46 protein-coding genes and 1 pseudogene (1 of these 47 running past the window's edge) are annotated in these 57671 nt (G+C 36.3%); 16 read left to right on the top strand and 31 right to left on the bottom strand.

Annotated elements, in window-relative coordinates:
• Nucleotides 1–111 (top strand): annotated as a pseudogene (locus ACFSQS_RS13880) (IS1595 family transposase); the annotation flags it as partial.
• A 753-nt stretch (nucleotides 112–864) separates the two neighbouring features.
• Here the strand turns inward: ACFSQS_RS13880 and ACFSQS_RS13885 are convergent.
• Complete coding sequence (locus ACFSQS_RS13885) at nucleotides 865–2088, bottom strand: BaiN/RdsA family NAD(P)/FAD-dependent oxidoreductase (RefSeq protein WP_388020190.1); 1224 nt, start codon at nucleotides 2086–2088, stop codon at nucleotides 865–867.
• Nucleotides 2089–2158: 70 nt separating this feature from the next.
• Here ACFSQS_RS13885 and ACFSQS_RS13890 point away from each other — a divergent pair, with 70 nt between their 5' ends.
• On the top strand, nucleotides 2159–2761 hold the full coding sequence (locus ACFSQS_RS13890) for a DUF2652 domain-containing protein (protein ID WP_388020193.1): 603 nt from the start codon (nucleotides 2159–2161) through the stop codon (nucleotides 2759–2761).
• Between the two features lie 12 nt (nucleotides 2762–2773).
• On the top strand, nucleotides 2774–3589 hold the full coding sequence (locus tag ACFSQS_RS13895) for a hypothetical protein (RefSeq protein ID WP_388020196.1): 816 nt from the start codon (nucleotides 2774–2776) through the stop codon (nucleotides 3587–3589).
• Here the strand turns inward: ACFSQS_RS13895 and ACFSQS_RS13900 are convergent.
• From ACFSQS_RS13900 to msrB, 4 genes are all read right to left on the bottom strand, one after another.
• Nucleotides 3586–7305, bottom strand: coding sequence for a metallophosphoesterase (locus ACFSQS_RS13900; RefSeq protein WP_388020199.1), 3720 nt, complete (start codon nucleotides 7303–7305; stop codon nucleotides 3586–3588). The genes ACFSQS_RS13895 and ACFSQS_RS13900 overlap by 4 nt on opposite strands.
• Nucleotides 7271–7819, bottom strand: coding sequence for a peptide-methionine (S)-S-oxide reductase (locus ACFSQS_RS13905; protein ID WP_388020202.1), 549 nt, complete (start codon nucleotides 7817–7819; stop codon nucleotides 7271–7273). Before ACFSQS_RS13905 ends, ACFSQS_RS13900 begins: the two co-directional genes overlap by 35 nt.
• 53 nt (nucleotides 7820–7872) lie before the next feature.
• Nucleotides 7873–8412 (bottom strand): peptide-methionine (S)-S-oxide reductase MsrA, encoded by a 540-nt coding sequence (gene msrA, locus ACFSQS_RS13910; RefSeq protein WP_388020205.1) that lies wholly within the window; start codon nucleotides 8410–8412, stop codon nucleotides 7873–7875.
• An 83-nt stretch (nucleotides 8413–8495) separates the two neighbouring features.
• Nucleotides 8496–8942 (bottom strand): peptide-methionine (R)-S-oxide reductase MsrB, encoded by a 447-nt coding sequence (gene msrB / locus ACFSQS_RS13915; protein ID WP_388020590.1) that lies wholly within the window; start codon nucleotides 8940–8942, stop codon nucleotides 8496–8498.
• Nucleotides 8943–9106: 164 nt separating this feature from the next.
• On the opposite strand from msrB, the gene ACFSQS_RS13920 reads away from it, so the two are divergent.
• A complete protein-coding gene (locus ACFSQS_RS13920; protein WP_388020208.1) occupies nucleotides 9107–10381 on the top strand; it encodes a Pycsar system effector family protein in 1275 nt (424 codons plus the stop codon).
• Here the strand turns inward: ACFSQS_RS13920 and ACFSQS_RS13925 are convergent.
• The 17 genes from ACFSQS_RS13925 to nhaA all read right to left on the bottom strand — a co-directional run bounded on the left by ACFSQS_RS13925 (nucleotide 10378) and on the right by nhaA (nucleotide 28924).
• Nucleotides 10378–12750, bottom strand: coding sequence for a GAF domain-containing protein (locus ACFSQS_RS13925; protein WP_388020211.1), 2373 nt, complete (start codon nucleotides 12748–12750; stop codon nucleotides 10378–10380). The two genes, ACFSQS_RS13920 and ACFSQS_RS13925, sit on opposite strands and share 4 nt — an antisense overlap.
• A 427-nt stretch (nucleotides 12751–13177) precedes the next feature.
• Complete coding sequence (locus ACFSQS_RS13930; RefSeq protein ID WP_388020214.1) at nucleotides 13178–13585, bottom strand: hypothetical protein; 408 nt, start codon at nucleotides 13583–13585, stop codon at nucleotides 13178–13180.
• An 11-nt stretch (nucleotides 13586–13596) separates the two neighbouring features.
• On the bottom strand, nucleotides 13597–14016 hold the full coding sequence (locus ACFSQS_RS13935) for a GreA/GreB family elongation factor (protein WP_388020217.1): 420 nt from the start codon (nucleotides 14014–14016) through the stop codon (nucleotides 13597–13599).
• A gap of 19 nt (nucleotides 14017–14035) precedes the next feature.
• On the bottom strand, nucleotides 14036–15334 hold the full coding sequence (locus ACFSQS_RS13940) for a Glu/Leu/Phe/Val family dehydrogenase (RefSeq protein ID WP_388020220.1): 1299 nt from the start codon (nucleotides 15332–15334) through the stop codon (nucleotides 14036–14038).
• A 167-nt stretch (nucleotides 15335–15501) separates the two neighbouring features.
• Nucleotides 15502–15672 (bottom strand): hypothetical protein, encoded by a 171-nt coding sequence (locus ACFSQS_RS13945; protein ID WP_388020223.1) that lies wholly within the window; start codon nucleotides 15670–15672, stop codon nucleotides 15502–15504.
• A 187-nt stretch (nucleotides 15673–15859) separates the two neighbouring features.
• Nucleotides 15860–17188, bottom strand: coding sequence for a sigma-54-dependent transcriptional regulator (locus ACFSQS_RS13950; RefSeq protein WP_388020226.1), 1329 nt, complete (start codon nucleotides 17186–17188; stop codon nucleotides 15860–15862).
• Nucleotides 17189–17190: 2 nt separating this feature from the next.
• Nucleotides 17191–18282, bottom strand: a complete 1092-nt coding sequence (locus tag ACFSQS_RS13955) for a sensor histidine kinase (protein WP_388020229.1) — start codon at nucleotides 18280–18282, stop codon at nucleotides 17191–17193.
• The gene (locus ACFSQS_RS13960) at nucleotides 18279–19373 is read right to left on the bottom strand and encodes a mechanosensitive ion channel family protein (RefSeq protein ID WP_388020232.1); all 1095 of its coding nucleotides are present in this window, start codon (nucleotides 19371–19373) and stop codon (nucleotides 18279–18281) included. Before ACFSQS_RS13960 ends, ACFSQS_RS13955 begins: the two co-directional genes overlap by 4 nt.
• A 58-nt stretch (nucleotides 19374–19431) precedes the next feature.
• Entirely contained in the window at nucleotides 19432–20871 is a 1440-nt protein-coding gene (gene cls, locus ACFSQS_RS13965) for a cardiolipin synthase (RefSeq protein WP_388020235.1), read from the bottom strand.
• Between the two features lie 178 nt (nucleotides 20872–21049).
• Nucleotides 21050–21661 carry a MarC family protein gene (locus ACFSQS_RS13970; RefSeq protein WP_388020238.1) on the bottom strand — a complete coding sequence of 204 codons (612 nt, stop codon included), beginning with the start codon at nucleotides 21659–21661 and terminating at the stop codon, nucleotides 21050–21052.
• Between the two features lie 140 nt (nucleotides 21662–21801).
• Entirely contained in the window at nucleotides 21802–22269 is a 468-nt protein-coding gene (locus tag ACFSQS_RS13975; protein WP_388020241.1) for a Dps family protein, read from the bottom strand.
• Nucleotides 22270–22344: 75 nt separating this feature from the next.
• Nucleotides 22345–24498, bottom strand: a complete 2154-nt coding sequence (locus tag ACFSQS_RS13980) for an FUSC family protein (RefSeq protein ID WP_388020244.1) — start codon at nucleotides 24496–24498, stop codon at nucleotides 22345–22347.
• 295 nt (nucleotides 24499–24793) lie between these two features.
• Nucleotides 24794–25303, bottom strand: coding sequence for a GreA/GreB family elongation factor (locus ACFSQS_RS13985; protein ID WP_388020247.1), 510 nt, complete (start codon nucleotides 25301–25303; stop codon nucleotides 24794–24796).
• A gap of 66 nt (nucleotides 25304–25369) precedes the next feature.
• Nucleotides 25370–26029: an MIP/aquaporin family protein gene (locus ACFSQS_RS13990; RefSeq protein WP_388020249.1), complete on the bottom strand. Its 660-nt coding sequence runs from the start codon at nucleotides 26027–26029 to the stop codon at nucleotides 25370–25372.
• 93 nt (nucleotides 26030–26122) lie between these two features.
• On the bottom strand, nucleotides 26123–26521 hold the full coding sequence (locus tag ACFSQS_RS13995) for a GlcG/HbpS family heme-binding protein (protein WP_388020251.1): 399 nt from the start codon (nucleotides 26519–26521) through the stop codon (nucleotides 26123–26125).
• A gap of 130 nt (nucleotides 26522–26651) precedes the next feature.
• The gene (locus tag ACFSQS_RS14000) at nucleotides 26652–27491 is read right to left on the bottom strand and encodes a helix-turn-helix domain-containing protein (RefSeq protein WP_388020253.1); all 840 of its coding nucleotides are present in this window, start codon (nucleotides 27489–27491) and stop codon (nucleotides 26652–26654) included.
• 125 nt (nucleotides 27492–27616) lie between these two features.
• On the bottom strand, nucleotides 27617–28924 hold the full coding sequence (gene nhaA / locus ACFSQS_RS14005) for a Na+/H+ antiporter NhaA (RefSeq protein ID WP_388020255.1): 1308 nt from the start codon (nucleotides 28922–28924) through the stop codon (nucleotides 27617–27619).
• 480 nt (nucleotides 28925–29404) lie between these two features.
• On the opposite strand from nhaA, the gene metK reads away from it, so the two are divergent.
• A complete protein-coding gene (gene metK, locus ACFSQS_RS14010) occupies nucleotides 29405–30658 on the top strand; it encodes a methionine adenosyltransferase (protein ID WP_388020258.1) in 1254 nt (417 codons plus the stop codon).
• A 137-nt stretch (nucleotides 30659–30795) separates the two neighbouring features.
• On the top strand, nucleotides 30796–32385 hold the full coding sequence (locus ACFSQS_RS14015; protein WP_388020261.1) for an FMN-binding glutamate synthase family protein: 1590 nt from the start codon (nucleotides 30796–30798) through the stop codon (nucleotides 32383–32385).
• A 33-nt stretch (nucleotides 32386–32418) separates the two neighbouring features.
• Here ACFSQS_RS14015 and ACFSQS_RS14020 read toward each other — a convergent pair whose 3' ends face one another.
• The 6 genes from ACFSQS_RS14020 to ACFSQS_RS14045 all read right to left on the bottom strand — a co-directional run bounded on the left by ACFSQS_RS14020 (nucleotide 32419) and on the right by ACFSQS_RS14045 (nucleotide 40510).
• Complete coding sequence (locus ACFSQS_RS14020; protein ID WP_388020264.1) at nucleotides 32419–34842, bottom strand: protein-disulfide reductase DsbD family protein; 2424 nt, start codon at nucleotides 34840–34842, stop codon at nucleotides 32419–32421.
• A gap of 485 nt (nucleotides 34843–35327) precedes the next feature.
• Nucleotides 35328–36065, bottom strand: a complete 738-nt coding sequence (locus ACFSQS_RS14025; protein ID WP_388020267.1) for a 3-keto-disaccharide hydrolase — start codon at nucleotides 36063–36065, stop codon at nucleotides 35328–35330.
• Between the two features lie 18 nt (nucleotides 36066–36083).
• A complete protein-coding gene (locus ACFSQS_RS14030) occupies nucleotides 36084–37136 on the bottom strand; it encodes a sugar phosphate isomerase/epimerase family protein (RefSeq protein ID WP_388020270.1) in 1053 nt (350 codons plus the stop codon).
• 13 nt (nucleotides 37137–37149) lie between these two features.
• Entirely contained in the window at nucleotides 37150–38283 is a 1134-nt protein-coding gene (locus ACFSQS_RS14035; protein ID WP_388020273.1) for a Gfo/Idh/MocA family protein, read from the bottom strand.
• A 14-nt stretch (nucleotides 38284–38297) separates the two neighbouring features.
• Nucleotides 38298–39527, bottom strand: coding sequence for a nucleoside permease (locus ACFSQS_RS14040; protein WP_388020276.1), 1230 nt, complete (start codon nucleotides 39525–39527; stop codon nucleotides 38298–38300).
• A 20-nt stretch (nucleotides 39528–39547) separates the two neighbouring features.
• On the bottom strand, nucleotides 39548–40510 hold the full coding sequence (locus tag ACFSQS_RS14045) for a sugar phosphate isomerase/epimerase family protein (RefSeq protein WP_388020279.1): 963 nt from the start codon (nucleotides 40508–40510) through the stop codon (nucleotides 39548–39550).
• Between the two features lie 206 nt (nucleotides 40511–40716).
• Between ACFSQS_RS14045 and ACFSQS_RS14050 the strand changes: the two genes are divergently transcribed.
• The 10 genes from ACFSQS_RS14050 to ACFSQS_RS14095 all read left to right on the top strand — a co-directional run bounded on the left by ACFSQS_RS14050 (nucleotide 40717) and on the right by ACFSQS_RS14095 (nucleotide 52722).
• Entirely contained in the window at nucleotides 40717–42423 is a 1707-nt protein-coding gene (locus ACFSQS_RS14050; protein WP_388020282.1) for a GMC oxidoreductase, read from the top strand.
• Between the two features lie 5 nt (nucleotides 42424–42428).
• On the top strand, nucleotides 42429–43043 hold the full coding sequence (locus tag ACFSQS_RS14055; protein WP_388020285.1) for a gluconate 2-dehydrogenase subunit 3 family protein: 615 nt from the start codon (nucleotides 42429–42431) through the stop codon (nucleotides 43041–43043).
• A gap of 13 nt (nucleotides 43044–43056) precedes the next feature.
• A complete protein-coding gene (locus ACFSQS_RS14060; RefSeq protein WP_388020288.1) occupies nucleotides 43057–43863 on the top strand; it encodes a 3-keto-disaccharide hydrolase in 807 nt (268 codons plus the stop codon).
• Nucleotides 43860–44828, top strand: a complete 969-nt coding sequence (locus ACFSQS_RS14065) for a formylglycine-generating enzyme family protein (protein WP_388020291.1) — start codon at nucleotides 43860–43862, stop codon at nucleotides 44826–44828. Before ACFSQS_RS14060 ends, ACFSQS_RS14065 begins: the two co-directional genes overlap by 4 nt.
• Before the next feature lie 14 nt (nucleotides 44829–44842).
• Nucleotides 44843–46171: a Gfo/Idh/MocA family protein gene (locus tag ACFSQS_RS14070; protein WP_388020294.1), complete on the top strand. Its 1329-nt coding sequence runs from the start codon at nucleotides 44843–44845 to the stop codon at nucleotides 46169–46171.
• 68 nt (nucleotides 46172–46239) lie between these two features.
• On the top strand, nucleotides 46240–47169 hold the full coding sequence (locus ACFSQS_RS14075; protein ID WP_388020297.1) for a hydroxypyruvate isomerase family protein: 930 nt from the start codon (nucleotides 46240–46242) through the stop codon (nucleotides 47167–47169).
• Between the two features lie 10 nt (nucleotides 47170–47179).
• Nucleotides 47180–48619 carry a Gfo/Idh/MocA family protein gene (locus ACFSQS_RS14080; RefSeq protein ID WP_388020300.1) on the top strand — a complete coding sequence of 480 codons (1440 nt, stop codon included), beginning with the start codon at nucleotides 47180–47182 and terminating at the stop codon, nucleotides 48617–48619.
• A 15-nt stretch (nucleotides 48620–48634) separates the two neighbouring features.
• Nucleotides 48635–49027 (top strand): transmembrane 220 family protein, encoded by a 393-nt coding sequence (locus ACFSQS_RS14085; RefSeq protein WP_388020303.1) that lies wholly within the window; start codon nucleotides 48635–48637, stop codon nucleotides 49025–49027.
• A 61-nt stretch (nucleotides 49028–49088) separates the two neighbouring features.
• Entirely contained in the window at nucleotides 49089–51944 is a 2856-nt protein-coding gene (locus tag ACFSQS_RS14090) for a TonB-dependent receptor (RefSeq protein WP_388020306.1), read from the top strand.
• A 28-nt stretch (nucleotides 51945–51972) separates the two neighbouring features.
• Nucleotides 51973–52722, top strand: a complete 750-nt coding sequence (locus ACFSQS_RS14095) for a ThuA domain-containing protein (protein ID WP_388020309.1) — start codon at nucleotides 51973–51975, stop codon at nucleotides 52720–52722.
• A gap of 106 nt (nucleotides 52723–52828) precedes the next feature.
• On the opposite strand, the gene ACFSQS_RS14100 is transcribed toward ACFSQS_RS14095, so the two are convergent.
• From ACFSQS_RS14100 to ACFSQS_RS14110, 3 genes are all read right to left on the bottom strand, one after another.
• Nucleotides 52829–54775, bottom strand: coding sequence for an auracyanin family protein (locus ACFSQS_RS14100; protein ID WP_388020312.1), 1947 nt, complete (start codon nucleotides 54773–54775; stop codon nucleotides 52829–52831).
• Nucleotides 54775–56667, bottom strand: coding sequence for a family 16 glycoside hydrolase (locus tag ACFSQS_RS14105; protein WP_388020315.1), 1893 nt, complete (start codon nucleotides 56665–56667; stop codon nucleotides 54775–54777). The genes ACFSQS_RS14100 and ACFSQS_RS14105 overlap by 1 nt, the downstream gene beginning before the upstream one ends.
• A gap of 367 nt (nucleotides 56668–57034) precedes the next feature.
• Nucleotides 57035–57671, bottom strand: partial view of a TRAP transporter large permease gene (locus tag ACFSQS_RS14110; RefSeq protein ID WP_388020318.1) — the end only. 662 nt of this gene lie beyond the right edge of the window; only the last 637 of its 1299 coding nucleotides appear in the window; its start codon lies off the right edge, out of view; its stop codon occupies nucleotides 57035–57037.

The raw sequence follows: 57671 nt of genomic DNA on the forward strand, positions 1-57671 counted from the left end.
TACCTGCAACTTTACCTCAATGAGTTTGTTTATAAGCTTAATCGAAGATATTTTGGCGAACGAATCTTTGATAGGCTCGTTATTGCTAGCATTACAGCTAATGGACATTAAACGGATATACAAAAAATTTATAATTGATATTAAATACGTTAAGATTTAAACAGCAAAATTGCAATATCACATTCCCACTTTGAATATAGGTTTTAACATTTTACAAACCGTTTTTTAAAACAATTCGCTCAACTAAGCCATGGGTATTTTTTTATGCCCACCAACATTAATCCTCCTTTAATAAAGTAATATATGTTTCCATTTTAAAAATCTTGCTTTTGATTTATAAACCTATAGATAAGAATTCTATAAGTTTTTTTTACATAATGAATAGTATAATTAAACTTATCCATAGTACTAATTCTAACGTTTTTATAGCGTATTTGAAACGCTTCCGGATACTTCTTTTATAAAAATTTAATTGCTTATCTAAAGCAATCCAAAATTTTTCATCAAAACATTTAAACTCCATAAAACATTTAGCTTTATGGAATTCTTCTCTAGCCTCATTGTAAACTTGATAGATTTAACGCCCATATTGTGCTTTAATATCTTCCCAAGAATAAAGTTGTAGCAAGCCTTTTTCATCGTGTTTAATCAAGCTATCCATATCGCCTTGTATTCCTCAGACGGTTCGCTGTAACGCATTGGCGTTTCTTCCAAAGTATATTCAATATAATTTTTTAACGATCGCTTTTGGAGCTTTGCTTGCTTTTCAAGAATTTTAATAGCTTAGTCGTCTAACTCAATTAGGTTTTTTGTTTTTCCCATTATATATATAACTTATATGTTAAATATATAATAATATTAAAATTATATATGTTTAGAAATCGATGTTGCTGCAATAAATGCGCCCGTCCATGCATTTTGAAAATTAAAACCACCCGTTACGGCATCGACATTTAAAACCTCGCCGGCAAAGTATAGGTTTTTATGCAGCTTGCTTTCAAAGGTTTTAAAATTTATTTCCTTTAAATTTATGCCGCCAGCGGTAACAAATTCTTCTTTAAACGTGCTTTTCCCATCCACTTTAAAAATGGCTTTTGTTAATTGTGATGCCAAAGTTTCCAATTGATTTTTATTCAAATCTGCCCATGTTGTCGTTTCAAAAATATCTGCAGCCAAAACCAATTGCTGCCACAAACGCTTTGGCAAATCGAATTGCGAAAACTTAAACACTGTTTTTTTGTTTAATGCTTGTTTTAATGCTTTTAAATTCACTAAACAAGTTTCGAAAGATTGCTTTATAAAATTAACTTCAATTGAGAATTTATAGTTGCGTTTTGCCAATTCTAAAGCGCCGTAAGCCGATAGTTTTAAAATGGCCGGAGCACTCATGCCAACATGTGTAACAAGTAATGGGCCTTGAGATTGTAAATTAGACCCAACCACTTTTACGGCTACATTTTGCGCTACAACTCCTGGGATTTTTTTGATGCGATTATCATTAATATTAAATGTGAATAACGAAGGTACGGGTTGAGAAATAGTATGGTTTAAAGTTTCTAAAAGCTTCCATATTTTAGGGTTGCTTCCTGTGGCTATTAATAGTTTATCGCAGTAAAACATACTGTCTTTTGTAGAAACCTCAAAACCTCTCGACTGCGCTCGAGGAGACAATCCAACAACACTTTGGTTATACAACACTTCAACGTCGTGCTTTTTAGCTTCATTTAAAAAACAATCAATAATGGTTTGCGAAGAATCGCTAACGGGAAACACTCTTCCGTCTTCTTCAATTTTTAAATTAACGCCCCGTTTTTCAAACCATTCCATGGTATCGCCTGTCATAAACTTATGAAAAGGCCCTAGCAATTCTTTTTCGCCCCTTGGGTAATGCTGCACCAATTCAGTTGGAATAAATTCGGCATGCGTTACGTTGCAACGGCCGCCACCAGAAATTTTCACTTTTTGCAAACCCGCTTTTCCGCGCTCTAAAATAGCCACTTTTAAATTTGGGTTTTGTTCGGCAATGTTTATGGCCGCAAAAAAACCCGCGGCTCCACCACCAATAATTATAACGTTATATTGTACCATACAAACGCTAAATTAATATTATTATAAACTCTAAATCGTGTTTTTTTTATATTTAGCTAACTTTGATGCAATGGAAAAAGAACCTATGCTTATTTGTATTCCCGATATTAGTGGTTTTACGCAGTTTATGAGCAAAGTGGATTTTAAGTTGAGCAGTAAAATAATCCCTGCGTTGCTTAACAACATTATCTACTCGAACGAAATTGGTTTTAAAGTATCTGAAATTGAAGGCGATGCCATATTGTTTTACAAAACAGGTAATTTGCCCTCTTTTAAATTGCTTGTTGAACAATGCACACTTTTTTATACCGATTTTTACAAGCAAATAGAAGTGCTTATGGCCCAAAACAGCCATAAACTAGAAAGTCAATTTATTCCAAAAATATTGGGCTTGAAAATTATTCTGCATTTTGGTAAAAACATTGGTAAAACACAAGTGGGGAATAACATAAAACTAATTGGCGAAGATATTATAATTGCTCATAAATTACTTAAAAACAGTATTGAAAGTAACGAATATTTAATGATTTCTGAAGCGGTATTGGAGCAATATAAAAATCAAGATATTCAAAAAGAAACCTTTTGGAATGCCTTAAAATATGGCAAAGACAGGTACAAGCATATTGGACAAATAAAATATAGATACATTAAACTAAAACCTTTAAAAGAATAAAAAAACAACCAAATGACAACCACATCTTTCTATATAAAACTTATAATTTTAAGCTTTTTGTTTTACTCGTGCGGTACGGGAAATTTAGAAGTTGTTGCCAATATAGATAGCCAATTGCAAGAAGCCTCTGCCTTAGAATTGATTAAAGGCGAAAATGTTTTATGGACTATTGAAGATGCCGGAAACCCAAACACGCTTTACCGATTAAACAACGAAGGCAATATTGACAGAAGCATTACCATAACAAATGCAAAAAACAAAGATTGGGAAGATTTAACAGCAGATAAACAGGGTAATATTTATATTGGGGACTTTGGCAACAACAGGAAAAAAAGAGAGATTTTTACTATTTATAAAGTTTCGAATTCTAAAAAAACAACCAAGGAAAGTACCGCAGAAGCTATCCATTTTAAATTACCAAACCAATTAAAGTCTGAAGATTTTGAAGCTTTTTTTCTGCACAACAACTATTTTTACATGTTTAGCAAAACTGATAAAAAAGGGATTTTAATCAAGGTGCCCAACAAAATCGGCACTCATGTAGCCACCTTTATTACTGAATTTAAACTTAAAGGAAAACAAACCAAAATTACAGGAGCAGATATAAGTGCCGATGGCAAAACAGTAGTATTGTTAAACCATGATAAGCTTTGGAAATTAACCAATTTTACTTCGGATAATTTTTTTAATGGCAAGTTAGAATTGTTAGAATTTAAACACGACTCCCAAAAAGAAGGTGTTTGTTTTATCGATTCTAAATCGGTTTTGATCAACGATGAACGAACTGGGATAGAAGGTGGCAATATTTATGTTTTTCGGTTAAATTAAAAATTTAAACCAAACCCGAACGAAAACCTAAACCCTTCGCTACTATTAAAAAAGTTAAACGTTCCCGATAAGCTTTCAGCTGCTGTTATCCAAAATCCGCCACCGTAATCGTTGTGCCATTTATCAGAGTCTTCGTTTTTTAACCACACCCTACCCACATCGGCACCACCAAAAACACCTATTTGCAAAGGCAAAACACTGGTTTTAAAAGAAGGGAAACTATACCTTAAATCGGCATTACCAACCAAAGAGTTGTTACCCGTAAAGCGTTCGGTCCTAAAGCCTCTTAACCCATTACCACCACCTATGTTTGAAGCTTGGTAAAAGACCAAATCGTCGCCAATTCTAATTTGGGCTCTCACATCGGTTTTAAGCACCAATTTCCTGTTTGTTGAAAGGGCATTATAAAACCCAAGATTGGAATTTATATATCCATAGGTATTTTTGGTTTCTTTAAATTCTGTTTTTCCGCCAATGTTTAACAAAAAGCTCATGCCTCGGGTGGGGTTTATGGCATTATCAAAACTTTTATATTTGTACTCTGCCTCTAAACCTCCAAAAAAACGTCTTTTATAAAAATCGGTATTTATAATTGGAGCAAAATTAGAGATGAAACGATTTGGTGTTTCGTCAATTTCAATCGCTTCAAAAAGGGTTCTAAAACCATAATCACTACCAAAACTCCCTTTTTTAAGCACCCCTATTTTAGCCCCTATAATACTGGTTTTAACCCTGTTAAAATCTAAATCGCTGTTGTTATTTGTAGTTTCGTTTCCGTAGCCAAAAAAGTTATTTGTAAAATTTTTAGTTGTAAACTTACCTGCCACATGTAAATTCCAATCCTGAAAAATATTTGCAAATTCGCCATTGTATTGCAGTGCGAATCCTTTGGTGGCAAAAAAATAGCCACCTTTAAAACGATGCTGCTGCGAAAACGGATTGCGCTGAAAACCTTTTACCGTTTTTACAAAAGACGCTCCCAATTGAAATCCGTCGTCTGGATTATAGCCTAAACTTGGTGCTAGGGTAGATGCTTTTACTATTTTTTTATTGAAGTTAAAGAGATTCAAATTGTAAACATCTGTAAATTTAATTGTAGCACCTTTATTTTCTTTTACCGTATTGGGCTTTGATTTATGGTCGTAAACCTTAATACGCTTGCCGTTTTTAATAATGTACGTATCGTTTCCTTGGCCGCCAATCAATCTTGTAAATATAAGGTTGCTGGCTTTTCCCGTAACTTCAAAAACATCATTATCATCAAGCCCATAAATCCAGATTTCTTTGGTTAGGGCTTTATCAAAGGTTTTATCGAGCAAAAGGTCTGCTTTTTTACCATCTTTAATTCGCGAAATTTTAACGTGGGTTTGGTTGTTTGCTGCACGCGTAACTTCAATATAATCGTCCTTATCGGTTCCTGTTAAAATAACCAGCGCGTTTAAATGATTGTAATAGCGTGTGGCTATATCTTGTAGGTTGGCTCGTCTTCCTTTTAGTTTTTGTTTAATTTCTTTAAGGGTCTCATCTTGGACCCTTTCCGGCACTTTTGAAAAAGCCACCTCAATAACCTCATCGGTAATTTGTTCTTGTAAAAATTTAGCTTGCTCTAGCCACTTTGCTTTATCGGCTTTTTGAATAAGCACACGGTCCAATTTTATGCCGGCACTATTCATCCATCCAATATCTTTTAACTCTTCATCATAAACCTGAAGTTGTTTGGTTGAACCCGAAATAAATTTCATCACATCCAGCAAAGCACCATCAAAATTAGAAAACACTTGGTCTCTATCTCTAGGAATTGGCCTGTAATATTTGTCGCCGTTTTCCATATCAAACTGTGCCCAACGCCATTGGTCTTGGTGCCTGTCCCAATCGCCTATAAGCATATCGAAAAGGCGTGCTCTTACAAAGGCGTTTTCGTCTATTTTATATTTTTCGTCTTTACGCACTTTTTCAATAATATCGTGTGTGCTTTCAATGTCATCGGCATACCCAAAATTTCTTTTACCCGAATAATTTTCTTCGGGACGTTCTTCAATCAAGTATAATTCACCTCCGTATTCATTATTGTAATTACCCAATGCTTTGTGTTTTGGTATAAAAAATAATTTTGGATTGGGATGGTAAATCTTGGCGGCATGAGAAAGGTCTGGAACCACAGCAAATGCATACGGATGTGCCGCTGTGTAAAAATCTAAAATAAGGCCTTCAACTTCGGTTTTTTCAAATTCATCTTGAATATATGTATCTTTAAAAAGCACTTTTTGTAAATATTGTGTTGCACTTTTACGGAGTGCTCTCATGTTAAGCTCTCTTCCATCTTTTGTTTTTAATCGCAGTGAGCGTGTTTGGTTGCCACCACCTTTTCTAACCACTTGCAATCCGCCATAAAGCGTATCTATGGTGGCTACTTTGGCTTTTATTTTTGTGCTGTATATATCTCTGTAATGGTTGCCCCAAACCGATTCAAAAAAACCGCTTTTTTCGGTTTCTTCTTTGGAGTAAATAGACACCTCAACTTCTTGCGGAAAGCTTTCTGGAAGGCTGGAAGCATCAAAACCTTGTTTAGCTTTTATCGCTTCCTTTTGAAACAGTAATTTTGCCTGTCCGTTTTCTTCGCCGTAAATCCTAACCCAACTGCTTCCGTCTTTAAAAACCACAAATTCGGCAAAACCTTGTTTCCCATAAGAAAACAAACCGTTTTTACCCAAAGCTGCCGCCGACTCTTTTGAGCCAGAACCGGAAACAATCTGTTTTATCGATTCGTTTTCAATGTATTGCATGGTATGCTCGTGCCCCGATACAAAAACAACATTATCTGCATCTAAGGTCATGGTCTCCAATCTGCTCATAAGTTTGTGGTAGCGCTCGTTATAGCGGTCTTGAATAGACACGCCACCTTGTGTTCTTACCTGCGCCAATAAGGATGAAATAAAGGGAAGAGGAATTTTTTTTTGAGTTGGATAAATATGCTTTGATGCAGCGTAGTGCCCACCATGAATACCGTTGGTGTACATGGGATGGTGCATAGCAAATACAACCGTTTTGTTTTGTGCTTTTTTTAATTCGCCCTGAACTTCTTCAAAAAATCGCGCTCTGGTTTTTATTTCGCATTCATCATTAATTGTGGGGTTGTGGTTCCAGTTTTCCAGATACCATTGGGTATCAATAATTATTAACTGGATGGTTTCGCTAACGTCTATGCTTTCAAGCGGGCAGCCGTTTTCTGGTAAAAACGTGTCTTTTCCCAAGGCCTCTTCAATATATTTTTCTTGACGCTTCAATCCTTTTAATCCATTGGAATACCAATCATGGTTTCCGGGAATAAAAACCACTTCTCCTTTAAAATCCTTGACAGCCTCTATTTGGGCGTTTAAAGCATTTTCAGCCTTTGTTCGTCCTTTATGATTTTTTGAAGGCAGACCTGAAGGATAAATATTATCTCCTAGAAAAAGTGCATAATCTCCTTTGGTAACCTTATTTGAAATGTGGCTTTTAAAAGCTTTTAACCCTTTTGAAAGTTCTCCTTGAGGTGCCCAACCCGCATCTCCTATTAGATAAAAGGTTTTGTCAATTTCTTTATTGGGTAATTGATTTTTATTAACCTCTCCATTAGCATATTGTGCTTTGTGAGTTGCACATGCGCTAAAAAATAACACGAGTATTAAGTTGGTAATTACTTTATATGGAAACTTCATTAATTTGTTTTTGTTCATTTTTAATTAAATGATTTAGTTTACTTGGGTTGGTATATGCTGAAAACTGCTTTAATAACAACTTTAGCTTAGGATTGATAAAGGTTTCGCAAAAAGGTTTGTTTGGGTTTTTATGATAATAATTTTGAATGGCCTCCCGCGATGCTTTAAACCTTGAAAATGGCAAAACCGCTGTTATCAATTTTCCATTGAAATGCTTCTGTAAACGTTCAATAATATGGTTTGATTCTTTTTCTTGCGATTTAGCAAAGGTATAAACTGCCGACCGATATTTGTAACGCATACTGTGATTTGATGCGCTCATATGCGTATGTAAATGAATTTCAATCAAAACTTTTAACGGGATTTCATTTGGATTGTAATGCACAATAACCGCCTCTGAAAACGCATCATTTTCATCAAATGATGCGATATAGCCCTGTTCTACTTTATAAACACCCTTTAAAGATTGAAACACGGCTTCGGTACACCAATGGCAACCACCACCAAACCCTATTGTAGTTTTTCTATCCATTTATTTGGGTTATTATATAATAAATTTATGTGCAAGCGAGCTATACTGTTTTTCTATTTTAATTTATTGGCATGTTGCTTTTTTAGTTTAGCCAATTTTGGAGAAATAACAAAACTACAATAGCCTTGTGTTTTGTTATTTTGATAGTAATTTTGATGTGCTGCCTCGGCTTCATAAAACATATCTAAGGCTGAAACTTCAGTAACTATGGGGTTTTCGTAATACACGGCTACTTCTTTAACAACCGTTTTGGCAACTCCTTTTTGTTGTTCATTATGATAAAAAATCACAGAGCGATATTGCGTGCCTCTATCGGCGCCCTGCCTGTTTAAAGTTGTGGGATCGTGCGTGGTCATAAAAATGACCAATATATCTTTATAGGAGATTATATTGGCATCAAAGGTAATTTGCACCACTTCGGCATGCCCCGTTAAACCCGAACAAATCTCGCGATAGGTTGGATGCCCCGGAACCTTACCGCCGGAGTAACCAGACACCACGTTTTCCACACCTTTTATTTCTTGAAAAACGGCTTCGGTACACCAAAAGCAGCCGCCGCCAACCGTTGCTAATTGTATATTTTTATTATTCATTTATAATTTTTCTTCTTTTTATTTTTAATGAACTGAAAGCTATCTTTTTTAAAATAAAAAAACATGTAATTAAACTTCGTTTTCTATTCTTTTTCTAATTGCATCGACTCTGAATTGATACAGTAGCGCAACCCGCTTGGTTCTGGACCATCAGGAAAAACGTGCCCTAAATGGGCGTCGCACGTATTGCACATCACCTCGACGCGCAGCATACCAAAAGCCGTATCTTTTTCGTACTTAATAGCGTTTTCTTTAATAGGTTGTGTAAAACTGGGCCAACCCGTGCCCGAATTAAACTTAATTGTAGAATCGAACAAAGGCGTATTGCAGCACACACAGTTGTACTTGCCAGCATCGTGTGTACTACAAAGTGCTCCGCTGTGCGGGCGCTCGGTGCCTTTTTGTCTTGTAATCCTAAATTGCTCTGGGGTTAATTGCGCTTGCCATTCTGTGTCTGTTTTTTCAACACGCGTATCTGGAGTTGGGTTTCCGTTTACCGAAAAGTTAATAACGTCTTTCCAAGTTATCACCATAAGATTTCCTTTTGTTTTTTTAATTTATTTTAATTAACACAAAGTGCTTTTCAATCTAAATATAGTCGTTTTTTTTGGCATTAAATTACATCTAAAAAAAAACCGTACATATCTTGTTTAATTATTTTTTTAGTACTTTGGTTTTTATTAAAAACCGAGCTATGTCTGAATTGATTAAAAATACTGAAGACTTTGTGTTTAACTTATTTAAAAACGAGTTGGACCAGTCTTTTATCTATCATAATTACACCCATACCAATCGTGTTTTACGAAGCACCAGAGAGATTATTGAAAATACCAACGTTACTAAAAAAGATGCCGAAATACTAGAATTAGCGGCTTTATTGCATGATACCGGATACACCAAAACCAGAACAGGGCACGAGGAAGAAAGTGTTAAAATAGCCTCTGCTTTTTTAAAAGAGCAAGGTGCCAACACGACCACCATTAAAGGGGTTACCGAGTGCATTATGGCCACAAAAATCACAGATGCGCCTAAAACCAAACTTGGTAAAATAATTAGAGATGCAGACTCGTCGCATTTTGGCAAAAAATATTTTAACGAAGCGAGCGAGTTTTTAAGAAAAGAACTCGAAATACAAGGCATAGCAACTTACACTCCAAGCGAATGGGTAAGCGAAAACATAAAAGTGCTCACAAAAAAACATGAGTTTTTTACCGATTACGCACTAAAAAACTGGCAAGCCAGAAAGGAAAAAAACCTTGCCAAACTTATAAAAACCAAAAAGAAAAGAAAAAGAAAGCTTAATACCGAAGACTTAAAAGCTAAATACAAAGCACAATATAAAAGCGAAAGCCCTGAACGAGGCATTCAAACGTTCTATAGGGTGGCATTGAGAAACCATATTAAATTAAGTGATATTGCCGATACCAAGGCCAACATTTTGCTATCTGTTAACGCCATAATAATTTCTTTGGTGCTCTCCAATTTAATTTCAAAATTAGACAGTCCATCAAATAGCTATCTTATATACCCTACCCTGATTTTTGTTGTATCGAGTGTTATCTCAATGATATTGTCCATAATCGCCACCAGGCCCAATGTAACCAGTGGCGAGTTTACCAAAGAAGATGTTGAGCAAAAACGAGTAAATCTAACGTTTTTTGGTAATTTTCATAAAATGAAATTAGAAGAGTACCAATGGGCCATAACCGAATTGCTAAAAGATAAAGAGTATGTTTACAGCTCGCTAACAAAAGACCTTTATTTTCTAGGAAAAGTACTGGACCGAAAGTACAGGATTTTAAGAACCACCTATACCATTTTTATGTTGGGTATGGTTATATCTGTAATTGCGTTTATTGTTTCGTTTAAAATACACAAACCCAAAAAGGATTTAAAAGACATTATAGGTTTTGAAACACTTTTAGAGCACAGGCCAAATATGGTTTTTGATACGGATTATTTGGTTTAAGCTTTAATCGTTTTCATCAAATCATTATAGGTGTAGAAAGATTTATCTGCTTTGTTTTTATGGTACAGCACGCTTACCCTAATGGCTTTAAGACCTGTAATGGCCTGTAAATCTTCTAACTCAACAATTTCAATATCGGTATCCAAATAGTTTTTAGATTGTAAAAACCTAATGTACCGCAGGTATTCCATTTCGTCTTGTTTATGCGAATACACAATGCTTATTTTCCCTTTTTGTGTAACGCGATCTGTACTGCCTTTTACATAAGCTTTGTCCACGCGTTTTTTTACAATTTCGTAGCGTGCATTGTAAGTACCATCTACATCAAACTGTTTTTCGTCCATCCTAAAACTAATAGATAGCGGTTGGTTGAACACCAAAATCATAGATGCCACATCTAAGTTAATTGGCAGTCTGGACCGCATTTGGTAATATGCGTTTTCCAACTCGCACATAACCTGTAATTGCCATAGGCGCAGGTTGTACAAATAAATAAGATTGAAGTTTTTTTCTTTTGTGATAGATTCCCCTATATACATGTTATGCTCTACACCATCGGTTTTAAAACGCTCGAAATAATGCGGGTACATAGTTTGGGCTTCTTCCTGTTTTTTGTCTAAAAGCGATGCCATTTCTTTGTTGATTAGTGCAATGGAATCGTCAAAATCTTTTCTGTGGTTATATAAAGCCTTTACTTTACTGTCAATACTACCAAAATACGAGTCGATGGCCTGTTTTAACGCTGCGATGGAACTTAGGTGTTTTAGAACATCTGCTATTTCTTGATTTAGAAAATCTGAAATCTGCTGTTCGCTATCTACTTTAAAATCGTCGTTAAGCTCTGTTAAGCAGTTGTTTATTTGATAGATATATTGTTGGTAAATTGGCAATGATTCAACTTTCGAGGCTTTTAAGAAAATGTTTTTTACGGCACTTAGCTGCAATGATAAATCTTTTTTTGTAGCTTGATTTCTGGCTTTTGATGAGCCTTTGATATCGATTTGACCGTAAAGCGGATAAATATTCTGGAATGCTATTTTTTTAAAGGCAGCCTGCTCCCCCTTCATTTCGGCTTTTATAAAATCTCTGGCTTCGCGGGCAAAACGCCAATGCACACTTGGGTGGATGGAGGTGCATTCTTTTTGTATGATGGCCTCGATTAAATTTTCTTCGTCGTTTTTAGAGCGCTCTACCGCAGTTACTATATAAGGCATTACATCAACCAGTTTATTGGCATTTATACTGTTAAGCATTTGAGGTTTGCTGGATACAATTTCTAAAATGCCCATTACTCCGCTATCGTTTGCAATAGGTGCAAAAACAGCGCTTTTTATTCCTTGGTCGTGCAAACTTTTAATGTGAGGTACTCCTGTTTTAACTTTATTAAAAACCCTGTTAACGTTTGATATTGAAAAGTATTTTTTTTCTTTCAACAATCTATTGTAGGACCATCTACACAGGGCATTTGTACATTTTTCATGTTCGTGTTGCCCAAGCAAGTAGCTTTTCATGCCCGCGCCATAAACACGCTCAAAAATACCATCTTCCTTATTGTAAATTGAAAACCCGACTTTAAGGTCGTTTATTCCAAATAGCGATCTAAAAATCTCATGGAAACCGTTCATGAAATCTACATCTTTTCTTTTATCGTCGGCAATAAGGCTGGATTTGACGTTTGATATGGATTGATCGTCTGTAACATCAAAAATATTTGAAATCACGAAGCCTTTGAAAGTGTAACTGTTTGGTGGGAATTTTTCTTTCCAAAGGGCAATGTTTTCAAAATTATCCAATAATTCGTCATAATCTTTTTGGGTAATTTTTGGTGCATTTGTATTGGGCACAATTTCTGTAAAATCGGCATTATACAGTATTTTATAAAAGCGCGTTATGCCATGGGCATCTGGGATTTCGTAATAAAACGGGCGCTTAAAGTTTAAATTATAGCCATAATAAAAATCTAAAATAAGTGTACATGCAACAATGTAGGTGTCGTCTTTGGGCATGTTTTTAATTTCTAATTTAAAATCTTTACCAGCTGCTTTAATAATGTTTTTAAAGCGTTCTGAAGCATTAAAAATTAAATTTTGAAATGGTATGGAAGCTGTTTTTATTTCGTTTTTGGTTAGAATTGGGTTAAAAGCATCTTCTAGGATTTCGTTAATTTCCCTTTCTCTTTTTTTTAATATCCCAGCATCGCTAAACCCTTTTTTTAGTTCTGGGTAGGTGTTGGCTATTGTTACTATATGTTTGGCTTTAGCTGCGCGATGCGCATTAGTGCTTTTTGTGAAATTCTTGTAATGCTGCAAGAGCTTATCGAAACTGATTTTTAGCTTAAAAGGCGACTCGACATTTTTGTTAATATCCATGATATTGGTATTGTTGTAGAACAAAATTACAAAATTAATGTGTTAGTCGTTTTTATTAAGACTTGCTTACTGGCATATTGTTACATGGTTGTATGTTAAAAATTTTGGCTTTAAATTAAAAAGGCTTCACGAAAACGTGAAGCCTTTAACTACTTAAAACATAAGAAACCTGCGACAATCATCAAAAAATATTAAGTTTTACTGAGGTTTCTTATTAACTAACATGTAAAACTTAAACACTAATAACCAACCAGTGTGCTTTTTAAGAGGCACTTAGTAATGATAACAAAACCAGAATAATAGTACTTGTTAAAACTCCTAAGAGAAAAAAATTCTAAAAATTTTAAATTGTGTTTTAAATTATTTTATTGATGCTTTATTAAATTTTGATTTATGCACATTTAAAGTGTAATGTTTTGCTGTTTATTTAAGCGTAAACTAACCTTGTACTTTTTTTTAAAAAATCGTTTTTAAATCTTCTGTATTTATTTAAATGGTATAAATAGCTTTTTCTGTAACTTTCGTGTTCTGTAATGTAAACCATATCGCACTGTGTATCTTCGCACTCTCTAATATGAGCTCTGGAAACCACATACCGGTTTAGGGCATTAAGTAAGGTTTCGTTTTCAACTTCTTTTTTTTCAAGTCGCTTTAACACCTTATCGTTCTTTAATTTCAAGCTTAACTCTGTATTGCACAAGTTTACAAGATTGGTTAATTCTTTTTTTATATATTTAAGATGATTAATCCAATTATCTAGTTCTATGGTATTGATTTTGTGCGTAACATCCAGATCTAAATCATTATTGAATATTTTAATATTTTGAGTTTGCATATCTATAAATTTTATACAATTAAATCTATTCCTTTATACGTTTCTTCTTGACACACATTGGCTATTTTTAGCTGTTGTTTGCCTGCGGGAAAATCCCAAAGTATGGTATCACCTTTGGAGTACCCAAAAAGTGCAGATCCCATTGGTGTAAGAATTGATATTTTATCCTGTTTCATGTCTTTCTCCATAGGGATAACAACTTGCAGTGTTTTTTCCCACCCTTTATCTGACACCACATTAACTTTAGAGTTAAAGCGTACAACATCTTCTGGCATTTCGCTCTCATCCAATATATGGGCTGTTTTAAGTTGTTTGGTTAATTCTTGCAACGATTTTTGGGTATTGAAATCTCCTACGTATCCCGATATATTAAGTATGCGCTTTAAATACACATACTCCTTCTTTTCCAATATTAAACTTCCGTACTTCATTTTGTATTATTTTATATTTTTAAGGAAATATCCCTCTTTCTGTATATGCCTTTTCTATTCGTGCTATAGCAATGCAATATGCCGCAGTACGCATATCTAAAGCATGCCTCTCAGAATATTCGTAAACTTTGTTAAAAGATTCTTTTAATTTTTTATCTAGTTTAGCCATAACCTCATCCAGTTGCCAAAGCTCACCGTTTCGGTTTTGCAGCCACTCATAATAGCTTCCAATAACCCCTCCAGAATTACAAAGTATATCTGGAATTATGGCTATGCCTTTATCTAGCAACACCTTTTCGCCTTCTGCATTGGTTGGCCCATTGGCACCTTCGGCAATTACAGAAGCTTTAATTTGCGAAGCATTATCTTTGGTTATTTGGTTTCCTAAAGCTGCTGGGATACAGATATCACAATCGGTGGCAAAAAAAGCCTTGTCTTGCATTGCTTTGGCATCAGGAAAACCAACAATACTCCCTTTATTGGCATGGGTATAGTTAAAAAGACTCTCAACGGCAATACCGTTTTGGTTTTCTATACTACCATAAGCATCTTGAACGGCCACTAATATTGCGCCATCGTTCTCTAAAAAATGGGCTGCCCAATAGCCTACATTACCAAAGCCTTGTAGTACAAATTTTTTACCGCTAAGGCTTGTGTTTTTCTTCTCTGTCCAAAATTTAATGGTTAAGTAAACGCCATAACCTGTTGCCCTGTCTCGCCCTTGCAAACCACCACTACCCGATGGTTTTCCTGTAACAACATGCTGATTTGCACTACGTTCTGCCGGCGGACGCGTACTCATGTACGTATCTGCTATCCACGCCATGGTTTGGCTATTGGTATTTACATCTGGGGCAGGAATATCGTGCTCTGGCCCAATATTGTCTGCCAAAGCAAATGTAAAGCGCCTTGTAATACGTTCTAATTCGGCTTTAGAATACTTTATCGGATCTAACTGAATGCCTCCTTTTCCGCCACCATAGGGCAATCCTGCCAACGAGGTTTTCCAAGTCATCCACATTGCCAAAGCCCTGGCGGCATCAATATCTACGGTTGGGTGATAACGCAACCCGCCTTTGTATGGCCCTAAGGCATTATTGTGCTGCACCCTGTAACCCCTAAACACCTCTACCTCGCCGTTATCCATTTTTACAGGAAAATTAACAACAATCTCGTTATTGGTTATGCTTAAGATTTTTTTTATGTTCGGGTTTAAATCGATTTGTTCTGCAGCTTTGTTAAATTGCTGCATAACATTATCCATCATACCACAAACTGTCTGTTCTTTAACTACTTCTTTTTCCGCGGTTAGCGCCATTGGTTATTTTTTTGTGATTGTCTGTGTTTATTGTTTTTGTTTTTCTTGTTTAAATTTGGCCAAGTGTTTTAAAACCCTTATTTATTAATGCAAGGGTTTTCTAATGTTTTTCAGCCTTTCTGGCTGAGGTATTTATAAACTTGAAAACCTTGTTTGCATTTTATTGCTTATACCAACTGTAATTTAAACTCGGAGTGTTGTGTGTGTTTTTGATGCCTTTCGTTAAAGCGAACCTGCTCAAACTCACTACAAGACCAAACCTTATCTTTTTGGGCCGTTAGCACACAATAGTTTTTGTGTGCACAACTTGGGCAAATATTAGAGTAATTAGTATCCATAAAAAACAATTTTCATCAATATTAGTGTAGTTAGAACAAGGTATGTGCCAAAACATACCCAGGAAGCACATTAAACAGTATAGCCCTTTGTTTATAAGGAATTTAAATGCAGTAAGCTAAATAAGAACAAACCGTAATTGGTACAAAATTACCCGGTTGGTTAAAAATGAACCAGTAAAAAAAGATGCTATTCAGAGAGTTTTTGACGGATGGTTTTTCTATCGATTTTAAGAATTTCTGCAGCTTTTGTTTTATTATTTCCGGTAGCGCGCAAAACTTTTTCGATGTATTTTTTTTCGATAACTTTAAGAGGAAGTAGTTTGTCTTCTGAAAAATCAAAACTATATTTTAAATGCTCTGGCAATTGCTCTACATCTATTGTATTATCGCTCATTATTACAGCACGTTGCACCACGTTTTCTAACTCTCTAATATTACCTAGCCAATTATAACGCTGTAAAATTTCTAAGGCATTGGGCGTTATTTTTACAAACCGATTTTTGTACTCAACCCCATATTTAAAAAGGAACTTATCTACTAACAATGGTATATCGTCCTTTCTTTCTCGTAGCGGTGCAACATGAATTTCAACAACTGTTAAGCGGTAAAACAAATCTTCTCTAAAGGTTTGTTTTTGTATCATGTCTTGTAAATCGCTATTGGTGGCGGCAATAATTCTTATATCAATTTTTTCGGCTTTTGATGCTCCAACTTTAACAACCTCTTTTTCTTGTAAAACGCGCAGCAATCTAGATTGCACTGCGAGTGAGGCGTTGCCTATTTCGTCTAAAAAAATGGTACCACCATGAGCTGCCTGAAAAAACCCATCTCTATTGGTATCGGCACCGGTAAAAGCACCTTTAACATACCCAAACAATTCGGCTTCCAATAAATTTTCTGGAATAGCGCCACAATTTACTGCAATAAAAGGTGCTCTTGAAAACTTGCCTTGGTAATGTATGGCACGAGCTACTAACTCTTTTCCTGTACCACTTTCGCCTTTAATAAAAATAGTAGCTTTGTTGTTTTTTACCCTTTCGATGATTTGGATAACTTGGTTGATTTTTTCTGAATTCCCTATAATATCACCATATTGCTTGGGCTTTTCTTTTAAAATACCAACCTCTTTTTTGTGTTTATTTTTTGGAATTAAAAGCGAATTAGTAAGCGCTTCTTTTAACTCATCTTTAGTAAAAGGCTTGGTTAAATAATCTGCTACACCAGATTTTATTGCCGCTAAAGAATCTTGCACCGAAGGGTAACCGGTAACGACCAATTTTGGCATATTGGGGTAATGTTCTGATACAAATTTTATAAGCTCGGAGCCGTCAATTTCAGGCATTTTCAAATCGGTAATCAATAAATCTATTTTGGTATCCCGCAAGATGGCTACGGCTTCTTTTACCGAAACGGCTTTAAAAGTATGGTAGTTCCAAGATTGTAAGTGCCGATGTAATAGTTCTAGTATATCTACATCGTCGTCAACAATCAATATGTTTTCTTTGCGCAATTGCATAATTAAGGCTTTGGTAAAGTTATTGTAAATATAGCACCTTTATCTGGGTTGTTTTGTGCGGTTATTGTGCCTTTATGGGAGGCCACAATACCGTGCACCACGCTTAACCCCAACCCGGAGCCCTCGCCTATGGGTTTGGTTGTAAAAAAGGGCTGGAACACTTTGTCTAAGGCTTCAGCCGAAAGCCCTACGCCTTGATCTGATATTTTAAGGATGATATCTTTTTGGGTTTGAAGTGCTTCGACAACCACTAGACCGCCTTTGGGCGAAAAATATATGGCGTTCATTAATAAATTAAAGATTATTTGTGTGAATTGAACGGGGTCTGCACGTAACCACAAGGCGTCGTCTTTAATCTTTACCAGATGTTTTACCTGCTCTTTTCTAAAAGTGGCATCCAATAAATCTATGGCGTTTTTAATATTGGGAATAATATTTACGCACTGTATTTCTTGGGGCATTTTACAGGCGAAAAACATGAGCTTTTTAACGACTTCTCTGGAAAAAATAGTGTTCTGGATTATTTTATCTAAATCTTTTAATGCGGTTTTGTTGCTTTTTAAATCTGTTCGCAGCAATTCTGCAAACCCTAAAATATTGGCTAGTGGTGTGTTAAGCTCGTGGGCAATTCCTGCTGTGATCTCGCCCAAAATGCTTAACCTGTCTGCGTGCTCCATTTGCCTTTTTAAACAGGATTCTCTTTTTTTAATCTCTAGGTGCTCAAGCAAGTTTCCAACCTTTAGTGCAACATTGTCGAGCAGCTGTTGTTCTTCTTTTAAAAAATTGAGCTCTTTAGTGTTGGAACTGGTAATTTCTGCAATTAGCAGGCCTTCAACCTTATTAAAAACCTTGATATTAGATTGAATTTTCAATTCGTTGTTAAGTTGCGCATCGCTGGAAACAACAACTTTATCCAAAACAAAGGTAACTACAGTTTTTATTGGAAATTGAAATGCTTTTTTTAAACTGAGAGCCACGGCCTTTAATGTATCTTGAATTAAATCTTGGCTGGTATCGCCTATAATTGACGATACCTCGTAAAGACAGGTGAGCTCTTTAATACGTTCTTTTAGTGCTTGCTCTGCATTAATCATTGTTTTGTTGCTTCTTTATTATTTTTCATGACAATGGTTCTGTAAGGAAACGGTATTTCTACACCTTCGTTATCAAAACGTTTTTTTATACTTTCCAACACATCTGTTTTTAGCTGAAAACTATCGGCATAACTGCTTGCCCAGGCCCAGGCCCTAATGGTCATTGAGGAATCGTTTAATTCGGTTAACGCTGTTTTTACTATGGGTTTGCCTTCTTGCTTGTCTTGTTCTGTACGATTGTCTAGAATTAAAGGATGGCTTTCACATTCGTTTTGCATTATTTTTTTTGCCATATCTATATCGCTATCGTACGATATTCCTATTTCAATAAGCTCGCAGCACTTTAGCTCATCCAAATCGTAATTAACCAATTTTTCTTTATTGATAACGGCATTGGGTATAACTATCATTTTATTTTCAAAATTTCTTATTACCGTATGGCGTAAGGTTATATCTGTTACTCTGCCAATCATGGTGTCTGTTACTTTTACCAGGTCTCCTATTCTAAAAGGTTTAAAGGCTATTATAAATAATCCTCCTACAAGGTTGGACAATGCTTCTTGCGAAGCAACACCTACTATAAGCGCAATAACACCGGCGCCTCCCAATGCGGTTTGCGCCACACCTTTAAGAGACGGAAAGGCCAAAAGGCAAAGCATTAAACCCCCAAAATAAATGCTTACAAGTACAACATATCTTAAAAATTGGAAACTGGTAGGATCGTGTTTGTTTTCAATCTTTTTCTTAATATCGTACTTAAACCACATATTGGCCGTTGTGGCGGCAATTACGGTTAAAGACAAGACCACGCCTATGTGCAGTACGGTTTTAAAATCGTCGGCAAGGGTGTTTTGGCTATTTTCATCTACAATAAGGTATGCAATTGCCATTAAGCCTAAAACAACCCATAAGGTATTTAAGATGCGCTTTAATACATTTAGAGGCTTTTGCGGGTCTCCGGGGAATTTTCTTTGTTTTTCTTTAACAAGCCATTTATGTAGTTTGTTTGTTAATAGGCGTAAAAGTAAAATGGCTACTAGTATTACTATGCTAAATATTATTTCTTGCTTGTATTGTTGTAGAAAATCCATGGTATTGGTTTTTAAGTTTTATGTTTCTTCAATATTTGCTACTCTCGTGTTTTAAGCACTATAAGAATGGTGATAATAGTTTAACGCCCTTTTCCCATAAACGAATGTATTTGGGCCTGTTAAGCCAAGTTTCTAGCTGTATTTGTGTTGAAGCTTTTAGATCGTTGATAAAAACCTCTGTTAGTTGTTTTGCTATTTTTTCTCCATAGACTATTGCATTTACCTCAAAGTTAAGTTCAAAACTTCGGTAATCCATATTTGCAGAACCTATAATAGACAAATTATTGTCGATAACCATGGTTTTGGCATGAATAAAACCTTTGTTGTATTTATATATTTTTGCACCATATTCGAGCAACTCTGTGTAATAAGCGTTAGCTGCTGTACTTACTAGTTTTGAGTCGGATTTGCCAGGGACTAATATTTTAACATCTAATCCGCTTTGTATGGCAATAATTAGGGCATCCATTAAGCTCTCTCCGGGTATAAAATACGGACTGGTAATATATATGTTTTTTTGGGCAGAACTTATGGCCTTAAGTATTGAGTAGAATACAGCTGGTTGTTTACTGTCTGGTCCAGAGGCTACAATTTGCACCACATCGTTATCCATTTTTTGGTTTTGTAGGCTTTCAAAAAAGTACTTTTTACTGTAGGTAAATTTGTAGTTACTGCAAAAATTCCAATCGCACATAAATAAGTATTGTAAATAAGCTACTGCTTGTCCTTTTATCATTAAATGGGTGTCGCGCCAAAACAGAGGGTTTTTAGCTTGTAAATCGTTTCTATACTTGTCGCTAATATTTATACCACCAACAAATCCTACTTTACCATCAATAACAATTATTTTTCTGTGGTTTCGGTAATTTAATCGGTTTGCCAGGGCATACCATCTAATTTTATAAAAGGGTACTGTTTGCACACCGGCATCTTTTAATTTTTTTAGGAAAGGCTTTTTTAAGCCATGGCTTCCAAAATCGTCGTACATAAAACGCACCTCGACACCTTGTTTGGCTTTTTTTGCCAACAAATCTGCTATGGTTTTGCCTGTTATATCGTTTTCGTAAATATAGTATTCAAAATGGATATGAGATTTGGCATTATTTATCGCCTCAAGAACTTCAGGAAATTTAGTGTCGCCGTTTATAAGCAATTTAACATTATTATTTACTGTTAATGGACTACTAGCCGAACGACGAACATATTCTGTTAAATTTTTATGGTTATGCGAAATTAATCCTGAATTGCTAATAGATATGGAGTAAGCGTTCATTTTGTCTCTAATATCTTTTCTAAGCGATTCGTTCTCTGTTATTTTTTTGGTATATAATTTTCTTTTCCTGTAATTAATACCAAATGAAAAATAAAAAAGAATTCCAATAAAAGGAACAAAAACAATAAACAAGACATAAGCTAATGCCTTAACGCTGCTTCTTGTATCAAATAAAACCTGAGCAATTACTAAAATTAAAATTAGTAAATACACTATTTCTAGCATAAAAATGGTTGTTGAATCGGTGAGCATTATACGTTACATTGTTGCGTTTTGTAAAAGGTATTTATTTAAGGCTATCTTTGTCCAAAATATTTACATCTAAAAATTTTAATTAAAAGGCATTTTAACAAACCTAAAAATTGTTTAATAAAATAACGCTAGATTAAAGCATACAACAAGCTTACCCCAAATTAAAAGATATTTTAATTCCATCTATAATATTTGCAACGGCAACTGCAGACATAATCAAGCCCATTACCCTACTAATAACACTGGCTCCGGCATTACCTATTATTTTATGCACTTTAGTAGCTAATAACAATAAAATTAAAACCATAATTAAAACCCCCATTAAGATTAAACTAGATTGAAACTGTTGCCATATACTGTATTCTGAATTTTCAGTTAGCAACACCACTGCCAGCATCGCACCAGGGCTAGCTATTGAGGGCATAGCCATAGGGAAAACAGCGATTTCGGTTGTGTTTTTAATGGTTTTTATTTCTGCCTCTGGTTTGCTGTCTCCAAATATCATGGTTAAAGCAAAAAGAAAAAGTACTATTCCTCCAGCAATTTGAAAAGAAGATAAAGAAACGTTAATTGCATCAAGAATCAATTCTCCTACAACAATAAAAAATAGAAGTATTAAGGCAGACACTAGAACAGCTTTAAAAGCAATGTGTCTTTTTTCTTTTTCGTTAAACTCTTTTGTTGCAGCAATAAAAACAGGTACCGAGCCTATTGGATCAATAACAGCAAATAAAAAAATAAAAGCTGCAGCAAGTTCATGCATAATTGGTCTTTGCTTATTTACTTCATTTTAAGATTTAACCTAAGAAACGATTGTTATTAATTATTGGCAATAAGTTTTAGCTTTAAGTTAAATCCATAATACAAAGTAGCATTATGGATTTATTTTTGGGGTCTTTATAATTATTTTAAATAAGAGTTTAGCATCCAAAGGGTTTTCTCTGTTTCAGAAATATAATCGCTCATTAAGCTTACCGTTCCTTCATCGTCTGCATCTGCTGCTATAGATAAAATAAGGCGCTCTTTTGTAATAAGTGTTGAAAAATTATTTACTATAACCTCTACACATTTGTTACCGTCTGTAATACTTTTTGCTTCTTCTATTTCGGTGGTTTTAAGGTAATCTGTGTAAGTGTGCAGCGGCTCGCCTTCTAGTGTTAAAATACGTTCTGCGATTTCATCTATTTTCACAAAGGCATCGTTGTAAAATTCTTCAAATTTTTCGTGCAGTTCAAAGAATTGCTTTCCTTTAATGTTCCAATGAAACCCTCTTAAATTTTGATAAAATATTTCGTAATCGGCCAATAAAACATTTAGTTCTACAACTAATTTCTCGGCTTTGTTTCGGTCTATTCCTACTAAATTCTTCATTTTTTTATAGTTATTTTCTGATTTTTTATATCAACCAAATATAAGCTTATTTTTTGGTATTAAAAATGATTTATATCAATCTAGTTTAACCGATTTTGTTAGTTTTAGCATTTTATGGCTTATTGAAAACAGCCACTGCAGTTGCTCCCATACTAAATGGCTATGTTGTAAATTTTCTTCTCGACTTTTTTGAGACCTGAGTGCTGTTAACTGGCTTTCAAAAAAGGCTTCATCATCAGAAATTAAAGGTATGGCATCAGAAGTTTTTCCTTTTAATACTTGAATTATTTCTAAAAGGATTTTATTTATTTTAGAAATTGCAGCTTTAAACTCATCAGGTGTTTCTATGGTTTGGTATAGCTGAATATAGGTACTCAAGGATGCCAGCGATGACAAAAATGTATGATTAAGCTCAACCAATTCGTAAATCTTTTCCTGATTTTTTAATTTCGATTTGGGCTCTTGGGTTATTTTCTGAAAGGCTGCACTTAGGTTTGAAGTCTCTAAAAAAGCATTTTTACGTGAAACCTTATAGCCTATGGAAAGCTTATCTTTTTGCTGATAATAGTTTGATATGTGAGACAAAAATTCTTGGTTAGCCTTAACGCTTTTTTTAATATTCTCTTTAATTTCAAAAAAACCCCAAGCTGGCCAAAGCCATAACATAGCCATATATGCGAGCACCGCACCAACCAAAGTGTCTAAAATTCGATATTGAATAACGGATAGTACATCAGAATGTGTTATGGCATATACAAAGATAACCGTTAGCGTAATAAAGGTTGTTGATGCTTTATAGTTTTTTTGCACCATGGCAAAAGCAATAATTAACGAAACGGCTCCTAAAACCCCATAAGCATAAGGGTTCTGTATTAAATAAACCATAGCCACGGCAACCGCAGCGCCAATAAGCGTACCTAAAACCCTGTCTTTAGAGCGCGCTTTTGTTAACCCATAACTAGGTCGCATTATAACAATTATGGTTAATAAAATCCAATGTGGATTCTGGAAGGGAAATAAATTTCCCAGGGCATAACTAGCCATTAGGGTTACAGCTAGTCTTAACGAATGCCTAAAAATACTAGAACGAAAACTTAAATTGTACAGCAACAACTTAGGATCGTAATCTTGTCTTACTAAGAATTTTTTGGCAACTTCGTTAGCAATAAATTCTTCTGGACCAATATCTGGATTTCCTAACAGCCATTTTATTCTATTGAGTTTTTTAAACTGTTTTGCCTGATACGAAAAGAGGTTACTAAGTACAAGAAAATCTTCGGTATTATTGTTGTTTTGCACGTCGATTAAGGCAAAAATATCTTTTTTTAACTTTTCCAGATCTTTAGTCTGTATTTCGTTTTTTGGAATCTTACTGGTATTGTTCCCAGATTGGGCAATAATTTTTAGTTGTTTGGCCATTCCAAAGATTAGCTCTTGGAAACTTTTTGCGAATTTAGGGTGTTTATTAAACAATATATCCATCTTATCATAATCAACTGGGTTGGCTATAGCCGTCTCTAGCATCTCAACCAACTGCACAAAAACCAATAGTCTTTTACCATGATAATGTGACCGCCCCGAACTTTTTCGAGACAGAATCAAAATTTCCCTTAGCGTTTCATGTTGTTTTATTAATTCGCTTTGCAGATAGTAGAGATGGGATTGTAGCTTTTTGCGATCTTTACGATTACCAAACAATTTACCACGGGTTTCGAGAAATTCTGAGGTGTACATAAAAGTTTTAGACAAAATCTCTTCGGCTTCTGCCTTAGGGTTTATACGGTTCCAAATTTTAGCCAAGAATAAATACCAAATGCCACCAAGACCTACAAGAAGTGCATATTGATATATTTCTAACACTTCAGAATCGTGAGCAAAACTAAGAACCAAAGCAGTAAGGCCAGAAAAACTAATTAACGAAGCCCTAAAGCCATAAACTGAAATAAAAGAAATACCAAAACCTAAAACACCAAGAATAGGTAGAGGAAGCCACGTTTCGTAATAAAGATAACCCCCTATAAAACCAACAGTAGCAACCAGTGCAGCAGAAATAAGAATTCCTGTTTTTTTGTGTAAAAAACTACCACTAACATCGCTGGGAGAGCTCCAAAAGGCACCGTAACACAGTGCTAACCCAATTTCAAGATGGCCTAACAAGACACCAAATATAATAGGTACGCTAACTGCAACACAAACCAGCAAACCCTTTGAAAAACTATTACTTTTCATGAACTGCATTAGCTCCTGAAAATTCTTGGTTATAAAAAATATTATAATACCCCAAGTAAATTGTTTCATACGCTAATATAAGGTTTGTAAAAAAAACCAATAGTATAGTAAAGAAAAAAGGTTACGATTGTGAATAATAAGACTTTAATTTCACGTTTTGAAATTAACCCAAACACCAAGTTTGGCTTACCTCTTTTAATGTAACAGCAGAGGTAGCTGTATTATTTTTGTATTTAAGATTTAAAGCAGAAAAAACAAGTTATGATTATAGCTTTTCTATGAGCCATTGCAACAGCTACTTAACCACATAGGCAATGTTTAAAACCTTAAAAACCCTTTCTGCCTTTGCTAGTTTTAAAACAACTTGGTCTCCAACCTTTTTATGTGTTAACATTTTGGCTATTGGAGAAACAAATGCTATTTTTCCTTTGGAAATATCGGCCTCGTCAACGCCCACAATCTGATATTTTTCAGCTTTTTTTTCTGCACCTATTTTAAGTGTTACGGTTGCGCCAAAACGTATCTCATCCTCTGGCTGTAAAGTCAAATCAATTATTTTGGCTATAGAAATCCTTTGGCTTAGTAGTTGTAATTTAGCGTTTAAGTAATTTGATGCTATGCGCCTATCTTTATCATCTGCAATTTTCAACTGCTCAATTTCTTTTACAAGATTGTGCTTTTCGGTTAAAAGTTCATCAAAACCAACTTGTGTAACATAATTTATAACACCCTCTGGCAAGTCGGCTCTGGGCGGCACCAACGGAGTTTCTTCTTGATCGTCTTCTTTAACAAATCCTCTGCTCATAACTTATTTATTTTTAATTTTGTTATGTTTTAAAACATCTTGTAGTATAAATTAAATGCTCTACTTTTATTTTTGTTTGAGTACTTTCCAAACTAACATTGCAGCAATAGCCCCTATTGTTGGTGCAGTTAAAAAAATCCATAGCATCGTTAAATTTCCAGAAACTAAAGCAGGAGCAATACTTCTTGCAGGATTAAAAGAACCACCCGAAATAGGTCCGGAGAATAAAATAAAACCAACCACAACAGCTCCTATAACAAGACCAGATAACGATGATACTTCTTTATCTTTTTGAGTTGTTATCCCTAAAATAGTAAGCATTAAAAAGAAAGTTAATACAAATTCGATAATAAATGATTGAATTATAGTTCCTGAAGGAATTGTAGCACCCAGAAACAAACTTTCATTAAAAATAAGTTTAAGTAAGATACTTGCTGTTATTGCACCTAAAACCTGAAATGCAACATAAAATAATAGCGTTTTTTTTGAAATAAGATTACCGAATGCCAAACCAATGGTAATAGCAGGATTAATATGTGCTCCTGAAATGTTGCCAAAAACATATACCATAGCGGTTATAATTATTCCAAAAGAAAGAGAAACCCCTAACAAGCCAAGGCTTCCGTTAGTTTGTTGATCAACTATAACAGCCCCAGTTCCACAAAACACAAGGGCAAACGTACCTATAAATTCTGCTATGTAATTTTTTAAATCTTTATTTTTCATTTGTAATGTTGATTGTTATAATTATTAAACAAAAAAAAGAGGAATACTAAGCAATTAGTACATCCTCTTTTCTGCTATTAACCAAGTATTTACTTATATAGCTAATGCTCCTGTTTCTGCTACAGCGTGGTCGTTTTCAACCGAGCTCCCGCTTACACCAATGGCTCCAATAATATCGCCCGCATCGTTTTTAATTGGCACACCTCCTGGAAAGGTTATTAATCCGTTGTTTGAGTGCTCTATGTTGTATAAAGAACCACCTGGTTGCGATAATTCTCCAACAATACCTGTATTCATATCAAAATAACGGGCTGTCTTTGCTTTTTTAATTGAGATGTCTAAAGAGCCTAACCAAGCGCCATCCATACGTCCAAAGGCTACTAGGTTTGCACCTGCATCTACAATTGCAATGTTCATTTTGGTATCGATAGCTACCGCCTTTTGTTTTGCAGCTTCAATTGCTTTTTCTGCTTGTTGTAATGTAATGTTCATAATTGTCTGTTTTAAGTATTTTTATTTATGGTGCAAATATACCGCCTAGGTTATTGCAACAAGTTACCAAAACAGTTCAATGACTTATGAAAAAAGGTCGGAATTTAAAAACGAAGTTGTTTTTAAAGCATTACGAAGCTATGTCGCTGGGATTAATCCCAAATTTGTTTTTAAAGGCAATACTAAAGTTAGAAAGGTTGTTGTACCCAAAATCAAAATAAATATCTGAAGGTTTTAAATGCCCTTGCTCTAGAGTTTCTTTGGCTTTTTTTAGGCGTTTATCTTTTATCCATTTTCCGGGTGATACTTTGTACTCATTTATAAAATGGCGTTTAAAAGTAGATAAGCTCATGTGGCAAAGAAAAGCAATTTCCTCTAACTTTAAATTTGAGTAAACGTTGCTCTCTATCACTGTTTTAAAAGGCGAAATCTCTTTTGATATTAAAGACTGGAGGTATTGTTTAAATTTAGAACCATATTTATTGATAAGATATAGCATGATTTCTTCAAACTTAACAAAAAGCAAATTATCTTTAAAGATTGCAGGCGCCTTGCTTATTGTGGATAGCGAATTTATATAAGCGTTAATGTAACTGTCGTTTTCAATTACAAAATACGCAATTTCATCTTCGTTTGCTTGGTGGCTGTCTTCGTGTTTGTTTAAAAATTCCAGAAGTTTATCCTCCGAAAAAAACAATAGTTTACAAAAATAATTAGCATCAGCATCTAACAATTCAGTCCAAAGCCAATTCCCTTTTTTAAGAAGTAAAGATTGGTTTTTGTTTACAGCCACAGAGGTATCTGCAAAATGCACCTGTTTTTTACCAACTTGCAAAAAGCTGAACATGTGCATGCTTAAATTTACCTTGCTTTTTATTACATCGGTGGCCATTTTAAAATCGTACACAAAAACATCTGGATTCGGTTTTGAATCTTTAATGTATATTTCAGGTATATTTTCAATGGCCATTGTTTATATTTATTTAGCTTATTGGCAGCGCAGTGTTTATAATAACAGCACAGTACCACGGCAAAAACTATATTTTACCACACTAAAAAATATAAACAATGGCTTTTAAACGGTAGCAGCCCCGTTTAGCTTACCTGTGCTTTTGCAGAGTTCATCCTTAAAATCAAATACCCAACTACTCCAGAAATAAGAGAACCAATAAGGATTCCTATTTTAGCAGAGTCTATAAATTGCGGTGCTGTTTCGAATGCTAAAGTGGCAATAAAAATAGCCATGGTAAAACCAATACCTGCCACAAAGGAAACCCCAATAATTTTTGTTGTATTTATATCAGACGGCACGGTAACTAATTTCATTTTTTTTGCTAAAAGGATAACAAGAGGAATACCAAGCCCTTTACCCAACACCAAACAAACAACAATTTTAATAACCAAGTTGGTTTCTATGGCTACAGAGCTATCAATAAGCACACCAGCGTTTGCCAGAGCAAATACCGGAATAATAAAATAAGCTACCAAACTGTGCAAATTATGCTCTAAGCGCTGTAAAGGCGACTGGAACTTAGACGTCCAATCCTGTAAATCGTCTATATGTGCTATTTGCTCACTCGATAATATAGGGGTTTTAGAATCTGTAGCACCTTTAATGTTCTTAAACACATTTTCTAGCTGCACCAAGAATGTAGAAGTATCTATCTTTTGTCTTATAGGGACCGAAAAAGCAATTAAAATACCTGCTACAGTTGGGTGAATGCCAGATTTTAAGAACAAGAACCAAATAATGATTCCAAAGAAGAAAAACACATAACCAGAATATACCCCTTTGTTCGAGAACAAGTATAAAACCGCCAACAACGCCATGGCAATCAACAACAAGCTAATGTTAATGCTGCCACTGTAAAACAAGGCAATAACCAACACCGCTCCAATATCATCAACAATGGCAAAGGCTGTTAAAAACACTTTAAGGCTTAAAGGCACACGGTTTCCCAAGGCATTTAAAATGGCCAACGAAAAAGCAATATCTGTCGCCATGGGTATGCCCCAACCCCTAAAGGTTTCAGGGTTATCATTTAAAATTATAAACAAAGCTACGGGCACAATCATGCCGCCCAAAGCCCCAACCAACGGGAACGCTATTTTTTTAGGTGAATTTAACTCGCCAATAAGTAATTCTCTTTTAATCTCAAGACCTATTAAAAAAAAGAACACCGCCATCAACCCATCGTTTACCCAAAGTATCAAAGGTTTTTTAAACTCAAAAGTCTCGGTTGCAATTCCTATATCGTATTGCCATATCTGGCTGTATATATCGCCAAATGGGGAATTAGCCCAAACAAGTGCAATTATTGTAGCTACCAATAACAAAATACCGCTAAAGCTTTCAATCTTCACAAATTTCTGCAATGGCATAACCAATATTTTTTTTATCATAGTTAGAATCATTTTATTTTTTTGCCTCCAAATATAAGTTTTAATCTTAAGAATCATAAAAAAACAGGTTGCCTTTTAAAATTATTATCAAATTCACAATAACAGCTAAAACACGTTCGCAATATTTTATTGCTTAAAACAGCCATAAGCACAAGCTATTGAGCACAGCAAATTATATGGTAGTTTGGTTTGTAAGAATAGTTGTTTCGTTCCTGTTATGCTTCTGGCAACGCTTTCGCGGAAATTAAGCATGGAAGAAAAGCTGTTTTTTAAGTTGAACATAAAAAACACACGCTTCACAGAATCGTTTTTCTGAAAAAAAGAAAAATTAACACGCATATTCTTTTATTTTTTTACTTTTGCACACACAAATAACAGAGGAGAGATTTGACTGATTGCAACCTCAATAAAAAATGCTAAAGGCAGTGCAAACTTCCTTCGAGGCTATCGTCGAATCTTTTTTGATAAAATTAAAAAAACATGGCGTATTTATTTACTTCTGAAAGTGTTTCTGAAGGACATCCAGATAAAGTGGCAGACCAGATTAGCGATGCTTTAATAGATAACTTTTTAGCCTTTGACAAAGACTCTAAAGTAGCTTGCGAAACCTTGGTAACCACAGGGCAAGTTGTACTGGCTGGCGAGGTAAAATCTACTACCTATTTAGATGTACAGAAAATAGCACGAGAAACTATAAACAAAATAGGTTACACCAAAGGCGAGTACATGTTCGATGGCAATTCATGCGGTGTATTATCTGCCATTCACGAGCAATCAGACGATATAAACCGTGGCGTAGATAGAGCCAGCAAAGAAGAGCAAGGAGCCGGAGACCAAGGCATGATGTTTGGCTACGCAACCAACGAAACAGATAATTTTATGCCATTGGCTTTAGATTTGTCTCACAGAATTTTAAAAGAACTTGCCCAATTACGCAGAGAAAACAAAGAGATCACCTATTTAAGACCAGACTCTAAAAGTCAGGTTACCATCGAGTATAGCGATGACAATATCCCTCAGCGCATTGATGCCATTGTGGTTTCTACACAGCACGACGAGTTTGATAAAGACCAAGCAATGCTTGCCAAAATAAGAAAAGACATTGTTGAAATTTTAATACCGCGCGTTGTAGCCAAATTACCTAAGCAAACCCAAGCTTTATTTAACAATAAAATTACTTACCACATTAACCCTACAGGCAAGTTTGTTATTGGCGGACCACACGGCGACACAGGACTAACCGGACGAAAAATTATTGTTGACACTTATGGTGGCAAAGGCGCTCATGGTGGTGGCGCATTTTCTGGAAAAGACCCAAGTAAGGTAGATAGAAGTGCCGCTTATGCCACAAGGCACATTGCTAAAAACTTGGTTGCTGCAGGTATTGCAGACGAGGTTTTGGTACAAGTAAGCTACGCTATAGGCGTTGTTGAACCTATGGGAATATTTATTGATACTTACGGCACTTGCCCTTTTAATATGACCGATGGCGAAATAGCCGAAAAAGTATCTAAATTATTTGATATGCGCCCATTTGCCATTGAAGAACGCCTTAAACTACGATCGCCAATGTATAGCGAAACTGCTGCTTACGGGCACATGGGACGCAAAAACGAAACCGTTACCAAAACATTTACCCAACCCAATGGAGAAAGCACAACACTTGATGTAGAACTGTTTACTTGGGAAAAATTAGATTATGTTGAAAAAATAAAAAATGCTTTTGGTCTGTAATACCCATTCTTTTTTTAAATGAATTCAATACACAATAGCCTTGTAATTTATTTTACTAGGCTTTTTTTATGGATTTTATTTAATTTGAGATTACGTACACTAAAGCTATCTTTGTTGCAATGATAAAAACATAAAGCATGAAAGTTCGCGAAATATTTATTTTAACCTCGATTGCCACCGTGGCACTAATTAGCACTATAGCTTTTTTTTGGTCTCCTATTTTATGGTTGTTCTTGTTAGTAGCCCCACTAGTAGTAATGGGTGTTATTGATATACTCCAAAAAAAACACACCATAAGAAGAAACTTTCCGCTCATTGGCCGTTTTAGGTACATGCTGGAGTCTATTCGGCCAGAAATCATGCAGTATTTTGTAGAAACCGATACCGAGGGCCGACCTTTAAATCGCATATTACGAACTTTAGTGTATAGAAGAGCAAAAGGCAGAAACGACACCGAACCCTTTGGAACGCAATTAAACATTTACCATGCTGGATACGAGTGGCTAGAGCACTCAATGTATGCAAAAAACAACCCCAAAGATATCGGGGAATTCCCCCGTTTAATTATTGGTGGTAAAGATTGTAAACAACCGTATTCTTCAAGTTTGTTAAATATCTCGGCAATGAGTTTTGGCTCGTTAAGCAAAAACGCTGTTCTTGCCCTAAACAAAGGAGCCAAAATGGGAAACTTTGCTCATAACACAGGTGAAGGCGGCATAAGCGACTACCATTTAAAATACGGAGGCGACCTTATTTGGCAAATTGGAACTGGTTATTTTGGCTGCCGTAAAGACGATGGCTCATTTAACGAGGCAACTTTTAGGGAAAATGCTTTACGGCCTCAAGTAAAAATGATCGAGATTAAATTATCGCAAGGTGCAAAACCCGGGCACGGTGGTATTTTACCCGCAATAAAAAATACCGAAGAAATAGCCAGAATAAGACACATAAAACCTGGTGTTGCCGTACACTCACCGCCATCGCATTCTGCTTTTTCAGACCCTATACAATTCATGTATTTTATAAAAAACCTTCGAGACTTATCTGATGGCAAACCTATAGGTTTTAAGTTATGCCTTGGCAGAAAACAGGAGTTTATGGATTTTTGTGAGGCTATGATTTTTACTGGAATTACACCCGATTTTATAACCGTTGATGGTGGTGAAGGCGGTACTGGTGCTGCTCCGGTTGAATTTTCAAACTCTATGGGCATGCCACTACGCGAAGGCCTTATTTTTGTTCACGATACCTTAGTTGGCTTCGGATTAAGAAAAGATATTAAAGTAATTGTTGCGGGTAAAATCATATCGGGTTTCCACATGGCAAGAGCCATAGCTTTAGGTGCAGATGGTTGCAATAGCGCTCGTGCCATGATGCTTTCTATTGGATGCATTCAAGCCTTACAATGTAATAATAATACTTGTCCGGTTGGAGTTGCAACCCAAAATCCCTCTTTGGTAAAAGGGCTAGTTGTAGAAGATAAAGCTTCCCGTGCCCATAAATACCACGAGGCTACCATACACAGCTTCTTGGAGCTTGTAGCCGCCGCAGGCCTTAACAGTCCAGATGAACTGGAACGAGGGCATATAAGCAAGCGAGTGGGACTATATAATGTTAAAACCTACGAAGAAATTTACCCATATATGCAAGAGGGTGCCCTTTTAGATATTGATAAAATACCAGAAAGCTACAAGCGATTTTTTCATTTAACCAGAATTATGAAATAAAGCCCGCTCAATGCAATACTAACACATAATTAATTAAAAATTATCTAAGCCTGCTTTTAGCCAATTGTAATACTGCTCTGCATCAGGCGTGTAACCTATCGGATCGTTAAGATTCTGCTCGTCGTGCCCTAAAAGCACATAAAAAGGCTGTGTGTTGGTTTTGAATTTAATAGTCTGGAATTCGCTCCATTTTTGTCCTATATATTTTAATTTCTTTCCTGGCCGCAGCTTAGATTCAACAACCTCATCCTCGGGCAGTTTGCGCTTGTCATCAACATATAAAGAAATAAGCACAATATCGTTTTTAAGCACATTTAGCACTTGGTCGTTTACCCAAACGTTCTGTTCCATTTTACGGCAATTCACACAAGCCCAACCCGTAAAATCTAACATCATGGGCTTGTTTACTTTTTTGGCATAAGCCAAACCTTTGTCGTAATCGTTAAATGCTAATATTTGATGCGGCGCCAATAAATGCGATCCTTCGGGCAGGTCTTGTTGTACACCAATAGTACCGCTTCCGGTTTTGGAATTGCCAACTCCATAAGGGGACTCTGCATAATCCAACGGTGGTGGGAATGCACTAATTAGGTTTAGTGGTGCGCCCCAAAGCCCAGGTATCATATAAATGGTAAACGATAAAACAATCAGTCCTAAACTTAATCGCCCAACGGAAATATGGGTTAATGGCGAATCGTGGGGTAATTTAATTTTCCCGAATAGGTACAAAGCCAATGTTCCAAAAATTGCAATCCAAATAGCAATAAAAACCTCGCGCTCCAAGAAATGCAGTTGCAATACCAAATCGGCCTGCGATAAAAACTTGAAGGCCAGGGCCATTTCTAAAAAACCTAAAACCACTTTTACGGTATTTAGCCATCCGCCAGATTTTGGCAAAGAGTTCAGCCAGCCCGGGAAGGCTGCAAACAATGCGAACGGTAAAGCTATAGCTAACGAAAACCCCAACATGCCAACTATTGGGGCAATACCGCCTTTTGATGCAGCTTCAACCAACAGCGTGCCAACAATAGGGCCCGTACAAGAAAACGAGACCAAAGCCAGGGCCAAAGCCATAAAAAAGATACCAATTAATCCGCCCCTATCGGCCTGTTTATCTACATTGTTAACCCATTTACTAGGTAGCACGATTTCGAAAGCACCTAAAAAAGACAGCGCGAAAACGATTAACAGCAAAAAGAAAATCAAATTAAACCAAACGTTTGTTGCCATGGCATTTAAAGCATCGGCTCCAAAAACAGCCGTAACGGCTATACCTAAAACGAGATATATTATAATTATGCTAATACCGTATATAACGGCGTTTTTAATGCCTTTGGCCTTGGTTTTGCTTTGTTTGGTAAAGAAGCTTACCGTCATGGGAATCATGGGGAAAACACAGGGTGTTAACAATGCTGCGAAACCAGATAAAAAGGCTATAAAAAAAATGGCCCACAAGCCTTTATTACTAGATTTTTTAGCTTCTGGGTATTCTACAACAATATCGGTTTTGGCTTTTGTTGCTTGGGTTAAATCGAAAACCAAATCTTTGTATGTAGGCGCAGTGCATTGCCTGTCATTGCAAGCCATATAAACTACTTCGGCTTGTACTGAAGCGATGTTATTGTTTAAAACTTCTATTTTCTGTTTAAATTCTGCCGAGTTTTTAAAATAGGTAATCTCCATTTCAAAAACTTTATCCATTACAGTAATTCCTTTTGGCTCCAATGTTTTACCAAGCAACTTAACCCCATCTAATAACTTATAATCGAAGTGGGTTGGAATTGGCCCGTTTTCAGGTACGTTTTGAGCGTAAAGATGCCATTTATCTTCAATCGTTGCGGTAGCAATTAAAATATACTCTTTTTCTGAAATTTTTTCTACGGATGTGCTCCATTTTACCGGATCTACCAATTGGGTTGCTTTATTTGAATCTTGTAACTGAAAACTGCCTGAAACCGTTTCAGTATTAGATACCGTTTCAGTATTAGAAGCTGTTTTAGTTGGCTTAGATTCTTTAATATTGAAAACCAAATCTATATATGAAGGCGGCAAACACCTAGCATCGTCGCAAACCATAAACTCTACTTCGCCTTTAACTATTGAGAGTTCTTTGTTTAATACTTTAATGAGCTGCCTAAATTCTGCTTTATCATCAAAAAACTTAATACGCATATTAAATACAGGATCGTTTACTGTGCGCCCCTCTTCTTCAGACACTTTACCTATTAACTGGTAATCTGCATGGGTTTTAAAAATAAATGTGGTTGGAATTGGCCCACCTTCGGGCACGTTTTGCGAGTACAAATGCCACCCTTTATCTATGGCTGCGGTTGCCACAAGCTCATATTCGGTTCCTGATATTTTTTCAACTGTGGTATGCCATTCAACAGGCTCTAATATTTGGGAATACCCATATAAACCAAGAGTAAGTACCAGAATTAAAATTAATTTTTTCATTGTTTTGTTTATGTTTTTTTTGAGGCCTATAAAACGATCTTTTAACAGACGCTAAAAGTATAAAAAACTTATAGGTTTTAATGACTTTAACTTTTAAAAATGGTCTATTATAAATTATTAAGCAGATTTATTTGCTGTTGGCTTTTGGCAAGTAAAAAACACGACCTGTGTACAAAATGGAATTATACAACATTCAAAGCAATTTAAACGCCCTATTATGGGCGTGAAATCTATAGATTTGCTAAAAAATTTCTTGAAACGAAGTATGCGTGTGAGGCTCTCCACATAGCTATTGGGGTTTTACATAGTAGTTTAGACGGAAACCATAAGCTGATTCTCAAGGAATTCTTTTCGATTAGATCGCCTTGCTATTTTGGTGTTGGCAGATCAAAAAAAAATGTTTGTTGGTTTTATAACGCTGAAAAAATCTTAACTGTATTAAACGGTTTTAGTTGATGTTTAATAATTGTCCTTTTTGAAAAATTCTATAATGCTTTAATTTTTATATTTCTGTACCATACTTTATCGCCGTGGTCTTGCAAACCTATATGACCTGTTTTGTATTTTGCAAACCCTTTCCAATCTTTAAATTTTGAATTTGCAACCATTTTATCCCATACCTCACCACTAAGCGGAAACTCGACTATTGCTTTTCCGTTTAACGATGCACTGCCGGTATTGGAATTGTGGTTAATTGTAATGACGCATAAATTCCATTCGCCTGCTGGTTTACTTACATCGTGAGCAGGTTCGACCAAATCATACAGCGCACCTGCTTGATGAAATTTCGGATTTGCCTTTGCATCTGGGTGCCTTTCGTTATCTAAAACCTGAATCTCAAGACCTGTTTGATAGGCTTCCGGATAGGCTTCATCTTCAAAAACACCCCAAAAAATACCGCTATTTCCACCTTTGGATATTTTCCATTCTAGAGACAATACAAAATTTGTAAACTTCTCTTTGGTTATAATATTTTTACCACCTTTGCTACTAGGTGTAAAGGCCAAAGCACCATTTTCAATCGTCCATTCGGGATATATGGTATCTGATAAATAGCCGCGCCAATGATTTAAAGAAGATCCATCAAAAAGCGTTATCCATGACTCTGCTGAATCCTTTTCAACGGTACTGATTTCATCTTTTTCAATTGCTGTATTATTGTTTTTTTGTTTGCAAGCTCCTATTGTTAATAATACGAATAGCATGCTAATCAATGATTTCATAAATAGTGATTTTAATAATTATATACCCAGTATTTTTTTTAGCTGCTCGTTATTGGTTTCACTTCCGGCAAAATCGTCAAAGCTTTTTTGGGCTGCTTCAATAATATGCTTTTGAATAAATGGCGCACCTTCTTTTGCTCCTTGGGCAGCAGATTTTATACAGCATTCCCATTCCATAACTGCCCAAATATCGCATCCGTAACTTGTTAATTTTGAGAATACACTTTTAAAATCTACTTGACCGTCGCCTAAGGACCTAAAGCGTCCCGCACGATCTTTCCAATCAGAATAACCGCCATAAACCCCTTGTTTTCCCGTTGGGTTAAATTCGGCATCTTTTACATGAAATGCCTTGATATGGCCGTGGTAATGATCGATAAAAGTTAAATAATCCAATTGCTGTAATACATAGTGTGATGGGTCGTAAAGCATGTTAACACGCTTATGATTTCCGGTAGCTTCTAAAAAGCGTTCAAAAGAAATACCATCGTGCAAATCTTCGCCTGCGTGAAGCTCGTAGCACAGATCGACACCGTTATCATCAAAATGATTTAAAATAGGCAACCAACGATTTGCCAGTTCTTTAAAACCCATTTCCACCAACCCGCTTGGGCGCTGTGGCCAAGGGTACATAGTGTGCCACATCAATGCGCCTGAGAATGTGGCGTGTGCCTTTAAACCCAATCGCCCGCTTGCTGTTCCGGCTTTTTTAACAAAATCTACAGCCCATGCCGTTCGTGCTTTTGGGTTGTTTTTAACGGTTTTTGGGGCAAAACCATCAAACATGGTATTGTAAGCTGGGTGCACCGCTACCAATTGCCCTTGTAAATGTGTGGAGAGTTCGGTAATTTCCAATCCGTACGATTGTATTTTTCCGTTTAGCTCATCGCAATAGGTTTGACTTTGGGCCGCTTTGTCGATATCGATAAAATTAGTTTCCCATGTTGGAATCTGTATGCCTTTGTAGCCCAGATTTGCTGCCCATTTGCATATACCGTCTAAAGTATTAAATGGCGGTTCGCTTCCAGCAAATTGGGCTAAAAACACCGCCGGCCCTTTTATTGTTTTCATCTGTTTTTTTACTTTAAATATCTAACCAAATGTTTCCTGATTTGTGCGACTCAACACATTTTTCTATAAATTTCATGCCTCGAACACCATCATGCATTGTTGGGTATTCGCCACTATCACAAGCTTCATTTCTAATGGCTTTGGCGACACCGTAATAAATATTCCCCATAGAATCGAATATGCCTTCAGGATGCCCTGGTGGCAATTTGGTCCCGTTTAACGACAACGCTCCATTATAAGCATGCCCTGGTTTTAAAACCTGTAGAGGTTTATTATCTGTTAAATGATATAAATAATTGGGGTTTTCCTGTTTCCAATTAAAACCGCCTTTGGAACCATAAATTTTAACTTCTAGTCCGTTTTCTTCACCCGTAGCAATTTGACTTGCTCTTATAACGCCTTTTACATACTTTGAAAAACGAATTAAAATAGTTCCATCTACATCCAATGGGTTGTCGTCGTAACGCGTGTTGAGGTCTGCCAAAATAGATGTTACTTCTTGCCCTGTTAGGTATTCGGCCATATTAAATGCATGGGTTCCAATATCGCCAATACAACAACTTACCCCTCCCTTTTCAGGATCTAAACGCCATATTGTTTTTCGAAGTGATTTATCTAATAATATAGGATTTATCCAACCTTGATAATATTGAATATCTACCTTTTGAATGTCTCCAATAACGCCAGACTGAATCATTTCGCGCATTTGGCGCACCATAGGATAGCCTGTATAAGTGTAAGTTATAGCAAAAATGGTGTTCGCTTTTTTTAGCGCGCTTTCTAAAGTTTTTGCTTCGGAAAGTGTTGTAGTCAAAGGTTTTTCGCAGATAACATGAAACCCGTTTTCTATGAGTTTTTTGGCCATGGGAAAATGCAAAAAATTCGGGGTTAAAACTGAAACCACTTCAATTCTTTCTGACACTGGAAGTTTTAATTCTTCTTCAATAAAGGCATCAAAATCTATGTAAACACGATTTTCAGACAATCCCAACGTCTTAGCAAAACTTATATTGTTTTCCCAATTTGGGTTAAAAACACCTCCAACTATTTGGTATTTATCGTACATTGAAGAGGCTACTCTATGCAATACCCCTATAAGCGAATCGCCGCCACCGCCTAGTATGCCTAACCGTATTTTAGAACTCATTGACATGATTTAATTTATGATTTGTACTCTACTTTTTCATTCTTAAAAAACACAGCAAACAGCACGAATACGCCAAAAGCAAAAAACGCCGGGAACAACCAAATGTCTTGCCAACTATGTACCCCATCGCTAATTACGTTTTTATCCACTATTTGTCCTGCTACCCAAAAACCAATTAACATACCAACGCCGTAAGTAGCCAATGTTATTAAGCCTTGCGCGGCACTTTTAACTTTCTCGCCAGCTTTGGTATCTGTATAAATCTGGCCCGACACAAAAAAGAAATCGTAACATATACCATGCAATGCAATGCCTGCTATAAGCATAAAAAACAAATTGCCAGCATCGCCAAAAGCGAATAAAATGTAGCGTATTCCCCAAGCCAACATGCCAACCAATATGGTTTTTTTAAAGCCGTATTTTTTAAAGAAAAACGGCAATAAAAGCATAAACAGCACTTCGGACATTTGCCCCATTGTAGCCCAAGTAGTTGAATTTTCTACGTTATTTTCAGTTAGAAAAAGACTGATATTCTGATAGTAAAATGCCAACGGAATACATATTAAAACAGACGAGATAAAGAACAACAGAAAATTTCTGTCCTTTAATAATTTTAAGGCATCGAGCCCTAAAATATCCGACAGGGTAACTTTTTCGCCTTTTTTTATTTTAGGTGGTGTTTTTGGCAATGTAAAGCTAAACACGCCCAATATCGCCGATGCGATAGCAACCATTGTAAAGGTGTTGGATAGCATGCCTTGACCTATGTTTTCTATAGAATCCCATTTAAAAACAAGGCTTATAATCCAACCGGCCAAAATCCATCCTATGGTACCAAAAACACGTATTAAGGGGAATTGTTTTGCAGGATTGTTCATTTGATTAAAAGATACCGAATTTACCAATGCCAAAGTTGGCATATAAGCAATCATATAGCCCAAAACATAAGGGTAAAACACAGCAAATTCTGTTACTTGGGCCATTTGATACATTAAAAAAGCACCTATTAAATGTAATACGCCCAAGATTTTTTCAGCATTAAAAAAACGGTCTGCAATTAAACCTATAACAAAAGGCGCGATAATGGCGCCCCAAGATTGTGTAGAAAACGCCATAGCTGTCTCTGCTCCCGAAGCATTTAAGTTGTTTCCTAAAAAAGCGCCTAGGGTTACAAACCATCCGCCCCAAATAAAAAATTCGAGAAACATCATAAATGATAATTGAAATTGAGTTTTAGCTTTCATATAAATGGCGTAAAATGTTTTTATTTAATTTGTTTTGAAGCTTTTACAAGAAGGTTTTTAGTGGCCAATATACCTTTCTCTTCAGGTAAGACATTACCTTCGTACTCAACGCCTATGTATCCGGTATAGCCTGCATTTTTAACGATTTGCAACATTCTTTTATAATCTATTGCAGTATCGTTTCCTTTATCATCAAAATTATACGATTTTGCGCTTACCGCTTTTGCATAGGGCATCAATTCTTTCACGCCCTTGTATTTATCGTATTCTTCTTCGCATCCATTGCTTTTGCGTTTAATGCAAAAATTACCAAAATCGGGCAAAGTACCGCAGTTGGGCATATTTACCTTTTGCATAACGGTTGCAAGCCATTTGCCGTTGGAGGTGTAGCCACCATGATTTTCAACTAAAATATTAATGCCCTGTGTTGCGGCGTATTCAGATAATTTTGTTAAACCAACAACGGCTTGATCCAAAACCTGATTGTAAGTCCCTTCGCCATGGGCATTTACCCTAATGGAATGGCAGCCCAAGGCCTTTGCGGCATCTACCCATTTTTTGTGGTTTTCTACCGCGGCGTTTAATTTCTTTTCGTCGCTACTTGCCAAATTACCTTCACCATCAACCATGATTAGCAAATTTTTAATGCCGTAGGTTTTGCTTTCGGCTTCCAGCTTTTCAACAACGGCATCCATACCCAATGCTTTAACCTCTTTATTGTAAAGGCCACTAACATATTCAATAGCTTCAAAACCCATAGCATTGGCTTCTTTTGCAAAATCAAACGGGCTCATTTTACCGCTTCCAATTTTTTTATGCAAAGACCATTGGGCTAAAGATATTTTAAAAAACATAGGCTGCTCAATTGTTTCGGTAACACTTAAAACCGTTTGCTCTTTGGGCTTTTTACAAGATGAAAAAAAAAGTACAAACAGTACGATAATTAGTTTAGGAGTATTTTTAATTAGCGGTTTAATTTCCATGGTGGGATAGTTATTTAATTAATCGACAATATTTATATCGATTTTATCGGATTGGTATTAAAACTTTCAACATTTAATAGTGCAAAATAATTAATTTCCCATGTATTTAAGAATTTAATTGCCATTTTCTTTATTTTAATTGTTATGATTATTAACTTATCCGAAAATTTACAGTTGTTTTAAAAATTCTCCAAAAACAGTTTTTAATGAAAGAAACAATAAACCCAAATACCTATGACGCCATAGTTATAGGAACAGGAATCAGTGGCGGATGGGCCGCTAAAGAGCTTTGTGAAAAAGGCCTAAAGACATTGGTTCTGGAACGCGGTAGAATGGTTAAGCATATTGAAGATTACCCAACGGCAAATCTGGACCCTTGGGATTTTGAGCTCAGGGGAACACCCGCATTAATAGACAAAAACAAACAACTAAAACAAAGCCGTACAGGATATACTACCGCAGAACACAGCAGGCATTGGTTTGTAAACGATTTAAAACATCCCTATAACGAAACCAAACGCTTTGACTGGATGCGCGGTTACCATGTTGGCGGACGCTCCATTATGTGGGGAAGACAAAGCTACCGCTTAAGTGATTTAGACTTTGAAGCCAATAAAAAAGATGGCCACGGTGTAGATTGGCCTATTCGATATAAAGATCTTGCCCCATGGTACGATAAAGTTGAAGAATACATTGGGGTAAGTGGCGAAAAATTAGGATTACCCCAACTACCCGATGGCGTTTTTGAACCGCCCATGGAATTAAACTGTGTTGAAGCACATTTAAAGGAAAAACTCTCTGAAAACTATTCAGATCGAGTATTAACCATTGGTCGGACAGCACATATTACGGGCGATAAAAGTCGTGAAGGCAGAAACAAATGCTTTTACCGAAACCGATGTATTAGAGGCTGCCCTTTTGGTGCTTATTTTAGCAGCAACTCATCCACCTTACCTGCTGCCGAACGCACCGGTAATATGACCATGAGACCACACTCTATTGTACATGAAATTATTTACAACGATAACTTAAAAAAAGCAACGGGAGTAAAAGTGATTGATGCTGAAACCAAAGAAAGTCTCGTATTCAACGCTGAAATTATTTTTTGCTGTGCCTCAACGGTAGCTTCTGCGGCCATACTCATGCAATCTAAATCCAAGCGATTTCCAAACGGTTTGGGCAACGACTCGGGCGAATTGGGGCACAATATTATGGATCACCACTTAGGCGCTGGAGCTTCAGGGGTTATAGACGGATTTAAAGACAATTATTACAAAGGCCGCCGCCCAAACGGTATTTACATTCCGCGATTTAGAAACCTAGGCACAAAAGCCACCGAGAAAAAGGAATTTGTTAGAGGGTATGGCTATCAAGGCGGTGCCGGCAGAGGGGACATCTCAGACCATATTGCAGAATTGGCTTATGGCGCAGAGCTAAAAGAAAAAATATTGGAACCCGGTGGCTGGCGTATGGGATTGGGCGGTTTTGGCGAATGCTTACCCTACCACGATAACAAAATGAGTTTAGACTACCATAAACTCGATGCATGGGGGCTGCCCACAGTAACCTTTGATGCCGAATGGAAAGAGAACGAATTGAAAATGCGGGAAGATATGATACAACAAGCTGTTGAAATGCTTAAAAACGCAGGATTCAAAGACATTAAAACCCGTAACCACATAGCTGCCCCAGGCATTGGAATTCATGAAATGGGAACCGCTCGCATGGGCAGAGACCCAAAAACATCGGTTTTAAATAAACACAATCAAATCCACACCGTACCCAACGTTTATGTTACCGATGGGGCTTGCATGACATCTTCGGGCTGCCAAAACCCATCGTTAACCTATATGGCCTTAACGGCACGGGCCGCAAATCATGCCGTAAAACAATTCAAAAAAAATAAAAGCTAAAAACCATGAACAGAAGACATGCTTTAAAAAGACTGGGATTATCTATTGGCTATACCCTAGCAACGCCAACTATTGTTAGCATGCTGCAAAGTTGCAAAACCGAAGCCAAACTATGGGTGCCAAACTTTTTTACGTTGGATGAAGGCTTGGTTGTAAAAAATATAATCGACCTCATTTTGCCCAAAACACAAGATGTGCCCGGAGCACTGGACCTTAACGTCCCCGAGTTTTTAGATTTATATATTTCTAAAACATACACTGAAAAAAGACAAAAAAGATATAAAAAAGATATAAATGCTATAATGGAAGCTTTACCAATCACCGAAAAAAGTGTGAATGATTTAAAAACTGAAGATTACGACGCTCTACTGTCCAAATATCTAAAAACCAACAAAAAGCAACAATTAGCTTACAAAGCATATAATGATGAAAAAGACCAAAAAAATGAAGACGCCCTGATTTTTCAGGCTCTGGACAATTTAAGAAATTTTGCAATTTGGGCATTTAAAACCAGCGAACAAATTGGCGAAAACGTGCTAGCCTACGATCCCGTTCCAGGAATTCAAAAAGGCTGTATTCCTTTAAACGAAGCTACAGGAGGTAAAGCATGGTCGCTTTAAAAAACAAAAACTTATGAAAAAAACATTCAATCTTTTAGCAGTATTCTTTTGCATTGCCCTTTTATTCAATTGCAAAAACGATGAAAAGAAAAAAACTGAATTTACCGAAAAAGAAAACTGGGTTAAATTATTCAATGGTAAAGATTTAAACAATTGGACCATTAAAATTAAAGGACATCCTTTAGGAGAAAATCACAAAAACACTTTTATTGTTGAAAATGAAGTTTTAAAAGTAAACTACAAAGAATATGATTCCTTCAACAACGCTTTCGGCCACATTTATTACAATAAAGCATTTTCAAATTATAAATTTAGAATGCAATACCGTTTTACTGGCAATCAATTAAAAGACGGAGCTGGTTGGGCAACACGAAACAGCGGGGTTATGATTCATTGCGAAGACCCAAAAAACATTGGCTTGAACCAAGATTTTCCAGTATCTATCGAGGTGCAGCTTTTAGGAGGCTTGGATACTGGCGAACGACCAACCGGAAATTTGTGCACACCGGGTACTCATGTTGAGATGAACGGTGAATTATTCACGCCGCATTGTGTCAATTCCTCATCAAAAACCTTTAACGGCAACCAGTGGGTTAATCTTGAAATTGAAGTTAGAAACGACTCTATTATCAAGCATTTTATTAATGGCGAAAATGTTCTCACTTATACTAAACCTCAAATTGGTGGCGCAGTAGATTACAATGAAGACTTTTGGAAAAACAAAGCGGGAACACCTCTAAAAAAAGGCTTTATTTCTTTACAAAGCGAAAGTCATCCTGTTGAATTTAAAAATATAGAGATTCTGGAATTGCAACAATGAAAAACAGCTTAAATTTAGTATTTACTTTTATAGGTATCATTAAAATAGGAACTCTTTGTGCTCAAGAGTTTAAAGATTATTCTCAAAATTTAAAAGACGAACAAACAACCATTGAAATGATAGCCGTAAAAGGAGGATTGTTTTTAATGGGAGCAAATACAAATGATACCACTCGTAAAGATGATGAAAAACCAAAACACGAAGTGGAAGTTGGTGATTTCTGGATGGGTAAATACGAAATTACTTGGGAACAATATGATGCTTTCGTATTTGGTGAATTTGGCCCCGAACAATTTATAGATAAAAACAAATTAACTGACTTAGGAATTGATGCCGTTTCTGGAGCAACACCGCCGTATGTTGATATGAGTTTTAACATGGGAAAAGAAACCCATCCTGCTGTAAACATGACACAATATGCGGCCATTATGTATTGCAAATGGCTAACATCAAAAACGGGTGTGTTTTACAGGTTGCCAACAGAAGCCGAATGGGAATACGTTTGCAAAAAAGGAAAAACTGACGAAGATTCAAATCTTAAAAATGTAGCTTGGTTTAACGAAAACACCAATGGTAAATATAAAAAAACCGGATTGAAAACAGCAAATTCTTTAGGTATTCACGATTTATTGGGCAACGTTTCAGAATGGGTTATGGATCAATATGATGCAGATTTTTATAAATCCTCACCAAAAGTAAATCCTTGGAATAAACCAACCAATCTATACCCAAGAGTGGTTCGGGGAGGCTCTTGGAAAGACACCAAAGACAAATTATGTTGTACCGCAAGAGGTCAATCTAAACCAAAATGGAAAAGAAGAGATCCACAAATTCCAAAAAGCAATTGGTGGCATACTAATGCGCCATTTGTTGGTTTTCGTGTGGTACGACCAAAAATCCAACCCTCAAAAGAAGAAATAAAAACATATTGGCTAAACGCCATAGAAGATTACGGGCTAAACTAAAAAGACATAAGACCATGCACCAAAAAAAGAACAATTTATCAAGGCGAAACTTTGTAAAAGGCTCGTCTTTAGCAGCGGGAGGACTTATACTTACACCTTCATTACTCACAGCAAGTCCAATATTTAATAATGCTAAAAAATTAAAATTAGCTGTTGTGGGTTGTGGCGGACGAGGTACCGGTGCTGTTAGTCAAGCTTTAAGAGCAGACCAAAATGTAGAGTTAGTTGCTATGGCCGATGCTTTTTCAGATAGATTGGAAAATGCCTATATCAGCCTATCAAAAATGTTCCAAACTGGGAAACTCAACGTAAAACCATCCCATAAATTTGTAGGTTTTGGATCTTATAAAAAAGCCATTGACGCTGCCGATGTTGTTATTTTAACCACACCTCCAGGTTTTAGACCGCAACATTTTGAATATGCCGTATCTCAAGGAAAACATGTTTTTATGGAAAAACCTGTTGCTACAGATGTTGCAGGAATTAAAAAAGTATTAGAAGCCGCTAAAGTTGCAAAAGCCAAAAAATTAAATGCAGTGGTTGGTCTTCAAAGGCGTTATCAGGCAAGTTATTTGGAAACCTATAATCGTATTCAAAAAGGCGATATTGGCCAAATTGTATCTGGTCAAGTATATTGGAATGGCGCAGGGGTTTGGGTAAGGCCCCGCGAAACTGCTCAAACAGAAATGGAGTACCAAATGAGAAATTGGTACTATTTTAATTGGATTTGCGGCGACCATATTTTAGAGCAACACATTCATAATATAGATGTGGCAAATTGGTTTATTGGCGGATACCCAATAAAAGCAAGTGGAACTGGAGGGAGAGAAGTAAGAAAAGGAAAAGATCACGGACATATTTTTGATCACCATGTGGTAGAGTTTAAATACGAAAATGGCGCTATTATTTCCAGTCAATGCAGGCATCAACCCGGAACAAAAACGCGAGTAGATGAATATTTTCAGGGTACATTAGCAACATCTTATACAGATGGAGGCGGCTCTGCAAGATTAAAAAAATATGATGGAACCAGCATCTATAATCACAATAACGAAAATGATATCAATCCCTATCAACAAGAACTTAATCGCTTGTTTAAATCTATACGAAATGGAGAAGTTATTAGCGACGCTGAAAATGGTGCAAAAAGTACAATGACAGCTATTTTAGGAAGAATGGCAACCTATTCGGGAAAAGAAATAACGTGGGATCAAGCCATGGCATTTGAACATAAATTAGTACCAGACGAAGACGCACTTACTTTTGATTCTGTGCCTCCTGTAATTCCAGACGAATTTGGAAATTATCCTATTCCAATTCCCGGAAAAACCAATTTCTCGTAAAATGAACCCATAATGGGCATTTAGAAATTAAATTCTATGGTCTCTAAAACTTAACAAATATAAAACAGATGAAACGAAGATCTTTTATAAAAAAAAGTACGGCTACAGCATCTTTATTAGGAATTAGTGTTACAGGAATTAATGCGATGAATATTTTAGATTCTAAAACAAAAAAAAGCATGAATAGTTTTAAATTAAATTACGCACCACATTTAGGCATGTTTAAAAACCATGCGGGAAATAATCCTATTGACCAATTAAATTTTATGGCAGACCAAGGTTTTACTGCATTTGAAGATAACGGAATGAAAAATCGCACTGTTGAAATCCAAGAAAAAATGGCAAAAACCATGCGTGATAGAAATATGGCCATGGGCGTTTTTGTGGCACATAAAATTTATTGGAAAGAGCCTAACCTCGCAAGCGGAAACCCAGACAAACGACAGGAGTTTTTAAATCATATAAAAGAATCTGTTGAAGTCGCAAAACGGGTTAATGCAAAATGGATGACGGTGGTACCGGGGCATGTAGATTTAAGTCAAAATATGGATTACCAAACCGCTCATGTTATTGAAACGCTAAAACAAGCTTCGGCTATTTTAGAGCCTCATAAAATAACCATGGTCTTAGAACCTTTAAATTTTAGAGACCATCCGGGGTTGTTTTTAACAGAATCACCACAAGCTTACCAAATTTGTAAAGCTGTAAATTCGCCATCTTGTAAAATATTATTCGATATTTATCATCAACAAATCCAAGAAGGAAATTTAATTCCAAATATTGATAGCTGTTGGGACGAAATTGCCTATTTTCAAATCGGCGACAACCCAGGCAGAAACGAACCCACAACAGGCGAGATAAATTACAAAAATGTATTCAAACACATTCATTCAAAAGGATTTAAAGGCATTTTAGGAATGGAGCACGGAAATTCAATTCAGGCTAAAAAAGGTGAATTAGCAGTTATTGAAGCTTATAAAGCATCAGATAATTTTTAAATATCGAGAAATGAAAAAAGATCACAAAGCAAACAACAGAAGAGCTTTCATTAAGAAAACCGCTTTAACATCTTTAGGAATATCTATTATACCAAGACATGTTTTGGGGAAAGGATTAGTTCCTCCCAGCGACAAACTTAATATTGCCGTTATTGGCGGTGGTGGCAAAGGGTATTCTGATGCCATTAACGCTTGGAATAATGGCGCATCAAACATTGCAGCCATTTGTGATGTAGATTGGAACCAGTCAAAAAGATTGATGGAGAAATTCCCAAAAGCCTTAAAATATCGCGATTATCGTAAGCTTTTTGACGATGTAAAAAATATCGATGCGGTTACAGTTTCCACACCAGACCACACCCATGCTGTTATTGCCATGGCTGCCATAAAATCGAACAAACACGTGTATGTGCAAAAGCCATTAACGCATAGCATTTACGAAGCTAGAATGCTTACCGAAGCAGCAAACCAATATAAAGTAGTAACGCAAATGGGCAACCAAGGGGCTTCTGGAAATGGCGTTAAACAAATGATTAAATGGTTTGATGAAGGCAAAATAGGCACCGTAAATAAAGTTCATGTTTGGACCAACAGACCTGTTTGGCCCCAAGGCATACATAAACCAACTGACAAACCCGCAATGATTGATGGTTTAGATTGGGATACTTGGATTGGGCCTGCAAAAATGGTAGATTACCACCCATTATACCATCCGTTTAAATGGCGTGGTTGGTGGAATTTTGGAACTGGCGCTTTAGGCGATATGGGTTGCCATTTAATAGACCCGCCGTTTAGAGTTTTGGGCTTAGGCTACCCAACCGAAGTAGAGAGCAGTGTTGGAGCGGTTTTTAAAAAAGATTGGTCTCCAGAGTATTTACCAGAATCTTGCCCGCCTTCATCAAGAACACAATTAAAGTTTCCAGCTTCGGCTAAAAACGAATCAGAAATCACATTAACATGGTCTGATGGTGGCTTAAGGCCTTTTCATCCGGATTTAATCCCTGCCGATCATCCTATTGGAGACCACGATAGCGCAAATGGCGTTATAATGATTGGAGACAAAGGAATTATGACCTGCGGAACTTATGGCGTTGCCCCAAAAGTGTATTTGAATAATGGAGATATGTTAACATTTGAAGACACAGAGACAAACCCATTGCCTGAAAGTGGGCATAACGCGTCTTGGGTTGAAGCCTGTAAAGATGGCTATGGCAAAGAAAAACATAAAGCACTTACCTCATCTTTCGATTATGCAGGCCCATTAACCGAAAGTGTTTTAATGGGCAATCTTGCCATTAGAAGTTACAACCTTAGAACACCAAAAGGAAACGGTTTTGAATACCCGGGAAGAAAAAAACTACTTTGGAATGGCGAACAAATGAAAATTACTAATTTTGAAGAAGCCAACCAATTTGTAAAAAGAACCTATCGCGAAGGCTGGACGTTATAGTTTACCAATAAACCCATGAAAAACAATAAACCATTAAACATAAAGAAGAAGACCATCAATTTTATGCTGTGTATTCTGTTTATAGTTTTTGCACTTTTACAGTTAAACGACCCCGATGGAATCTTATGGTTTTCAATATATTTTATAGTAGCCATCTTATGTTTGTACAACAGCTTTAAACCCATACCAAAATCGTTTTTAATCATAACAATTGTAGCCCTATTGTTTTTTGCCGTACTTCATTTTTCTTTATTTATAGATTATTTAAAAACAGAAAACAAAGAAGAAATTTTCGGCAAAATGGATTACAAGAAACCCTATTTGGAAGGCACAAGAGAATTTATAGGGCTTTTGCTGGCCACTTTAGGACTCCTCTATCAAATAAAGATTAGAAAAAACGATAACTGATACTTTTTTCAAAAAACAATCAAACTTTAAGCTTAAAACCAAACATTTTTCAAATTAAAATATGAACAAAAACATATTGCTCTTTCTGTTTACAGCAGCTGGCCTATTTTGTAATTCCGCGTTTTCACAAGCCACTATTAACGGAGAAGTAAAAAACGGTTATGGCAAGCCCATTGCAGGTGCTAATATTGTTTTAAATCCTTTTAACCAAACCAGTATAACTGATGCCAACGGTTTTTTTAAAATTGAAAATATAACTTCCAATAATTACACAATAAGCATATCGCATTTGGGCTACAAGACTATTAGCGAAACCATTAAAATAACTAAAAAAAACATAAGCCTTAACTTTATTTTAGAAACTGATTTGCTAAACCTACAAACCATAGTGGTTACAGGTACTTTTAACCCTAGAATACAATTAGAATCTAGCACTTCTGTAAGTGTGATTAATTCAAAATCAATACAACAAAATTATCCACAAGGCACTGCAAGTTTACTTCAAAATATCCCGGGTACATTTACCGATGCTTCTGCCGGCGAAGTGTTCACAAAAGTCTATACGCGAGGTGTTTCAGCTTCCGCTGAAGACGATACCGGTTGGTACTATGTCTCGCTTCAAGAAGATGGGCTTCCCGTTAGCTTGGTACTGCATTCTTATTACGGCCCCGATCTTTTTCATCGTTTAGATTTAACTACCCAAAAAGTGGAAGCCATAAGAGGAGGAAGTGCATCTATCACAGCACTCAATGCTCCCGGAGGTATCTATAATTTTATATCTCAAGGTATTAGAAATGAATTTGGAGGCGATATTCAATTATCAAATGGCTTTCAAGGCGATGGAAATTATTTACATAAAATAGATGCCAATATTGGAGGGCCATTAGGTAACAATTGGTTTTTTAATGCCGGCGGACATTATAGGCAGGACGATGGCGCAAGAAACACCAATTTTACGTTTAGCAAAGGCGGGCAGTTTAAATTCAATGTCATTAAAAAGAATGCCCAAGGATATTTAAAATTTTATGGAAAGATTTTAGATGATTATACCAATCGATACACCGGAGTCGCCGCCACAAACTGGGACAGCCCTAAGCCTGCTTTCGGTCAGGATTTTGGTTCAACCGCGCTATTAATGCCTAGTTTTAATGCTAATATTCCAGATGGGCGACACCTAGCTCAAGGCGCATCAAATAGCTTCGATCCCTCAAAGGGTGTACACGCTAAAGATTTGGCTTTGGGGTTCGATATATCGCAAAATTTAGGCAATAATTGGTTGCTGAAAAATAACATAAAATTCTCTGCCAAAGATGCCAATTGGCAAACCTCGATAAGCAATAATTTTATTGGTCTTGATGATTTTTTAGTTTCAGGACTAAGTCGCGATTTCGAATCTTTATTTGGAGGCGATTTTTCTGCTTTCGGAAATTTGGTTTTTCGTGATGCCAATAGCGGAAATGAAATAGCAAGAATTAACAACTTAGGCTCATTGGCAGTTTTTCAAGCTGAGGCTCCCAGCTTTAAATACTTAACAGATGGCCGACTACCAAATGATGCCATAATGGGCACCGCAACTTGGTTAAAGTATAATACTGCAAAAGAATGGATGGACCAATTAACCTTTCGGAAAAAATCAAAAAATCACGAATTTAATTTTGGTCTTGCGGGAGGTTTTTCTAATACTTCAATGTTTACCCAAGGCAGTTTTGCTTATGTTACCTACGAAGCCAATCCAAAGATGCTTCGTGTTACTGTTGAAAATCCAGGAGAACCAGTACTCGCGTTATCCGATTCCAACGGCGTTAGCAATTACGGTGGTTTGTTTTTTGTAAATTCAAGAGCCAAAGTAAGCCAATTAGCGACTTTTGTTAATGATAGATGGAAAGTTTCAGATTATGTGCATTTAGATTTAGGTTTACGCTACGAAACCATTACACACAAAGGCAGTAAAGATCGATTTGCGCCGTTTACGCAAAATGGTGGTGTAGATGGAAACGTTAACACGGTTTACGATAATGGTATTTTAGCCCCTACAGGTCAGCAAGATAATTTTAATTACAACTACAATTACCTATCTTTTTCAGGAGGCATCAATTATAAAATTGATGATGAAGCTGCTTTGTTTGCTAGATTTTCAAAAGGAAATAAGGCACCAGAATTGAATTATTATTTCAACAATTTCTCTAATGTTGCCATCAACAAAAAAGGAGAAGTACAAAAAATAAATCAAGCTGAATTTGGTGCAAAATACAACTTGAAAGACTTTTCTTTTACAAGCACTTTATTTTGGAGTCAGCTTAAAAATATTGGTATTGCTAATTTTGAATTTGACTCAAGCAATAATAGTATTTTCTATACACCAATTCAATTTAACACATCAAGAACCATTGGTTTAGAATGGGAAAGTGTTTATTCGCCTGTTCAAAATATCACCTTTCGTTTTAATGGCATCATTCAAAAGCCAAAAGCAACTAAATGGAAAGTTTATGATGCAGCAGGATCGGTTGATACAAGTGATGATAGTATTACAGACTTTTCAGGAAACACGCTGCCTTTTAACCCTAAACTCATGTTTAATCTGAGTAACGAATATGAAAAAGATAAAATTTCAGCCTTTATAAAATGGCAGTTTATGGGCAAACGCTATGGCAACGTTTCAAACGGGTTTAAGCTTCCTGCTTACAGTATTTTTAACGCAGGTGCTGGATATCAAATAAGCAAAAATTTATCAGCAGATATATTGGTAACCAATCTTTTTAATTCTGAAGGTTTGGCCAATTTTTTTGGCGCTAACAGTTTTGGTGCTAATGCCAACGGTGCAACACCCGAGTTTATAACAGCCAATCCAGATGCTAGCTTTGTGGTTTTTCCTGTGTTGCGCAGAAGAGCCTTAATAAAATTAAATTACAGTTTTTAATATCTTCATTTTAAAACAATTCAAACCTATGAAACCTAAATTTATAAAATCCATATTGATTTTCGCCATAAGTATTTTGATAATTTCATGTGATAAAAAAGAAGAAAAAATATTGGTATTCAGTAAAACAAATGGTTTCAGGCATGGTTCAATTGAAGCTGGAATAACTGCGTTAAAAAAATTAGGGAAAGAAAATAACTTTAAAGCCGTTGCCACTGAAGATTCATTATATTTTGTTGAAGATTCATTAAAACAATTTTCCGCTGTCGTTTTTTTAAATACCACAGGAGATATTTTAAACCACGAACAGCAAGCCGATTTTGAACGCTATATTCAAACTGGTGGCGGGTTTGTGGGCGTGCACGCCGCTACCAATACCGAATCTGAATGGCCGTGGTTCAACAAACTTGCAGGTGCTTGTTTTAATGGGCACCCTAAAATACAAGAAGCGAAATTACATGCGGTAAACAAGAATCATTTATCGACAAACCACCTTGAAGACACTTGGGTTAAAACGGACGAATGGTACAATTTTAAAGATATCAACCCAGATATTAACGTACTAATTACCATAGATGAAACCACTTATAAAGGTGGCACTAATGGTGAAAACCACCCTATTTCGTGGTATCATAATTTTGATGGTGGTCGTGCTTTTTATACCGCCATGGGGCATACAAACGAAACTTACGCAAACCCCTTGTTTTTAAATCATTTATTGGGTGGAATTAAATATGCCATTGGTAAAAACCCCCAAAATGCTTACACAAAAAAATAAATAATGGCTTGCAATGTAGCACAATTGGTTCATTAGCCTAAACATGTTCCATGCAAATATTTATAAGTTAATGTAGATCAAAAAAATTGTATTGTAAAAAAAAGACTCAATCCAAAGCATTAATCCAAGCCGCAATTTTAAGCGCTTCGTCTTTTGGAACCTGAGGCATGGGCGCCATTGGTGTGGCATATTCCGGCCAGTTTTTAGGCTGCGGATTGTAAATAAGCTGCACCATTTCCTCATCGGTATAATTGCGTTTGGCTATTAGCTTAAAAGATGGCCCAACCAATCTTTTTTCTTTATGATGGCATGCTACACAGGTATTATTGGTTAAAAGGGGCTGAACTTGCTCGTCTGTTAAAACGGGTTGCTTTTTGGCAACTGCTTTTTTATTTACGCGGGGTTTCATTTTAACCGTTTGCTTTTTAATACTTGAAGATCGTTTTGTTGAAAGTTGAGATAATTCCAATTTATCTCCATCAGCAATATTATTTAAAGTATAATAAAACGTTGGGTGCAATGTTAACTGGCCCGATTCCTTTTCCTTAACACCATTTAAAGTTATTTCGTGCACATAAAACGGTGTTAAATTATCTGTTACAATACGCACTTTATAACCATCGATACTTACTTTGACCCCTTTTAAATTAATGGTTTCCAGATTGGCTTGCGGACTTCCGTAAGCGGCATGATATTTATAAATATAACTTTTGCCTTGATACGAGTCTAAATCTTCAGCAGTGCTTTTATCTACCGGTTTTGTAAATTCAATCTCAAAACCATCGGGCATCGATTTTACGGTTTTCATTTCAAAAGGGATGCGCCCCGTCCATGTTAAATACTCCAAACCAGAATTAGTAGTTCCGGCCGATCCCCAACCTCTATTGGTTTCGCCAACAAAAAGGTTTCCGTTTTGGTCAAAATCCATACGCATCACGCCCGATTGGAATCCCGATCTAAAATCGAAAGCCACACCTTGATATTCGCCTTTTACTTTTTCAAGAACCACGCGCATAATTTTGCTTTGTCCCATATCGCCAACAAAAACCTGTCCGCTAAATGGCCCAAACTTCCCGCCTGTTTTATCTACTTTTATTTCGGAATTTGAAATGCCCAAAATACCGTGAGGCAATACCACTGCTGGCAATTGTACTTCGGGAAAAGATGCTTTTGCTTCATAAACAAAATCGGGGTCTTTTTCATCTATAATATTTTCAGGCTTTACGTAGCGCCCGTTTTTTTTAACTTGGCGTTTATCAATTTTACCATAAAAAGCTTCTTTGGTAAGCTTTATGGGCGAATCTTTATGTTCGCTCCATTTAAGACCCGCCGGATGTGCTGTAAACACGCCTTTAGGCAAGTGCCACAAACCTCCAGACCCCACCCAATCGCCTTGGTTATCGGTATAAAACAATTCATCATCAATAAGTCCGTAACCCGCTGGCGATCGCATTCCTGTTGCCCAGGGTTCCATTTGGCCATCTTCATAAATTTTCATGGTCCATCCGCGCCATAGCACACGACTTTCGCCTCGCCACCACTCCTCGTTTCCAAAAGCCACATTAGCCGTTACAAAAAAAGCGTTGTCTGGAGCTAAAACGGGACCAAAAGAATATTCGTGATAATGTGTTGATAATGGCCACGCATAAACAGTTTTGTAAACATCGGCTATTCTATCGCCATCTGTATCTACAAGTTTAGTGAGTTCGCCCCGTTGTGCAGTGTATAGCGCGCCATCTTTATAGGCCAAACCCAAAGGTTCGTGCAATCCGGATGCAAACTTTATAAATTTGGACGGATGGCCATTTGCCATGGTTGGGTTTTCGATAATCCAAACATCGCCACGTCTTGTACAAACCGCTATGGTGCCATCGGGCAACGATACAACACCGCCGCCTTCAACCTTAACCCCTTCTGGTGTGGGCACTTTTGTTATGCGGTAATAATCTTCTTCTTTAGGTGAGCTTTGGGCTATTCCTATTTGTGTAAAAGCAATCACAAACAACACGATTATTACTTTAATTTTATTATGAATTACTTTGTTTTTCATCATTACCAAATTATTTCATATTTAATGTTACTACCATCAACTGGGATTATCAATTCTGTTTCACCGTTAACTTTTCGAACTATAGGATTTTGACCTGTTCGCACTTTAACATAATACTGTTTATCCTTTATAAGATAAGCGCCGTCAGACATTTTTTCAACCTCGCCAGAAGCCAATTTGCAATACCAATTTGTTAATCCGGATTTTGAAAATTGAATGTCGTGAACCACATAATTATTGTTAGGGTTGGGTGTGATTCTATTTTCAATATCAACATTTTTATAACGGTATTTAAAGACTGGCAACCATGTGGTTTTATTAATTACATAGCCTTTTGAAACAAATTCTGGTGCGGTTCCTGTTTCCGGAAAAGCGGTTTTGGAATCAGAAAGTTGCGCAATAGGTTGGTTTAAGAACGTCCATTGAACGGCGCCTTTTGGTTTAAACGATCCATCACCACGGCTGTGCCACATGGGTGTAGCATCGACAAACTCGCCTCGCCAAACACCAACAAGATTACCTGCACCTAAATCGTAAATATAGTTGACACCCTCTGGTGTGCCTACGCCAATGGTGTGCGACAAGCGTTTGCCGTTACCATTAAAACTCACAAAGGCTCTTAACAAACGGGGTTTAGAATCCGGTTGCACAAAAATTGGAGATACCGAATTGATATTGGGCGGATAAGAATCATAGGTGTGAAAATCTCTTGAATTGGTGGATTTGCTTTTAATGGTCAATCCTAATCGTGGTGCTCTCCACGCAGCAGATTTAATATTGACAAGAATGAATTTATGTGTTCCTTTTGATAAGGTTACCTCTTCATTTAGCCAGCCTTCAGCGCTCGAAGAATTATCTTCTACTATTTTTTTGTTATCAACAATAAGCTTTACACCTCCGGTATAACCTACGCTAATTGTATAATCATCTTCTTCGGCAACATCCAAAGTTCCCATGTAAATAATGCCATATTCATCTTCTTCACCAACACTAAGAATATCGATTTTATTGGATTTACCGGTTGCCACTTTAGCGTTTTCGTTCAATTCGTCCAATCCCTTAAACGCGCCTTTGTAGATAACATGCGAAAGTGATGTGAGCGCCACTGAAGATTCTTTCAATAATTGATATTTAAAATTCCTGATGGCAACGGGTCCGTGGTTTCCTTGTATTAATAGCGGGCCTTTGGCCACTTCGTTCTTTTCAATGGGGCCGCCGGTATAGGTTGGAACTTCGACATTGCTATGGATTCGAACACCATTTAAATCGACTGAAATAAATTTAGCGTTTGCTGTTTTTTTACCCGTCTCATCAAAACGTGGTGCCTGAAAATGCACTTTATAGGTTTGCCATAACCCAGGTGCTTTTGATGCATTGCTAGTTGGCGGTATGCCTCTGAAAATTTTATCTTCATCGGTTTCCCAATTGTTATGAAATCCACCCATATCAGACCCTAATGGGTTTTTAACGCCCCAACTGTCTTTTAACTGCAACTCGTATCGCCCTTGAAAATATATGCCGGAATTTGATCCTTTTGGAAGCAGCACCTCCAACTCCAAAAGTAAATCTCCGTGTTCCCAATTGGTAATTAAGGCATCATGCTTTTCTTTATCATTTATATTTAAAAGAATACCTGTTCCCGGGGTTGACTCAATGGCTTTTGGTGGCTCGATGGCATTTCTTTTTTTCTTTCTACGTTTCTTTTTCTTTTTTGAATTGTTTTCTTCTGTTGTTTGGTGATACACGTCAACATGCCTATTTACCGTTACGTCACCCACTATTTGCCAGTTTCCGGCCTGAGCTTTAAAATTGTTTAAATTATCGAGTTTTATTTGCTCTTGCGCAGACAAATAAAAGCAAAAAAGCACCGCCATTAATAAAAGCCTGATTTTCATAATTACCATCTTGTTAAGATGTCTAATTTAGGCATTTATATTAATATTGACCTTGTTTACAAACTTGGATTGGATTTAAGAAAATTGTTTATTGCGGTTTAACTTACTTTAATACAATAGGTATTTAAGTAGTGCTTGCGATAGTTTTTGGAAACCAAGTTGTGATAACCGATACATTTTAAAGGTTTCAACCAGAGAACACTTAGGGAGCTTTATACCAAAAATTCTAATCGAGCAGTTTACATTTAGCATGGTAAAAATGTAATGCCTAACTTTTGTTATTAATGGCTTTGGCTAAAAATTAAAGTTTTTTTAAAGCACTACTATATCAAGCCTGAATGCTATTTATAATTTAATTACCCAGATTTTACAATAAACCGAATAGCCTAGGCAACCAAAGGCTTAATTCTGAAAAATAAGTTACAATAAACAAAGACACTATCATTGCTAAAAACAAAGGCAGTAGAGGCTTTACAACTTTTTCTATGGTTGTGTTTGCAATACCTACCCCAACAAAGAGCACAGAGCCAACGGGTGGTGTGCACAGACCAATAGATAGGTTTAGAACCATAATAATACCGAATTGAATAGGATCCATTCCTAATTCTGTAATTATTGGTAAAAATATAGGTGTAAAGATTAATACAGCTGGTGTCATATCCATAAAAATACCAACAAACAATAGTATTAAATTAATAATTAGCAAGATAACTATTGGATTATCGCTTATTGTTAGCAAAACAGAACTAATTCCTTGAGGAATATTCTCGTAAGACATAACCCAGGACATGCTCATTGAGGCGCCAATTAAAAGCATTACTATAGCTGTTGTGCCACAAGACTCTAACAAGATTTGCGGAATATCTTTTGTGCTTATTTCTTTATAAACAAACCCCAAAATAAGGGTGTAGAGTACGGCTATTGCCGAAGCTTCAGTTGCAGTAAAAATGCCGGCAACTATGCCTCCAATTACTACTACCAGCAGCATTAAACTAGGAAATGCT

Origin of the sequence: Gelatiniphilus marinus, assembly GCF_042684345.1 — a bacterium.
GTDB classification, from domain to species: Bacteria; Bacteroidota; Bacteroidia; order Flavobacteriales; family Flavobacteriaceae; genus Gelatiniphilus; species Gelatiniphilus marinus.

What these genes read in the sequence shown, in the direction of transcription:
- ACFSQS_RS13885 (WP_388020190.1), bottom strand. Translation starts at nt 2,088, where the DNA reads ATGGTACAATATAACGTTATAATTATTGGTGGTGGAGCCGCGGGTTTT.
- ACFSQS_RS13890 (WP_388020193.1), top strand. Translation starts at nt 2,159, where the DNA reads ATGGAAAAAGAACCTATGCTTATTTGTATTCCCGATATTAGTGGTTTT.
- ACFSQS_RS13895 (WP_388020196.1), top strand. Translation starts at nt 2,774, where the DNA reads ATGACAACCACATCTTTCTATATAAAACTTATAATTTTAAGCTTTTTG.
- ACFSQS_RS13900 (WP_388020199.1), bottom strand. Translation starts at nt 7,305, where the DNA reads ATGAACAAAAACAAATTAATGAAGTTTCCATATAAAGTAATTACCAAC.
- ACFSQS_RS13905 (WP_388020202.1), bottom strand. Translation starts at nt 7,819, where the DNA reads ATGGATAGAAAAACTACAATAGGGTTTGGTGGTGGTTGCCATTGGTGT.
- msrA (WP_388020205.1), bottom strand. Translation starts at nt 8,412, where the DNA reads ATGAATAATAAAAATATACAATTAGCAACGGTTGGCGGCGGCTGCTTT.
- ACFSQS_RS13920 (WP_388020208.1), top strand. Translation starts at nt 9,107, where the DNA reads ATGTCTGAATTGATTAAAAATACTGAAGACTTTGTGTTTAACTTATTT.
- ACFSQS_RS13925 (WP_388020211.1), bottom strand. Translation starts at nt 12,750, where the DNA reads ATGGATATTAACAAAAATGTCGAGTCGCCTTTTAAGCTAAAAATCAGT.
- ACFSQS_RS13930 (WP_388020214.1), bottom strand. Translation starts at nt 13,585, where the DNA reads ATGCAAACTCAAAATATTAAAATATTCAATAATGATTTAGATCTGGAT.
- ACFSQS_RS13935 (WP_388020217.1), bottom strand. Translation starts at nt 14,016, where the DNA reads ATGAAGTACGGAAGTTTAATATTGGAAAAGAAGGAGTATGTGTATTTA.
- ACFSQS_RS13940 (WP_388020220.1), bottom strand. Translation starts at nt 15,334, where the DNA reads ATGGCGCTAACCGCGGAAAAAGAAGTAGTTAAAGAACAGACAGTTTGT.
- ACFSQS_RS13945 (WP_388020223.1), bottom strand. Translation starts at nt 15,672, where the DNA reads ATGGATACTAATTACTCTAATATTTGCCCAAGTTGTGCACACAAAAAC.
- ACFSQS_RS13950 (WP_388020226.1), bottom strand. Translation starts at nt 17,188, where the DNA reads ATGCAATTGCGCAAAGAAAACATATTGATTGTTGACGACGATGTAGAT.
- ACFSQS_RS13955 (WP_388020229.1), bottom strand. Translation starts at nt 18,282, where the DNA reads ATGATTAATGCAGAGCAAGCACTAAAAGAACGTATTAAAGAGCTCACC.
- ACFSQS_RS13960 (WP_388020232.1), bottom strand. Translation starts at nt 19,373, where the DNA reads ATGGATTTTCTACAACAATACAAGCAAGAAATAATATTTAGCATAGTA.
- cls (WP_388020235.1), bottom strand. Translation starts at nt 20,871, where the DNA reads ATGCTAGAAATAGTGTATTTACTAATTTTAATTTTAGTAATTGCTCAG.
- ACFSQS_RS13970 (WP_388020238.1), bottom strand. Translation starts at nt 21,661, where the DNA reads ATGCATGAACTTGCTGCAGCTTTTATTTTTTTATTTGCTGTTATTGAT.
- ACFSQS_RS13975 (WP_388020241.1), bottom strand. Translation starts at nt 22,269, where the DNA reads ATGAAGAATTTAGTAGGAATAGACCGAAACAAAGCCGAGAAATTAGTT.
- ACFSQS_RS13980 (WP_388020244.1), bottom strand. Translation starts at nt 24,498, where the DNA reads ATGAAAAGTAATAGTTTTTCAAAGGGTTTGCTGGTTTGTGTTGCAGTT.
- ACFSQS_RS13985 (WP_388020247.1), bottom strand. Translation starts at nt 25,303, where the DNA reads ATGAGCAGAGGATTTGTTAAAGAAGACGATCAAGAAGAAACTCCGTTG.
- ACFSQS_RS13990 (WP_388020249.1), bottom strand. Translation starts at nt 26,029, where the DNA reads ATGAAAAATAAAGATTTAAAAAATTACATAGCAGAATTTATAGGTACG.
- ACFSQS_RS13995 (WP_388020251.1), bottom strand. Translation starts at nt 26,521, where the DNA reads ATGAACATTACATTACAACAAGCAGAAAAAGCAATTGAAGCTGCAAAA.
- ACFSQS_RS14000 (WP_388020253.1), bottom strand. Translation starts at nt 27,491, where the DNA reads ATGGCCATTGAAAATATACCTGAAATATACATTAAAGATTCAAAACCG.
- nhaA (WP_388020255.1), bottom strand. Translation starts at nt 28,924, where the DNA reads ATGATAAAAAAAATATTGGTTATGCCATTGCAGAAATTTGTGAAGATT.
- metK (WP_388020258.1), top strand. Translation starts at nt 29,405, where the DNA reads ATGGCGTATTTATTTACTTCTGAAAGTGTTTCTGAAGGACATCCAGAT.
- ACFSQS_RS14015 (WP_388020261.1), top strand. Translation starts at nt 30,796, where the DNA reads ATGAAAGTTCGCGAAATATTTATTTTAACCTCGATTGCCACCGTGGCA.
- ACFSQS_RS14020 (WP_388020264.1), bottom strand. Translation starts at nt 34,842, where the DNA reads ATGAAAAAATTAATTTTAATTCTGGTACTTACTCTTGGTTTATATGGG.
- ACFSQS_RS14025 (WP_388020267.1), bottom strand. Translation starts at nt 36,065, where the DNA reads ATGAAATCATTGATTAGCATGCTATTCGTATTATTAACAATAGGAGCT.
- ACFSQS_RS14030 (WP_388020270.1), bottom strand. Translation starts at nt 37,136, where the DNA reads ATGAAAACAATAAAAGGGCCGGCGGTGTTTTTAGCCCAATTTGCTGGA.
- ACFSQS_RS14035 (WP_388020273.1), bottom strand. Translation starts at nt 38,283, where the DNA reads ATGAGTTCTAAAATACGGTTAGGCATACTAGGCGGTGGCGGCGATTCG.
- ACFSQS_RS14040 (WP_388020276.1), bottom strand. Translation starts at nt 39,527, where the DNA reads ATGAAAGCTAAAACTCAATTTCAATTATCATTTATGATGTTTCTCGAA.
- ACFSQS_RS14045 (WP_388020279.1), bottom strand. Translation starts at nt 40,510, where the DNA reads ATGGAAATTAAACCGCTAATTAAAAATACTCCTAAACTAATTATCGTA.
- ACFSQS_RS14050 (WP_388020282.1), top strand. Translation starts at nt 40,717, where the DNA reads ATGAAAGAAACAATAAACCCAAATACCTATGACGCCATAGTTATAGGA.
- ACFSQS_RS14055 (WP_388020285.1), top strand. Translation starts at nt 42,429, where the DNA reads ATGAACAGAAGACATGCTTTAAAAAGACTGGGATTATCTATTGGCTAT.
- ACFSQS_RS14060 (WP_388020288.1), top strand. Translation starts at nt 43,057, where the DNA reads ATGAAAAAAACATTCAATCTTTTAGCAGTATTCTTTTGCATTGCCCTT.
- ACFSQS_RS14065 (WP_388020291.1), top strand. Translation starts at nt 43,860, where the DNA reads ATGAAAAACAGCTTAAATTTAGTATTTACTTTTATAGGTATCATTAAA.
- ACFSQS_RS14070 (WP_388020294.1), top strand. Translation starts at nt 44,843, where the DNA reads ATGCACCAAAAAAAGAACAATTTATCAAGGCGAAACTTTGTAAAAGGC.
- ACFSQS_RS14075 (WP_388020297.1), top strand. Translation starts at nt 46,240, where the DNA reads ATGAAACGAAGATCTTTTATAAAAAAAAGTACGGCTACAGCATCTTTA.
- ACFSQS_RS14080 (WP_388020300.1), top strand. Translation starts at nt 47,180, where the DNA reads ATGAAAAAAGATCACAAAGCAAACAACAGAAGAGCTTTCATTAAGAAA.
- ACFSQS_RS14085 (WP_388020303.1), top strand. Translation starts at nt 48,635, where the DNA reads ATGAAAAACAATAAACCATTAAACATAAAGAAGAAGACCATCAATTTT.
- ACFSQS_RS14090 (WP_388020306.1), top strand. Translation starts at nt 49,089, where the DNA reads ATGAACAAAAACATATTGCTCTTTCTGTTTACAGCAGCTGGCCTATTT.
- ACFSQS_RS14095 (WP_388020309.1), top strand. Translation starts at nt 51,973, where the DNA reads ATGAAACCTAAATTTATAAAATCCATATTGATTTTCGCCATAAGTATT.
- ACFSQS_RS14100 (WP_388020312.1), bottom strand. Translation starts at nt 54,775, where the DNA reads ATGATGAAAAACAAAGTAATTCATAATAAAATTAAAGTAATAATCGTG.
- ACFSQS_RS14105 (WP_388020315.1), bottom strand. Translation starts at nt 56,667, where the DNA reads ATGAAAATCAGGCTTTTATTAATGGCGGTGCTTTTTTGCTTTTATTTG.